56 protein-coding genes, 1 tRNA gene, 2 pseudogenes, 1 riboswitch and 2 other annotated features (1 of these 62 running past the window's edge) are annotated in these 57,671 nt (G+C 40.8%); of the genes and pseudogenes, 51 read left to right on the top strand and 8 right to left on the bottom strand.

Features of this window, described 5'->3' with window-relative positions; genetic code table 11:
• The 5 genes from thrS to ACIQCO_RS22295 all read left to right on the top strand — a co-directional run.
• Window positions 1–1,663, top strand: partial view of a threonine--tRNA ligase gene (thrS, locus tag ACIQCO_RS22315; protein WP_400432847.1) — the 3' portion only. It extends 272 nt beyond the left edge of the window; 1,663 of the gene's 1,935 nt are visible here — the last part of the coding sequence; its start codon lies off the left edge, out of view; it ends in the stop codon at window positions 1,661–1,663.
• Between the two features lie 161 nt (window positions 1,664–1,824).
• Window positions 1,825–1,956: a sequence feature (ribosomal protein L20 leader region), on the top strand.
• A 134-nt stretch (window positions 1,957–2,090) separates the two neighbouring features.
• On the top strand, window positions 2,091–2,594 hold the full coding sequence (infC, locus tag ACIQCO_RS22310) for a translation initiation factor IF-3 (protein ID WP_024028565.1): 504 nt from the start codon (window positions 2,091–2,093) through the stop codon (window positions 2,592–2,594).
• A gap of 17 nt (window positions 2,595–2,611) precedes the next feature.
• Window positions 2,612–2,812 carry a 50S ribosomal protein L35 gene (gene rpmI / locus ACIQCO_RS22305; protein ID WP_024028564.1) on the top strand — a complete coding sequence of 67 codons (201 nt, stop codon included), beginning with the start codon at window positions 2,612–2,614 and terminating at the stop codon, window positions 2,810–2,812.
• Window positions 2,813–2,850: 38 nt separating this feature from the next.
• Entirely contained in the window at window positions 2,851–3,210 is a 360-nt protein-coding gene (rplT, locus tag ACIQCO_RS22300) for a 50S ribosomal protein L20 (protein WP_024028563.1), read from the top strand.
• A 62-nt stretch (window positions 3,211–3,272) separates the two neighbouring features.
• The gene (locus ACIQCO_RS22295; RefSeq protein WP_400432842.1) at window positions 3,273–3,533 is read left to right on the top strand and encodes a DUF1294 domain-containing protein; all 261 of its coding nucleotides are present in this window, start codon (window positions 3,273–3,275) and stop codon (window positions 3,531–3,533) included.
• 18 nt (window positions 3,534–3,551) lie between these two features.
• On the opposite strand, the gene ACIQCO_RS22290 is transcribed toward ACIQCO_RS22295, so the two are convergent.
• A complete protein-coding gene (locus tag ACIQCO_RS22290; RefSeq protein WP_400432839.1) occupies window positions 3,552–3,929 on the bottom strand; it encodes a sigma-w pathway protein ysdB in 378 nt (125 codons plus the stop codon).
• An 87-nt stretch (window positions 3,930–4,016) separates the two neighbouring features.
• Between ACIQCO_RS22290 and ACIQCO_RS22285 the strand changes: the two genes are divergently transcribed.
• Both ACIQCO_RS22285 and ACIQCO_RS22280 read left to right on the top strand, forming a co-directional pair.
• Complete coding sequence (locus ACIQCO_RS22285) at window positions 4,017–4,508, top strand: dUTP diphosphatase (protein ID WP_400432836.1); 492 nt, start codon at window positions 4,017–4,019, stop codon at window positions 4,506–4,508.
• Between the two features lie 75 nt (window positions 4,509–4,583).
• On the top strand, window positions 4,584–5,669 hold the full coding sequence (locus tag ACIQCO_RS22280; protein WP_400432833.1) for a M42 family metallopeptidase: 1,086 nt from the start codon (window positions 4,584–4,586) through the stop codon (window positions 5,667–5,669).
• A 90-nt stretch (window positions 5,670–5,759) separates the two neighbouring features.
• Here ACIQCO_RS22280 and sspI read toward each other — a convergent pair whose 3' ends face one another.
• Window positions 5,760–5,966, bottom strand: a complete 207-nt coding sequence (gene sspI, locus ACIQCO_RS22275) for a small acid-soluble spore protein SspI (protein WP_400432830.1) — start codon at window positions 5,964–5,966, stop codon at window positions 5,760–5,762.
• Between the two features lie 120 nt (window positions 5,967–6,086).
• On the opposite strand from sspI, the gene ACIQCO_RS22270 reads away from it, so the two are divergent.
• The 4 genes from ACIQCO_RS22270 (at window position 6,087) to ACIQCO_RS22250 (ending at window position 12,156) form a co-directional block, all read left to right on the top strand.
• Complete coding sequence (locus tag ACIQCO_RS22270) at window positions 6,087–6,836, top strand: TrmH family RNA methyltransferase (RefSeq protein WP_400432827.1); 750 nt, start codon at window positions 6,087–6,089, stop codon at window positions 6,834–6,836.
• A gap of 258 nt (window positions 6,837–7,094) precedes the next feature.
• Window positions 7,095–7,342, top strand: a binding site (T-box leader).
• Between the two features lie 113 nt (window positions 7,343–7,455).
• Window positions 7,456–8,493 (top strand): phenylalanine--tRNA ligase subunit alpha, encoded by a 1,038-nt coding sequence (gene pheS, locus ACIQCO_RS22260; protein ID WP_400432821.1) that lies wholly within the window; start codon window positions 7,456–7,458, stop codon window positions 8,491–8,493.
• Window positions 8,494–8,505: 12 nt separating this feature from the next.
• Window positions 8,506–10,920: a phenylalanine--tRNA ligase subunit beta gene (pheT, locus tag ACIQCO_RS22255; RefSeq protein WP_400432818.1), complete on the top strand. Its 2,415-nt coding sequence runs from the start codon at window positions 8,506–8,508 to the stop codon at window positions 10,918–10,920.
• Between the two features lie 261 nt (window positions 10,921–11,181).
• A complete protein-coding gene (locus ACIQCO_RS22250) occupies window positions 11,182–12,156 on the top strand; it encodes a nuclease-related domain-containing protein (RefSeq protein WP_400432815.1) in 975 nt (324 codons plus the stop codon).
• Window positions 12,157–12,425: 269 nt separating this feature from the next.
• Here the strand turns inward: ACIQCO_RS22250 and ACIQCO_RS22245 are convergent, their stop codons facing one another.
• Together ACIQCO_RS22245 and rnhC are read right to left on the bottom strand one after the other, a co-directional pair.
• A complete protein-coding gene (locus ACIQCO_RS22245; RefSeq protein ID WP_400432812.1) occupies window positions 12,426–12,731 on the bottom strand; it encodes a 4a-hydroxytetrahydrobiopterin dehydratase in 306 nt (101 codons plus the stop codon).
• 6 nt (window positions 12,732–12,737) lie between these two features.
• Entirely contained in the window at window positions 12,738–13,775 is a 1,038-nt protein-coding gene (rnhC, locus tag ACIQCO_RS22240; RefSeq protein ID WP_400432809.1) for a ribonuclease HIII, read from the bottom strand.
• Between the two features lie 118 nt (window positions 13,776–13,893).
• Between rnhC and zapA the strand changes: the two genes are divergently transcribed.
• The 13 genes from zapA (at window position 13,894) to ACIQCO_RS22175 (ending at window position 28,895) form a co-directional block, all read left to right on the top strand.
• The gene (gene zapA, locus ACIQCO_RS22235; protein WP_066090678.1) at window positions 13,894–14,154 is read left to right on the top strand and encodes a cell division protein ZapA; all 261 of its coding nucleotides are present in this window, start codon (window positions 13,894–13,896) and stop codon (window positions 14,152–14,154) included.
• 6 nt (window positions 14,155–14,160) lie between these two features.
• Window positions 14,161–14,682: a CvpA family protein gene (locus ACIQCO_RS22230; protein WP_400432805.1), complete on the top strand. Its 522-nt coding sequence runs from the start codon at window positions 14,161–14,163 to the stop codon at window positions 14,680–14,682.
• A gap of 106 nt (window positions 14,683–14,788) precedes the next feature.
• Entirely contained in the window at window positions 14,789–16,504 is a 1,716-nt protein-coding gene (polX, locus tag ACIQCO_RS22225) for a DNA polymerase/3'-5' exonuclease PolX (RefSeq protein ID WP_400432937.1), read from the top strand.
• A 17-nt stretch (window positions 16,505–16,521) separates the two neighbouring features.
• Window positions 16,522–18,879, top strand: a complete 2,358-nt coding sequence (locus ACIQCO_RS22220) for an endonuclease MutS2 (protein ID WP_400432802.1) — start codon at window positions 16,522–16,524, stop codon at window positions 18,877–18,879.
• An 18-nt stretch (window positions 18,880–18,897) separates the two neighbouring features.
• A complete protein-coding gene (locus tag ACIQCO_RS22215) occupies window positions 18,898–19,305 on the top strand; it encodes a DUF350 domain-containing protein (RefSeq protein ID WP_400432799.1) in 408 nt (135 codons plus the stop codon).
• A 247-nt stretch (window positions 19,306–19,552) separates the two neighbouring features.
• The gene (locus tag ACIQCO_RS22210) at window positions 19,553–21,259 is read left to right on the top strand and encodes an AMP-binding protein (protein ID WP_400432796.1); all 1,707 of its coding nucleotides are present in this window, start codon (window positions 19,553–19,555) and stop codon (window positions 21,257–21,259) included.
• Window positions 21,260–21,431: 172 nt separating this feature from the next.
• Window positions 21,432–22,016: a TetR/AcrR family transcriptional regulator gene (locus tag ACIQCO_RS22205; protein ID WP_483874175.1), complete on the top strand. Its 585-nt coding sequence runs from the start codon at window positions 21,432–21,434 to the stop codon at window positions 22,014–22,016.
• A 31-nt stretch (window positions 22,017–22,047) separates the two neighbouring features.
• Window positions 22,048–22,821: an enoyl-CoA hydratase gene (locus ACIQCO_RS22200; RefSeq protein ID WP_400432790.1), complete on the top strand. Its 774-nt coding sequence runs from the start codon at window positions 22,048–22,050 to the stop codon at window positions 22,819–22,821.
• A 106-nt stretch (window positions 22,822–22,927) separates the two neighbouring features.
• Complete coding sequence (locus ACIQCO_RS22195; protein WP_400432787.1) at window positions 22,928–23,701, top strand: electron transfer flavoprotein subunit beta/FixA family protein; 774 nt, start codon at window positions 22,928–22,930, stop codon at window positions 23,699–23,701.
• A gap of 43 nt (window positions 23,702–23,744) precedes the next feature.
• Window positions 23,745–24,725 carry an electron transfer flavoprotein subunit alpha/FixB family protein gene (locus ACIQCO_RS22190; RefSeq protein WP_400432784.1) on the top strand — a complete coding sequence of 327 codons (981 nt, stop codon included), beginning with the start codon at window positions 23,745–23,747 and terminating at the stop codon, window positions 24,723–24,725.
• A 164-nt stretch (window positions 24,726–24,889) separates the two neighbouring features.
• Window positions 24,890–25,204 (top strand): thioredoxin, encoded by a 315-nt coding sequence (gene trxA, locus ACIQCO_RS22185; protein WP_066090648.1) that lies wholly within the window; start codon window positions 24,890–24,892, stop codon window positions 25,202–25,204.
• Window positions 25,205–25,544: 340 nt separating this feature from the next.
• A complete protein-coding gene (gene uvrC, locus ACIQCO_RS22180) occupies window positions 25,545–27,320 on the top strand; it encodes an excinuclease ABC subunit UvrC (RefSeq protein ID WP_400432779.1) in 1,776 nt (591 codons plus the stop codon).
• Between the two features lie 67 nt (window positions 27,321–27,387).
• Window positions 27,388–27,565: riboswitch (Lysine riboswitch) on the top strand.
• Between the two features lie 112 nt (window positions 27,566–27,677).
• On the top strand, window positions 27,678–28,895 hold the full coding sequence (locus ACIQCO_RS22175) for an aspartate kinase (RefSeq protein WP_400432776.1): 1,218 nt from the start codon (window positions 27,678–27,680) through the stop codon (window positions 28,893–28,895).
• 61 nt (window positions 28,896–28,956) lie between these two features.
• Here the strand turns inward: ACIQCO_RS22175 and ACIQCO_RS22170 are convergent, their stop codons facing one another.
• Window positions 28,957–29,409 (bottom strand): YslB family protein, encoded by a 453-nt coding sequence (locus tag ACIQCO_RS22170; protein WP_400432773.1) that lies wholly within the window; start codon window positions 29,407–29,409, stop codon window positions 28,957–28,959.
• Between the two features lie 438 nt (window positions 29,410–29,847).
• On the opposite strand from ACIQCO_RS22170, the gene ACIQCO_RS22165 reads away from it, so the two are divergent.
• From ACIQCO_RS22165 to ACIQCO_RS22075, 21 genes and pseudogenes are all read left to right on the top strand, one after another.
• Window positions 29,848–30,459, top strand: coding sequence for a succinate dehydrogenase cytochrome b558 subunit (locus ACIQCO_RS22165; protein WP_400432770.1), 612 nt, complete (start codon window positions 29,848–29,850; stop codon window positions 30,457–30,459).
• Between the two features lie 130 nt (window positions 30,460–30,589).
• Window positions 30,590–32,341, top strand: coding sequence for a succinate dehydrogenase flavoprotein subunit (gene sdhA, locus ACIQCO_RS22160; protein ID WP_400432767.1), 1,752 nt, complete (start codon window positions 30,590–30,592; stop codon window positions 32,339–32,341).
• 21 nt (window positions 32,342–32,362) lie between these two features.
• Entirely contained in the window at window positions 32,363–33,124 is a 762-nt protein-coding gene (gene sdhB, locus ACIQCO_RS22155) for a succinate dehydrogenase iron-sulfur subunit (protein ID WP_400432764.1), read from the top strand.
• 139 nt (window positions 33,125–33,263) lie between these two features.
• Window positions 33,264–33,842 carry a class D sortase gene (locus ACIQCO_RS22150; RefSeq protein ID WP_400432761.1) on the top strand — a complete coding sequence of 193 codons (579 nt, stop codon included), beginning with the start codon at window positions 33,264–33,266 and terminating at the stop codon, window positions 33,840–33,842.
• Between the two features lie 244 nt (window positions 33,843–34,086).
• Window positions 34,087–36,129, top strand: a pseudogene (locus ACIQCO_RS28240) (alpha-amylase family glycosyl hydrolase); the annotation flags it as partial.
• 669 nt (window positions 36,130–36,798) lie between these two features.
• Window positions 36,799–39,585, top strand: a pseudogene (pulA, locus tag ACIQCO_RS28235) (type I pullulanase); the annotation flags it as partial.
• A 213-nt stretch (window positions 39,586–39,798) separates the two neighbouring features.
• Complete coding sequence (locus ACIQCO_RS28230; protein WP_407937473.1) at window positions 39,799–39,924, top strand: LPXTG cell wall anchor domain-containing protein; 126 nt, start codon at window positions 39,799–39,801, stop codon at window positions 39,922–39,924.
• A gap of 164 nt (window positions 39,925–40,088) precedes the next feature.
• Window positions 40,089–40,553 (top strand): acyl-CoA thioesterase, encoded by a 465-nt coding sequence (locus ACIQCO_RS22140; RefSeq protein WP_400432756.1) that lies wholly within the window; start codon window positions 40,089–40,091, stop codon window positions 40,551–40,553.
• 138 nt (window positions 40,554–40,691) lie between these two features.
• On the top strand, window positions 40,692–40,916 hold the full coding sequence (gerE, locus tag ACIQCO_RS22135; protein ID WP_007087335.1) for a spore germination transcription factor GerE: 225 nt from the start codon (window positions 40,692–40,694) through the stop codon (window positions 40,914–40,916).
• A gap of 332 nt (window positions 40,917–41,248) precedes the next feature.
• Window positions 41,249–43,087 carry a PAS domain S-box protein gene (locus ACIQCO_RS22130; RefSeq protein ID WP_400432752.1) on the top strand — a complete coding sequence of 613 codons (1,839 nt, stop codon included), beginning with the start codon at window positions 41,249–41,251 and terminating at the stop codon, window positions 43,085–43,087.
• A 168-nt stretch (window positions 43,088–43,255) separates the two neighbouring features.
• Window positions 43,256–43,705, top strand: coding sequence for a MarR family winged helix-turn-helix transcriptional regulator (locus ACIQCO_RS22125; RefSeq protein WP_400432749.1), 450 nt, complete (start codon window positions 43,256–43,258; stop codon window positions 43,703–43,705).
• 14 nt (window positions 43,706–43,719) lie between these two features.
• Window positions 43,720–44,514, top strand: coding sequence for a glutamate racemase (gene racE / locus ACIQCO_RS22120; RefSeq protein ID WP_400432746.1), 795 nt, complete (start codon window positions 43,720–43,722; stop codon window positions 44,512–44,514).
• A gap of 214 nt (window positions 44,515–44,728) precedes the next feature.
• Window positions 44,729–45,781: a GerMN domain-containing protein gene (locus tag ACIQCO_RS22115; RefSeq protein ID WP_400432743.1), complete on the top strand. Its 1,053-nt coding sequence runs from the start codon at window positions 44,729–44,731 to the stop codon at window positions 45,779–45,781.
• 126 nt (window positions 45,782–45,907) lie between these two features.
• Window positions 45,908–46,663 carry a ribonuclease PH gene (gene rph, locus ACIQCO_RS22110; protein ID WP_400432740.1) on the top strand — a complete coding sequence of 252 codons (756 nt, stop codon included), beginning with the start codon at window positions 45,908–45,910 and terminating at the stop codon, window positions 46,661–46,663.
• 12 nt (window positions 46,664–46,675) lie between these two features.
• Window positions 46,676–47,287, top strand: coding sequence for an XTP/dITP diphosphatase (locus ACIQCO_RS22105; protein ID WP_400432737.1), 612 nt, complete (start codon window positions 46,676–46,678; stop codon window positions 47,285–47,287).
• The gene (locus ACIQCO_RS22100) at window positions 47,284–47,802 is read left to right on the top strand and encodes a metallophosphoesterase family protein (protein WP_400432734.1); all 519 of its coding nucleotides are present in this window, start codon (window positions 47,284–47,286) and stop codon (window positions 47,800–47,802) included. The genes ACIQCO_RS22105 and ACIQCO_RS22100 overlap by 4 nt, the downstream gene beginning before the upstream one ends.
• Before the next feature lie 107 nt (window positions 47,803–47,909).
• Window positions 47,910–47,986 (top strand) — tRNA-Arg (locus ACIQCO_RS22095).
• A 122-nt stretch (window positions 47,987–48,108) separates the two neighbouring features.
• Entirely contained in the window at window positions 48,109–49,086 is a 978-nt protein-coding gene (locus tag ACIQCO_RS22090) for a tyrosine-type recombinase/integrase (protein WP_400432731.1), read from the top strand.
• 199 nt (window positions 49,087–49,285) lie between these two features.
• A complete protein-coding gene (locus ACIQCO_RS22085) occupies window positions 49,286–50,110 on the top strand; it encodes a hypothetical protein (RefSeq protein WP_400432728.1) in 825 nt (274 codons plus the stop codon).
• Window positions 50,111–50,252: 142 nt separating this feature from the next.
• On the top strand, window positions 50,253–50,591 hold the full coding sequence (locus tag ACIQCO_RS22080; RefSeq protein ID WP_400432726.1) for a YolD-like family protein: 339 nt from the start codon (window positions 50,253–50,255) through the stop codon (window positions 50,589–50,591).
• Between the two features lie 484 nt (window positions 50,592–51,075).
• Entirely contained in the window at window positions 51,076–51,255 is a 180-nt protein-coding gene (locus ACIQCO_RS22075) for a hypothetical protein (RefSeq protein ID WP_400432723.1), read from the top strand.
• A gap of 45 nt (window positions 51,256–51,300) precedes the next feature.
• Here the strand turns inward: ACIQCO_RS22075 and ACIQCO_RS22070 are convergent, their stop codons facing one another.
• Window positions 51,301–51,480, bottom strand: a complete 180-nt coding sequence (locus ACIQCO_RS22070; protein ID WP_400432720.1) for a hypothetical protein — start codon at window positions 51,478–51,480, stop codon at window positions 51,301–51,303.
• 150 nt (window positions 51,481–51,630) lie between these two features.
• Here ACIQCO_RS22070 and ACIQCO_RS22065 point away from each other — a divergent pair, with 150 nt between their 5' ends.
• The 5 genes from ACIQCO_RS22065 (at window position 51,631) to ACIQCO_RS22045 (ending at window position 54,458) form a co-directional block, all read left to right on the top strand.
• Window positions 51,631–52,071 (top strand): hypothetical protein, encoded by a 441-nt coding sequence (locus tag ACIQCO_RS22065; protein ID WP_400432717.1) that lies wholly within the window; start codon window positions 51,631–51,633, stop codon window positions 52,069–52,071.
• 144 nt (window positions 52,072–52,215) lie between these two features.
• Window positions 52,216–52,437, top strand: a complete 222-nt coding sequence (locus ACIQCO_RS22060; protein ID WP_400432714.1) for a helix-turn-helix transcriptional regulator — start codon at window positions 52,216–52,218, stop codon at window positions 52,435–52,437.
• Between the two features lie 61 nt (window positions 52,438–52,498).
• On the top strand, window positions 52,499–52,645 hold the full coding sequence (locus ACIQCO_RS22055) for a hypothetical protein (protein WP_400432711.1): 147 nt from the start codon (window positions 52,499–52,501) through the stop codon (window positions 52,643–52,645).
• A gap of 6 nt (window positions 52,646–52,651) precedes the next feature.
• A complete protein-coding gene (locus ACIQCO_RS22050) occupies window positions 52,652–53,302 on the top strand; it encodes an HNH endonuclease (protein ID WP_400432708.1) in 651 nt (216 codons plus the stop codon).
• Window positions 53,295–54,458: a DEAD/DEAH box helicase family protein gene (locus ACIQCO_RS22045; protein WP_400432705.1), complete on the top strand. Its 1,164-nt coding sequence runs from the start codon at window positions 53,295–53,297 to the stop codon at window positions 54,456–54,458. Before ACIQCO_RS22050 ends, ACIQCO_RS22045 begins: the two co-directional genes overlap by 8 nt.
• Window positions 54,459–55,005: 547 nt before the next feature.
• Here ACIQCO_RS22045 and ACIQCO_RS22040 read toward each other — a convergent pair.
• Both ACIQCO_RS22040 and ACIQCO_RS22035 read right to left on the bottom strand, forming a co-directional pair.
• Window positions 55,006–55,362 carry a hypothetical protein gene (locus tag ACIQCO_RS22040; protein ID WP_400432702.1) on the bottom strand — a complete coding sequence of 119 codons (357 nt, stop codon included), beginning with the start codon at window positions 55,360–55,362 and terminating at the stop codon, window positions 55,006–55,008.
• A 396-nt stretch (window positions 55,363–55,758) separates the two neighbouring features.
• A complete protein-coding gene (locus tag ACIQCO_RS22035; RefSeq protein WP_400432699.1) occupies window positions 55,759–56,580 on the bottom strand; it encodes a phospholipase D-like domain-containing protein in 822 nt (273 codons plus the stop codon).
• Window positions 56,581–56,872: 292 nt separating this feature from the next.
• On the opposite strand from ACIQCO_RS22035, the gene ACIQCO_RS22030 reads away from it, so the two are divergent.
• Complete coding sequence (locus ACIQCO_RS22030) at window positions 56,873–57,487, top strand: recombinase family protein (RefSeq protein WP_400432696.1); 615 nt, start codon at window positions 56,873–56,875, stop codon at window positions 57,485–57,487.
• The last annotated feature ends 184 nt before the right edge of the window (window positions 57,488–57,671 follow it).

The following is a 57,671-nucleotide window of genomic DNA, read 5'->3' as shown; positions in this document are numbered from 1 at the left end:
TAACGTCAATTTTGGCGTCGGGCCGGTCATTGAGGGCGGCTTCTATTATGACATGGATCTTGAGGATTCATTAACACCTGAAGATCTTCCGAAAATCGAAAAAGAAATGGCGAAAATCGTCAACGAAAACCTTGAAATTATTCGCAAAGAAGTAAGCAGGGATGAGGCTGTTCAGCTTTTTAAAGAAATGGATGATCCTTATAAGCTTGAACTCATTGAAGCGATACCCGATGGGGAAACAGTGACACTTTATCAACAAGGTGAATTTGTGGACCTTTGCCGAGGTGTACATGTCCCGTCAACTGGAAAAATCAAAGAATTTAAATTATTGAGCATTGCTGGTGCCTACTGGCGCGGAGACAGCGATAATAAAATGCTGCAGCGCGTATACGGTACAGCCTTTTTCAAAAAAGAGGATTTAGCAGAACACCTTCGCCTGCTTGAAGAGGCGAAAGAGCGTGATCACCGTAAAATTGGCAAAGAATTAAGCCTTTTTACAAATTCTCAATTAGTTGGTCAAGGATTACCGTTATGGCTTCCTAAAGGGGCAACAATCCGCCGCATCGTCGAGCGCTATATTGTTGATAAAGAAGTCCGACTAGGGTATGACCATGTTTATACTCCTGTGATGGGCAGTGTGGATCTTTATAAAACTTCAGGTCACTGGGCCCATTATCAAGAAGATATGTTCCCGGTTATGGACATGGATAACGAGCAATTAGTCCTTCGTCCAATGAACTGTCCGCACCATATGATGGTCTACAAAAATGCAATTCATAGCTACCGTGAACTGCCGATTCGAATCGCTGAACTTGGAACCATGCATCGCTATGAAATGTCCGGCGCCTTATCAGGACTGCAGCGTGTACGAGGAATGACGTTAAACGATGCCCATATCTTCGTCCGGCCTGACCAAATTAAAGATGAATTCAAGCGGGTAGTTAACCTTGTTTTAGCTGTTTATAAAGACTTTAATTTAAATGATTATTCCTTCCGTCTTTCCTACCGTGATCCGAAAGACACTGAAAAGTATTTTGATGATGATGCAATGTGGGAAAAAGCGCAGGGGATGCTTAAGGAAGCAATGGATGATTTGGGTCTTGACTATTTTGAAGCGGAAGGCGAAGCGGCCTTCTATGGTCCTAAACTAGATGTTCAAGTAAAGACTGCCTTAGGTAAAGAGGAAACACTTTCCACTGTTCAATTAGACTTCTTGCTGCCTGAGCGTTTTGACTTAACCTATGTCGGAGAAGATGGCAAACAGCATCGTCCTGTTGTTATCCACCGCGGTGTCGTATCAACAATGGAACGATTTGTAGCCTTCTTAATCGAAGAATACAAGGGAGCATTCCCAACATGGCTCGCTCCTGTACAGGTTCAAGTCATTCCAGTATCGCCGGGTGCACATTATGATTATGCGAAACAAGTTCAAGAACAACTGCAAAACGAAGGCTTCCGTGTTGAGCTGGATGGCCGTGATGAAAAAGTAGGCTATAAAATCCGTGAAGCACAAATGCAAAAAATACCATATATGCTTGTCGTCGGCGACAAAGAAGTCGAAGACCAGGCCGTAAACATCCGCAAATATGGCGAGCAAAACTCTGAGACAAAGCCATTTGCTGAGTTTCTTGCTTCGATAATGGCTGAAGTGAAAAAGGGATAGGATGACAAAAAAGAGGGCACACCTCTTTTTTGTTTTAAAAAAACTGTTGAATAATTTTTTGTTTCTTGGTAAGATAAATCTCGTTGTCATATGTTAGAGTCCATTTGACATTACATCTTTGCTTATGTTATAGTTACTAAGATGAAAATTGAATACTGATTTAGGAAAAGAAGAAGCACCCGCTTCTCACCTGATTGACGCATTTGAGCAGTTGGCAGGTTTTACGTGAACTTTTTGTTTCTTACTTATGTTCTGTAAAGTGTGGGTGTATTCACCCGCACTTTTTTATTTGTGTACTTAAGCAAAAACGCTGATAAAAAGTTTTTCATACCTGTCGATTCGGTCATGATGTTAACTCAGATGGTTCTTGACCTAGACGAAAGTATTCGTGATAAAACCTTGGAGGTGGCTAATTATTAGCAAAGACATGTTGTTAAATGAGGGTATTCGCGCTCGTGAAGTTCGTCTAATTGATCAAAACGGCGAACAATTGGGGATTAAAACCAAATTTGAAGCGTTGGAGATAGCCGGACGAGTGAATCTTGATTTGGTACTTGTAGCGCCAAATGCAAAGCCTCCGGTAGCCCGGATTATGGACTATGGCAAATTTAAATTCGAGCAGCAAAAGAAAGAAAAAGAAGCTCGTAAGAATCAAAAGATCATCACTACAAAAGAAGTTCGTCTGAGTCCGACAATTGATGAGCATGACTTTAATACAAAGCTTCGCAATGCAATTAAGTTCTTGGAAAAAGGCGACAAGGTAAAAGCTTCAATCCGTTTCAAAGGCCGGGCGATTACCCATAAAGAAATTGGTCAACGTGTGTTAGACCGTTTTTCAGCAGCGTGCAAGGAAGTTGCGACCATCGAGTCACATCCGAAAATGGATGGACGTAGCATGTTCCTAGTCCTAGCACCTAAAATCGAAAAGTAATAAGGAGGATATCCCAAATGCCAAAAATGAAAACTCACCGCGGCGCTGCAAAGCGTGTTAAGAGAACTGGTTCTGGTCAGTTAAAACGTGACCATGCTTATACAAGCCACTTATTCGCAAACAAATCTACAAAAGCAAAACGTAAACTTCGTAAAGCATCTCTTATTTCTAAAGGAGATTTCAAACGCGTTCGTCAAATGTTAACTTACGTTAAATAATCAAGAAGTGATCGATTTCGATATTGGAGGGAAATTACATGCCACGTGTAAAAGGCGGTACAGTTACGCGCAAGCGTCGTAAAAAAGTTTTAAAATTAGCAAAAGGTTATTTCGGTTCAAAACATACATTATATAAAGTTGCTAACCAACAGGTTATGAAATCATTAATGTATGCTTTCCGCGACCGTCGCCAGAAAAAACGCGACTTCCGCAAACTTTGGATTACTCGTATCAATGCAGCAGCACGTATGAACGGTCTTTCTTACAGCCGTTTAATGCACGGCTTAAAGCTTGCTGGTATCGAAGTAAACCGCAAGATGCTTGCTGAATTAGCAGTAAGCGATGCAAACGCATTTGCTGAATTAGCGAATGTAGCAAAGCAACAAAACAACAAGTAATTTTATAAAAAGCCATTCTCTTATGACGAGAATGGCTTTTTCTATAAGGAGGAATTCTAGGTATGATTATAGTAGTGGCTGCCTTTCTGGTTATGAATATAGTAGGGCTTTTCATAATGGGAGAGGATAAAAAGCGGGCGAAAAAGCACGAGTACAGAATCAGCGAGCAGACCTTGTGGCTTGTGGCGCTATTTGGAGGAGCTGTTGGAGCAACGGCAGGAATGCAGCTTTATCGTCATAAAACAAAGCATTTATCGTTTAAAATTGGCTTCCCCTTCCTTGCAGGTATTGAACTTGTTCTTTTCTTTACATGGGTAATATAAAAAGCCGCGACGTTGCGGCTATTGGTGTAAAAATTCTTTCACAGGGCTTTTCCAATTGATTTCGGCATTTGGATAGTTCTCAAGTATTTTTTTATCAATATAAAAAAAGTCATCCCTTACTAGCCCTTTAAGAGAAAGTGTACTCTCAGGCCAAATCGAGATGGAGATAACATCAAAGGTGTTACCTAAGGGTCCCATGTATTTTTCACCGGCAAACACCGCACCTTTATAGGTGAGCATAAAGTTTTTTCTAACATCTTCGTTATCGATTAATAAAAATCGGTTATGTTTACGGGCAGATTCAAGTTTTCTGCTCGATGTAAAAAGAATTTTTACCACAGCAAAAAATAAGAAAAAAATGAAAAACAACAAAACGAAGCGCAGTAACCAAATCATGGCCAAGCCTCCTACACCTATTTTTTTTTAATACGAACCATGATGAAAAAAGTTTCAATAATTTTTCTAAAAGGAGTAATGATTGTTATGCAACTTGAAAAACTGTTCGAAATGCAAAAGGCATTGGATCGCCATATTGAAGAAAAGCATGGGCTGCTGAAAGAAGATTTATTTAACAGAAAGGTGCTTGCCTTGCTTGTAGAAATAGGTGAATTAGCTAATGAAACCCGCTGTTTTAAATTTTGGAGTGTGAAGCCATCTTCTGCAAAAGAAGTGATTCTCGAAGAGTTTGTCGATGGGGTACATTTTATTTTGTCGCTGGGAATTGAATGCGGCTTTGATGCGGAACAGATGGAATTGAAAATCCCGGCATCGACTTTGAATGTTACTGATCAGTTCCTTCATGTTTATGAATTTGTAAATATTTTTAAGAAGGCGAAAGATTTAACGAGTTACATAGAATTGTTTGCCGCTTATTTAAAGTTAGCGGAACAGTTGGGATTAACGCAGGGGGAAATTGAGCAGGCATATTTCCGGAAGAATGAAGTAAATTATCAAAGACAGCAGAATAACTATTAGCAGAAAATTTGTAACTTTGCAGTTTTTTTCTGTATAATGGATGACGTACAAATACATAAATCAGGGGGCTAATAGATGGCAAATTTAGATGAAACATTGACAATGTTAAAAGATTTAACCGATGCCAAAGGAATTCCCGGCAATGAGCGTGAAGTGCGCGAAGTAATGAAAAAATACATAGAACCATATGCTGACGAATTGACAACTGATGGACTTGGCAGTTTAATTGCCAAAAAGGTAGGAAAAGAAGGCGGCCCGAAAATTATGGTAGCCGGTCACTTAGATGAAGTTGGCTTCATGATCACTCAAATTGATGATAAAGGTTTCCTTCGTTTTCAACCAGTTGGCGGCTGGTGGGGACAGGTTATGCTCGCACAGCGCGTGACGATTGTGACGAAAAAGGGCGATGTAACCGGTATTATTGGTTCTAAGCCTCCGCATATTTTATCAGCGGAAGCCCGCAAGAAGCCAGTCGAAATTAAAGATATGTTCATCGATATCGGTGCATCAAGTCGTGAAGAAGCTGCGGAGTGGGGCGTCCGTCCTGGAGATATGGTCGTTCCGTATTTCGAGTTTACCGTGATGAACAATGAGAAAATGCTGTTAGCAAAAGCCTGGGATAACCGGATTGGCTGTGCAATCGCGATTGATGTTTTGAAACAATTAAAGGGTGTTGACCATCCTAACGTTGTTTATGGTGTTGGCGCGGTTCAAGAAGAGGTTGGCTTGCGCGGTGCTAAAACGGCAACTTACAAAATCCAGCCGGATATCGGCTTTGCTGTTGATGTTGGTATCGCCGGCGATACTCCGGGGATTTCTGAAAAAGAAGCAATGAGCAAAATGGGCAAAGGACCGCAAGTAGTTGTCTATGATGCGTCTATGGTAGCCCATAAAGGCTTGCGCGATTTAGTTACCGATACAGCTGATGAATTGAACATTCCATATCAATTCGAGTCCATTCCCGGCGGCGGTACGGATGCTGGTTCGATCCATTTGACCCATAATGGTGTTCCAGCGCTTGCGATTACAATTGCGACCCGCTATATCCATTCGCATGCTGCTATGCTTCATCGCGACGATTTCGAAAATGCTGTTAAGCTAATTGTCGAAGTCATTAAGCGCCTAGACCGTGAGACGGTTGATAAGATTACATTTGAATAATCGTTTTGGATCCCTGGCTTTAGTTTCTGGCTGGGGATTTTTTAATATAAAAAAAGCTGCCGTTTGATGTATGGCAGCTTCGGGGAGGTTTTACTTTAACCCGTTTTCAAGGGTTGAAAGCATCTCCTTTTTCTCTTCTTCAGATGAATTTTTCCAAATGACTTCAAATAAAACACCGAGGCCTGGGAGCATTTTTTCTTCGCCATTTTGAATCGCATCAACGATTGTATCCTGTAATTCTTCTTGAGAATTACCTGTAACATTGTGAATAATCGCATTTCGTAAATTTAAGTTCATAACCCCACACTCCTTTTTATCCTGTCTTTCTTTTATATGTTTTCTAATTTTGGTTTTATTATGTATTTTATTTAGGCTATAATGAGAAAATCATATGCAATTATTAAAGGAGAACCAGTTTTGAAATATATTGAATCGATCAATAATCCTAAGGTAAAACAATGGAAAAAGCTTTTAACGAAAAAGGAGCGGGATAAGTCGGGAACGTTTTTAGTTGAAGGTTTTCATTTAGTTGAAGAGGCGATCAAACAAGGGGAGCAAATTTCGGAAATTATCGTTTCTGAAAAAGTCGGCCTTCCGCCGCGCTGGGACTTAGGTTCCACGCCAGTCACAACAATCACGGCAGAGATTTCCGATTCATTATCTGACACCGAAGCCCCGCAAGGAATTTATGCGGTTTGCCGCCAAGCTAATCCGGAGGCGGGTAATGCAAAATCTTTTCTGCTGATCGATGCCGTCCAGGATCCAGGTAATCTTGGGACAATGATTCGCACTGCAGATGCAGCCGGGATTGACGCCGTGATTGTCGGCCGCGGGAGCGTAGATATTTATAACTCAAAGGTGCTAAGGTCAGCTCAGGGAAGCCATTTTCACCTCCCAATTATCAGAGGCGACCTCCATGAGTGGATGGACAAACTTGAAGAAAAAAATATTCCTGTTTACGGGACAGCACTTGAAGGGGCATCCGCTTATACTGATATTTCCGGCGGTGATTCTTTTGCATTGATGGTTGGAAATGAAGGGAACGGTGTCGGCAAAGATTTCCTTGCCAACACAACTGCCAATCTGTATATTCCAATTTACGGCAAGAGTGAGTCGCTAAATGTAGCTGTTGCAACCGGAATTCTTCTCTATTATTTAAAAAAATAGCTGTGTTAAAGCACATTGTTGATTTTGAACACTATGTTGATTGGAGTGGAAGGCGCGAGACTCCTGCGGGAGCAGCGGGACAGGTGAGACCCCGCAGGCGCTATAGCGCCGAGGAGGCTCACCGCCCGCCCCGCGGAAAGCGAAGCGCCTGGAACGGAAATCAACATTCACATTTAACAGCGCCATTTAAAAAAATAGGCGCAAACACGTTTGACCTTTTACTGAAAATTATTATATAATAATGAACAATTGATTATTATAAAAACGATGACGGAGAAAAGTATCCTGCCTAAGGACCATTTAGGGAGAAAGTGCCGCGACTGGAAGCACTTTTATGGTTCAGGACATGAGAAGTTCACCTCCTGAGTTGGCATCGGGACCATTTTTCTATGAAGAATGTAAAGATGCACCGGCATATGCCGTTATCCGAATGAAGCGAACACTTGTGTTTTATACATATCGTGTTTACAAGGGTGGTACCGCGAAACTTTAACCTCGTCCCTTTCCAGGGATGGGGTTTTTTTGTTTTCTTCGGTGCCTGACACCCTTTCTACTGCCTTTGTATTATTGAAGGTGCCTGACACCCATCTACTCGATCAAAAAATAAGGAGGAATAGACATGCAAGAACGTTTGAAGGAATTGCAGGAAGAGGCTATTCAAAAGATTGAACAGTCTGCAAGCTTAAAAGAATTGAATGACATTCGCGTTGCCTACCTAGGAAAAAAGGGCCCAATCACCGAAGTACTGCGCGGAATGGGCAAGCTTTCCGCTGAAGAGCGTCCAGTCATGGGGGCACTTGCCAACGAAGTCCGCGAAGCGATTGCTGTGAAAATCGAAGCCAAACAAAAAGGGCTAGAAGAGGCTGCTGTCCTCGAAAAACTTGCTTCTGAAGGTATTGATGTTACGCTTCCAGGACGCCCTGTGAATGCAGGAAACCACCACCCGCTTACAAGAATCATTGAAGAAATTGAAGACTTATTTATTGGAATGGGTTACCAGGTAGCTGAAGGTCCAGAGGTTGAGCAGGATTATTACAACTTCGAAGCACTTAATTTACCGAAAGGGCACCCGGCCCGCGATATGCAGGACTCCTTCTATATCACGGAGGAAATCCTTCTTCGTACTCACACATCGCCTGTCCAAGCACGGACGATGGAGAAGCATCAAGGTAAGGGGCCAATTAAAATTATTTGCCCGGGTAAAGTGTACCGCCGCGATAATGACGATGCGACACACTCTCATCAGTTCATGCAAATCGAGGGCCTTGTCGTTGGCGAGAATATTCGCATGAGCGACCTTAAAGGCACATTAGAGGTTTTTGCGAAAAAGATGTTCGGTGATGATCGTGAAATCCGTTTAAGACCAAGCTTCTTCCCGTTCACAGAGCCGTCGGTTGAAATGGATATTTCTTGTAAAATTTGCGGCGGCAAGGGCTGCAGTGTTTGTAAGCAAACAGGCTGGATTGAAATTCTTGGAGCCGGCATGGTTCATCCAAACGTCCTTGAAATGGCTGGATATGATTCGAAAAAATACACGGGCTTCGCATTTGGAATGGGACCAGAGCGGATTGCGATGTTGAAATACGGTGTCGATGATATCCGTCATTTCTACACAAATGACGTGCGATTCTTAAAACAGTTTTCGGTAGAAGAATAGGAGGGAATCAAAATGTTTGTTTCATATAAATGGCTCCAGGATTATATCGATTTAACCGGAGTAACGGCAGATGAATTAGCTGAAAAAATTACAAAAAGCGGGATTGAAGTTGAGGGAGTAGAAATCCTTAACGAAGGCATTAAGGGCGTTGTTGTCGGTCACGTATTAGAACGGGAGCAGCACCCTAATGCTGACAAATTAAGTAAATGTCTTGTCGATGTTGGCGAAGAGCAGCCAGTGCAAATTATTTGCGGTGCGCCGAATGTGGCGCAAGGACAAAAAGTTGCTGTTGCCAAAACAGGTGCCGTTTTACCGGGTAATTTTAAAATTAAACGGGCGAAGCTTCGCGGTGAGGAATCGAACGGGATGATTTGTTCCCTTACTGAGCTTGGGATGGAAGGCAAGGTTGTTCCGAAAGAATATTCCGAGGGCATTTTTGTTTTTCCAGCGGATGCAGAGGTGGGCGTTGATGCTCTTGGCTTGTTAAATAGGAATGATGAGGTCCTTGAGCTTAGTTTGACGCCTAACCGCGCAGATTGCTTAAGCATGCTGGGTGTTGCTTATGAAGTGGCAGCAATTCTAGGCAGAGAGGTAAAACTTCCGGAAACCAGTTTGGAGCCAGTTGCTGAAAAAGCTTCTGATTACGTAAAAATTACTGTAGAAGCAAAAGAGGATAACCCATTATACGTGGCAAAAATGATCAAAAATGTAAAAATCGGCCCCGCGCCGCTGTGGATGCAGACACGATTAATGTCAGCAGGTATCCGCCCGCATAATAATGTCGTTGATATTACGAATTATATTTTATTAGAATACGGCCAGCCGCTTCATGCGTTTGATTATGACCGGTTAGGATCAAAAGAGATTCTTGTCCGCCGTGCTGTTGATGGCGAAAAATTTGTAACACTTGATGATGTAGAACGGACATTAACCTCTGAACATCTTGTAATTACAAATGGAACAGAGCCAGTTGCCCTTGCCGGTGTGATGGGCGGAGCGAATTCAGAGGTAACTTCCGATACGACGACCGTTTTATTGGAATCAGCTTATTTTAACGGGGCTGCCGTTAGAAAAGCATCGAAAGACCACGGTTTAAGAAGTGAAGCAAGCGCCCGGTTTGAAAAAGGTGTTGATCCAAACCGCGTTCGTGCAGCTGGCGAACGTGCGGCATATTTAATGGCGAAGTATGCCGGCGGTGAAGTTTTAGAAGGAGCTGCTGAGGCCGATACACTTACAGTTGAACCAGCAGTAGTTTCCATCACGCTTGAAAAAATCAACCGTGTCCTTGGAACAGAGTTAGTGATGGAGGATGTTAAAGAAATCTTTGACCGCCTGCAATTCGAAGTTTCTATCGAGGAAGATACGATTACAGTTACGGCACCAACACGCCGCGGCGATATTAAAATTGAAGAAGATTTACTTGAAGAGGTTGCGCGCCTGTATGGGTATGATAATATTCCAAAGACATTGCCGATTGGTTCTTCAACTCCAGGCAGATTGTCGGACTACCAGAAGAAGCGCCGTGAAGTCCGTCAATATCTTGAGGGAGCTGGTCTGTACCAGGCAGTAACGTATTCGTTAACCAGTGAGGAAAAGGCAACGCAATTTGCGCTTGAAAAAAGTGATACGATTCGTTTAGCAATGCCGATGAGTGAGGAGCGGAGTATCCTTCGTTTAAGCATTATGCCGCAGCTATTAGAAGTCCTTAAATACAATAGTGCCCGTCAAAACGATAGCTTAGCCGTGTATGAAACAGGTGCGGTATTCTTATCAAATGGGGATGATGCGCTTCCTGTTGAGAAAGAGCATTTAGCGGCAGCAGTAACTGGTTTGTGGCACAGCCATTCATGGCAAGGTGAGAAGAAGGCGGTTGACTTCTTCGTTGTTAAAGGAATTTTAGAAGGAATGTTTGCTAAGCTTGGCTTGACCGATCGCGTTGATTACGTCCAGACGCAGCTAGATGGCATGCATCCAGGGCGTACAGCAGAAATACGCTTGAATGGTGAAAAAATCGGCTTCGTCGGTCAAGTACACCCAATCGTCCAAAAAGAGCTTGATTTAAAAGACACCTACGTATTCGAACTATCTTTAAAAGCGGTCCTTGAAGCAGATGCGCCAGTCTTACAATACGAAGCCATCCCACGTTTCCCATCCATCACAAGAGACATTGCCCTTGTGGTAAACAGTGAAACGGTGTCAGGCACCTTATGGGAAATTATAGTAAATTCAGGAGCGCCGCTTCTGAAGGAAGCTGAAGTGTTTGATTTATATGAGGGCGACAAGATGGAAGCAGGCAAGAAATCGATTGCTTTTTCATTAAAATATGCTGATCCTGTGCGTACTTTGACGGATGAAGAGGTAACGAAGGTTCATGAACGTGTACTAAGCGCTTTGCAAGAAAAGGCAGGCGCAGTTTTAAGAGGTTAATTTTATTTGGCTGGCTCGAATTTTTCGAGCTGGCTTTTTCTTTTTTTAGCAGGGAGGGAATTTCGGATTCGCTGATAAAATGTAAAAATTCGCTGATATATGTTCCGAATTCGCCGATATATTTCTAGATTCGCCGATAAATCACTCAAAAGCGCTGATAAATAAAACGGACGAATATTTGTAACATATTTCGCTAAAATTCGGCAGGGATTTCATTCTTCTTTTTAGAAACTACTTATTAATATGAAAGGAGTGAACGTATTGGTTATAAAAGAAAGGACAATTCCATTAGTAATTCTGATTTTGCAGGCATTATGCCGACGGCTGCCACTGAACTACCCCAAATATCAGCAAATTTTGGAGGAACTCGGAAGGAGGCAAGCGGGTTACCAAGGGGAAGTAGCTCTAGATTATTATTTACGTCTCCTTCCGATAGATAAATACTTAATACTCCACGATTTGAATCTTCCCGACGGTGACTACAACTGCCAAATTGATACCCTTCTGCTGACACCAGAATTCGCACTAATAATTGAAGTGAAAAATATGGCCGGTAAATTGTTTTTTGATACCGAAAATGAACAATTTATACAAATAAACAATGAAAAAGAAAAAGGTTATTCTTATCCAATTGCCCAGGCAGAAAGGCATCAAGAGTATTTAAAGAAACTGATGGCTGAACATAAATTTCCCCAGGTCCCAATTGATCATGTAGTAGTCATCAGCAATAACTATTCCTCATATGTTATTACTGGAAAAAATTCTCATAAAGTCCGTCCACGGATATGTAAGGCAGATGTCTTCAACAACAAAATTAAGTATTTTGAAAATCTATATTCCAATCCAATCCTTACCTCGAAGGAACTTCGAAAGCTAAGCCGAATGCTGGTAAAAATGAATACGGTTCCGACAAATTATATTTTAAATAAATATGAAATTAACAAGACGGACTTAGTAACCGGTGTTTTTGGCACGGCTTGCAAACATGGTCCCCTCATTCGAAAGAAACAGAAATGGTACTGCACAAAGTGTGATGAATATTCAAACGATGCACATCTACAAGCACTGATGGATTACTTTTTACTTATAGATACGAAAATAACAAATCAGCAGTTTCGGGAGTTTGCTCATTTAAATTCACCTTATATAGCAAAAAGAATATTACAGTCTGTAAATCTTAATTTTTCGGGAACAAATAAGGTACGCACATACTATCCGAAGACTATTCCCTGGTAAATTTTCAATACGCCGATAAATATTAATTTTCGCCGATAAACCTTAACAATTCGCCGATAAACCTGTAAGATTCGCCGATAAACCTCTAAAATTCGCCGATAAAATTATTTAACAGCCAATGAGTCGTTTTTTTTGTGTTAAGAATGCCTCTAGAAAGAGCCACAATCTTATTTTTGATGATCTTTTTACGAAAAATTCTCTAAAATCCACAAAAAAAGGCTGCCCCACCGACCAAGCCGCGGGGCAACCTCTTTTAAATGCACCTAAAGTTACATTTTTTCATAAATTGCATCATAGTTCTTCGCTAAGGCAACATCTAAATCAGTTAATCCACCTGCATTCCAGGATGTCAGCCGGAGTGTCACCATTTTATAGTCAATTGCAATAAACGGGTGATGATTCTTTTCTGCGGAAAGCGCAGCAATTTCATTCACGAACGCTACACCCTTTAAGAATTCCCGAAAACGATATTTTTTCACAATAAATTTACCGTCTAATTTCCAACCGGTTAATTCAGCAACAGCTGTCGTGATTTCTTCATCATTAAGTCGATTCGCCACTAAAAACCCCTCCATACTACGCTATTTACGTTTTTTATTTACAAGCGCCAACGCCTTCCCGGTATTGGCGAAGTGAAGCTTCACAAACGAAGGCAGAATGTCACGCCCTTTATTCACAATCAACTTAGCAGCCGCGACATCAACCTGTGCCCCAGCGCCTTTTGGAATCTTAAAACCAGCGGCCTCGCCAAGCTTATCGATATATTGAATAAAAGCATAGCGGGCAAGAATACTTGCAGCGGCAACTGCAAGATGGATCCCCTCCGCTTTCGTGCTAAAATAAACATTTTCTTTTGCAATCGCTTTTTGCCCTTTTAAATGCTGATAATAAGTGCTCGGCTGGACAAATTGATCAATAAGGATTGCTTCCGGCTTCTCTGGTGAAATTTTTCCTAACACATTTAGAATTGCCTGGTTATGAAGGACAGCCTTCATTTTTCCTTGGGTCCAGCCTGATTGCTGCACCTGATTATATTTTTCATTTCTCAGTGTCATCAGGCTGAAGGGAACGACATCTTTGATAACCTTGGCAATCGCCATGATTTTTTCATCGCCCAAATCCTTCGAATCTCGGACGCCTAATTCTTTTAATAATGGAATGTGTTCCTTTTTTACATAAGCAGCCACGACGGTAATTGGACCAAAAAAGTCCCCCGTGCCGACCTCATCTGATCCGATGGCAGACATCGCTCCGATACCTGCAGGCAGGTCTCCCTTCGCCGCAGATTTTACTTTGGCAGCAGCTGGCTTTTTAGCAGACCCACCGGCACCGGAACCGGCACTACCAGTACTTGTAGCACCAGCACCGCCAGCTTCGTTTCCACCAGAGCCAACCGAAGCTCCCCGACCGCCAGCACCGTCACCCCATTTCCCCGCCTCATTTTCACAATCATTCCCTTGAAATAGAACTTTCCCTGATTTATAAGCTGTGACCATACAGGCTGGAGTTTTTGCAGCAAACACACTTCCTGGTGGATTTTTAACGACTAACTGTTTACTGTAATAATCCTGCATTTTCATGATTTCAGTCATTCCCAGATTAATTACCACATTTCCCACTATAAAAACACCACATTTCTACTAAATATATCCGACTCTCTTAAATAGGTTTGACTTTTCCACATCCATACGTTCGTGTTATGATATAGAGTAGGATTCTTTGAAGGGAGCATTTACTTTGTCAAAAACAGAAAAAAATAGAACAACCGTTGATATTTACGGACAGCATTACGTCATAATGGGGACGGAAAGCTCGAGTCAAATTCGGCTTGTGGCAGCGTTAGTTGACGATAAAATGCGTGAAATCAATTCTAAGAATCCATCTCTTGATGTCAGTAAACTTGCTGTTTTAACAGCGGTAAATGCTGTCAATGATTATATTAAACTAAAGGATCAATTAGAACGACTGCAAGCAGAACTACAAAAAGAAAAGGACTAAAATATTATGTTCGATTTAATTATTATCATACTTTTAATCATTGGATTCTTTGTCGGCCTTAAAAGAGGCTTTATCCTCCAGCTTGTCCATTTAACAAGTTTTATTATTGCATATATTGTCGCCTATTTATACTACGATCAACTAGCGCCAAAGTTAATTCTATGGATTCCTTACCCGAGGTTTAGTGAAGGGACCACTTTAAAATTATTAACAGACTCTACTGATGCAGAAACGGCCTTCTACCGGGCAATTGCCTTTGTGATTATCTTTTTTGCTGTCAAGATTTTATTCCAAATTATCGGTTCCATGCTTGATTTTATTGCCCATTTACCTGTACTAAAGCAGTTGAATGTTTGGGCAGGGGGACTGTTTGGTTTCTGTGAAGTCTATTTAATTATTTTTATTGTATTATATATTGCTGCCTTAGTTCCAATCGACCTTATCCAGACTCATTTGGACCATTCCGTTTTGGCAAAGGCAATTGTCAATCACACGCCAATCCTTTCACAGCAAATTAAAAGCCTGTGAAAAGTATATTCAGCTGCTTGAACTTCTCCTTAGCAGAGAAGTTTTTCTTTTTTAACCTTAATAAGATAAAATGAAGATGCTAAACTCGTGGGGGCAGGTGGATATTATGTCAGTCAATAAAAAAGAAATTATTCGTTTATTAGAAACGATTGCGATTTATATGGAACTAAAAGGAGAGAACCCATTTAAGGTTTCGGCCTTTCGGAAGGCAGCGGGTGCGCTTGAAACCGATGAACGCGACTTAACAGATATTGAGGATTACACCACTATTTCAGGAATCGGCAAAGGGACAGCCGCCGTGATTGATGAATACATAAAGGAAGGTTCTTCCTCGGTATTAAAAGAACTGAAGGAAGAAGTCCCGGCTGGATTGATTCCGTTACTGCAGCTGCCGGGTCTTGGCGGCAAGAAAATCGCCAAACTTTACAAGGAATTAGCAATCATCGATGTTTCCAGTTTAAAGGCAGCCTGTGAAGCAGGGAAGGTACAAGCACTTGCAGGTTTTGGCAAAAAAACTGAAGAAAAAATCTTAAGTGCCATCGCCAGCGTTGGTTCAAGACCTGACAGGCTCCCAATTGCCTATATGCTGCCAATAGCGGACCAAATTGAAGCGCAGCTTGCCGGAAACCAAGAGATTATCCGTTTTTCACGGGCAGGCAGTCTAAGAAGAATGCGCGAGACCATTAAAGACCTTGATTTTATTATTGCGACCGAAAACACTGATCGCGTTCGCGAGCAGCTGCTTCAATTGCCTGATATCAAAGAAGTGATTGGTGCTGGTGACACCAAGGTTTCAATTGTTCTAGGGTATGAATATGACATTTCCGTTGATTTCCGGCTTGTGAAACCAGAGGAATTTATTACGACTTTACACCATTTCACTGGTTCAAAGGATCATAATGTCCGGATGCGGCAGCTTGCCAAGGAACGCGGCGAAAAAATCAGTGAGTATGGCGTGGAAAATGTGGAGACTGGGGAAATCCGTACCTTCACATCAGAAGAGGAATTTTTCAAGCATTTTGACCTTCCGTTTATTCCTCCTGAAATCAGAGAGGACGGGAAGGAAGTAGAAACGTTCACTGCCAATGAAGAATTAATCGAGCTTGAAGATATTAAAGGCGATCTGCATATGCACACGACCTGGAGTGACGGTGCCCATTCGATTGAAGAAATGGTAGAAGCGTGCCGGAAGCGCGGCTATCAATACATGGCGATCACCGATCATTCACAATATCTCAAGGTGGCAAATGGACTCACTCGCGAGCGGCTTTTGAAACAGGGAGAAGAAATCAAAAACTTAAATAAAAAATATGATGATTTCCTCATCCTTCGCGGTGTTGAAATGGACATTTTACCCGATGGCAGCTTGGATTATGATGACGAATTACTTGCTGAAATGGATTTCGTCATCGCTTCGATTCATTCAGCCTTTACCCAATCAAGAGAAAAGATTATGGAGCGGCTCAAATTCGCCTTAACCAATGCCCATGTGGATTTGATTGCCCATCCAACCGGCAGAAAAATCGGCCGCCGCGAAGGCTATGATGTTGACATCGATTTACTTATTCAACTGGCAAAGGAAACGAATACTGCGCTAGAGTTAAACGCCAATCCGAACAGGCTAGACCTAGCGGCTGAATATTTAAGAAAAGCGCAGGAGGCTGGAGTCAAGCTTCTTATCAATACGGACGCCCACAAATTGGATACATTAAAGCATATGGAAATTGGTGTTTCCGCTGCTAAAAAAGGCTGGATTAAAAAATCAACGGTGTTAAACGCACTTGATAAAAATGACTTACTTGAATTTTTGCATAATAGATAAGAGGAGGTTTTAACTCCATGCAAGAAAGAGCCTTAAAGGTATTAGAATTTACGAAAGTGAGAGAGCAGCTGTTGGAGCATGCCGCATCGTCACTTGGTAGAGACAAAATTAAGGACCTGGTGCCATCGACCGATTTCGCAGAAGTAGTCAAACTTCAAGCAGAAACCGATGAGGCAGCGACGGTTTTTCGGATAAAGCCGACGATCCCGCTTGCAGGGATTCATGATATCCGCGCTCATATTAAGCGTTCGGTCATTGGCGGAGTTCTTAGTCCGCACGAACTCGTCCAAATCGCAAGTACAATCCATGCCAGCCGGCAGATGAAGCGATTTATCGAGGATATTGCTGCGGAAAGAACAGAACTGCCGATTTTATTAGAACAAGTCGCGCAAATCATTCCGCTCACAAACCTTGAGCAGGCTATTAAATTGGCCATTGATGAAAGCGGCGAGGTGCTGGATAGTGCCAGTGAGCTATTGCGCTCATTAAGACATCAGCTTAGATCCAATGAATCACGCGTTCGTGAAAAGTTAGAAAGCATGATTCGTTCCTCGAATGCTAGTAAAATGCTGTCTGATGCGATTGTTACAATTCGAAATGATCGCTTTGTGATTCCTGTCAAACAGGAGTACCGCGGTCACTACGGCGGAATTATTCACGACCAGAGTGCATCAGGACAAACTTTATTTATTGAACCGCAAGTGATTGTTCAGCTAAACAATCAATTACAGGATATTCGTGTCAAGGAACAGCTTGAAATTGAAAGAATTCTCACAGAGCTTTCTGCCCACGCGGCAGAGGATGAAGGTGAACTTCAAGTAATCGTCACTGTTTTAGCTAATTTAGACTTTATTTTTGCCAAAGCAAGATATGGAAAAAAAATCAAAGCAACGATGCCGGTGATGAATAATGAAGGAAGAATCGCGTTATATAAAGCACGGCATCCGTTAATTCCCATCGATGAGGTCGTTGCCAACGATATAATGCTTGGAGAAGAGTTTACCACGATTGTCATTACCGGACCAAATACGGGAGGGAAAACGGTCACCTTAAAAACACTGGGCTTGTGTTCGTTAATGGCTCAAGCAGGATTGCAGGTGCCGGCATATGACGGTTCTGAACTTGCCGTCTTTGATGCGGTTTATGCCGATATTGGTGACGAGCAATCGATTGAACAGAGTTTAAGTACGTTCTCGTCTCATATGGTCAATATTGTTGAAATCTTAAACCGTGTCGATTTCAACAGCCTTGTCCTGTTTGATGAGCTCGGGGCCGGGACCGATCCGCAGGAAGGGGCGGCATTGGCGATTTCGATTTTAGATGAAGTCCACAATCGTGGCGCAAGGGTTATCGCGACCACCCACTATCCAGAATTAAAAGCGTATGGCTATAATCGGGAAGGGGTATTAAACGCAAGTGTTGAGTTTGATGTGGAGACATTAAGTCCGACTTATAAGCTGCTTTTAGGAGTACCAGGTCGGAGTAATGCCTTTGAAATTTCGAAACGCTTAGGCTTAAATGATCGGGTTATTCAAACAGCCCGTTCACATGTGAGCGAGGATACGAATCAAATCGATAACATGATTGCATCTTTAGAAGCGAGTAAGCGCCAGGCAGAAATAGAGCATCAGGAAGCCAGAGATTACTTAAAGTCTGCCGAAATGCTTCATCAGGACTTGCAAAAGCAAATGATGGAATTTTACGAGAAAAAAGACTCGATGCTGGAAAAGGCAGCTGAAAAAGCAGCTGACCTCGTTGATGAGGCTAAACAAGAAGCAGAGCAGGTTATTCGTGACCTCCGCAAGATGAGAACCGAGAAGCACGCCGAAATTAAGGAACATGAATTAATCGATGCAAGGAGGCGCTTGGAAGAAGCGGCACCGGAAATCCCGAAATCCGTAAAGCTTGCTAATAAGAAAACGAAGAAACAAGCGTATATGCCTGGAGACGAAGTGAAGGTGCTTACATTTGACCAAAGAGGGACACTTGTTGAACGAGTGTCTGCAAATGAATGGCAGGTTCAAATCGGCATTTTGAAAATGAAGGTAAAAGAAAAAGATATGGAATACATGAGCACGCCGAAACAAGTGGAAACAAAGCCGATGGCAATTGTAAAAGGACGGGATTCCATTGTTAAACTGGAGCTGGACCTGCGCGGCGAAAGGTATGAAGATGCACTGCTAAAAGTAGAAAAGTATATTGATGATGCCCTGCTTTCGAGTTATCCCCGTGTATCGATTATCCACGGGAAAGGGACTGGGGCGCTAAGGCAGGGAGTTCAGGAATATTTAAGAAACCATCGTTCCGTTAAGAAAATTCGTTTTGGAGAAGCCGGAGAAGGTGGTTCAGGGGTAACCATCGTAGAATTTAAATAATGTCCGGGGAGATAAGCTATGAATCAGTTTTGGGAGAACGAATACATTCAAATCGCTGCCTATTATAGTGTCGTCATTTTATGTATGATTGTCTTTTTAGCTATTTTTGAAGCGGTAACCAAATATAAAAATTGGGAAGAGATAAAAAAAGGGAATTTAGCCGTGGCGATGGCTACCGGTGGAAAAATATTTGGCGTCGCCAATATATTCCGCCATACCATTGCCCTTCACGATTCGTTACTGACAATGGTGGGCTGGGGGATATATGGATTTCTCCTGTTATTAACCGGTTATTTTATCTTTGAATTTTTAACACCAAAATTTAAGATTGACGATGAAATCCAGAATGATAATCGAGCAGTGGGTTTGATTTCAATGGTCATTTCTATTGGCTTATCTTATGTAATTGGTGCAGGAATTTCGTAAGGGGAGAATAAACTGTGGAGACATTAGCTAAGGTACTTCTTGGATTATGCGGATTGTTTTTGCTTATTGGCATTATATATATGGTGTTTTTTGCCTAGAGAGAAATCATCGCTGTGAACCATGACAGCGGTGATTTTTTTCTTTCATGACCCTAGGAACGGGGTTTCCATTTCGTGAAATACTGTACTATAATAGAGGTGGTTGTTGGAATTTTTTAAATAATTTAATAAAGAAAAGGGAGGTTTGTATGTTGGAGTCGAAACCATGGCTGGACGTGTATCCAAAAGAAATTCCTGCCACACTTGAATACTCCTCAGAACCAGTACAGAGTTGCTTACAGAAATCAGCCGAGAAGTTTCCGGAAAAGAGTGCCATTCATTTTATGGGGAAGGAATGGACCTATAAACAACTTTACGAAGATGCCTTGAATTTTGCCGGCTACCTGCAAGGAACCCTTGGTATCTCAAAAGGCGAGCGGGTCGCCATCATGCTTCCGAATACACCACAGGCGGTAATCAGCTATTTTGGTATTTTACTAGCTGGCGGAATTGTTGTCCAAACGAACCCGTTGTATACGGAACGTGAGCTTGAGTATCAAATGAAGGATTCCGGTGCAAAAGCCATCATCACCTTAGATATCCTCTATCCGCGTGTTTCTAAAGTAATGCCGAAAACGGAATTACAGCACATCATTGTCACTGCCATCAAAGACTTTTTACCGTTCCCAAAAAATCTCGTTTATCCCTTCATCCAGAAAAAACAATATGGTATTGTCGTTAAGGTAAGGCACGAAGGAAACATTCATCTGCTAACGGAAATATTAAAAAGCAGGCCGCAAAAAGTAACCGCATACAATTTCGATGCGGAGGAAGATGTAGCCTTACTGCAATATACAGGCGGTACGACCGGGTCTCCGAAGGGTGTCATGTTAACCCATAAAAATTTAATCGCCAACACGGAAATGAGCGAGAAATGGCTATACAAATGCAAACCAGGGGAAGGATCTGTGCTCGGAATTATTCCCTTTTTCCATGTCTACGGGATGACCACGGTCATGATATTGTCGATTAAGATGGCTTATAAAATGATTCTGCTGCCAAAATTTGATGCGCTGACCACGTTAAAAACAATCGAAAAACAGCGTCCAACTTTATTTCCAGGAGCACCAACGATTTATATTGGCCTGTTAAACCATCCGGATTTGAAAAAATATGACCTTTCATCAATTGAGGCTTGTATCAGCGGTTCGGCACCGCTCCCTATTGAAGTTCAACAAAAATTCGAGGAAGTTACCGGTGGACAGCTTGTGGAAGGCTACGGATTAACAGAAGCCTCACCCGTCACCCACTCCAACTTCCTGTGGGACGTAGAGAAAGTAAAGGGCAGCATCGGTGTTCCATATCCTGATACAGATGCCGTGATTCTATCTATGGATAATGGTGAGCCAATACCTGTAGGGGAAATTGGTGAAATTGTCGTAAAAGGTCCGCAGATTATGAAAGGCTACTGGAATCGTCCAGAAGAGACCATGGAAGTCCTCCGTGACGGCTGGCTATATACTGGAGACCTCGGCTATATGGATGAGCAGGGATATTTTTATGTCGTCGACCGCAAAAAGGATATGATTATTGCTGGCGGTTATAATATTTATCCACGTGAAATTGAAGAGGTATTGTATGAGCATCCGGATGTCCTCGAGGCTGTCGCTGCCGGCATACCTGATCCGTACCGCGGTGAAACAGTGAAGGCATATATTGTCTTAAAAGCAGGATCGAAGATAACTGCAGATGAAATAAACGAATATGCAAGAAAATATCTGGCAGCCTATAAAGCGCCGCGGCTATATGAGTTTAGACCTGAATTACCAAAGACAGCTGTTGGAAAAATTTTAAGGAGAATGCTGGTGGATGAAGAAGTCCAAAAAATAGAGGAAGAAAGAAAAAAGCACGCTTAATTATTTTTTTTGAGGATAAAGGCTTGTCTAATTGAAATATTTGCAATAGTATGAAGAAGTATTTTCAGAATTTATTGACAGAAATAACTTTAAAAACTATTATTAAAATATGAATGATGATTCATTCATATTTTTTATCCAAAAAGCTTCGAACTTCAAAGGGGGGATAGCATTGAAAAAAACGAAGCCGAAATATATGCAAATTATTGATGCAGCCGTGATTGTAATCGCTGAAAATGGCTACCATCAGGCCCAGGTATCAAAAATTGCCAAACAGGCCGGAGTTGCTGACGGCACGATTTATTTGTATTTTAAAAACAAAGAAGATATTCTTATCTCCCTCTTTGAAGAAAAAATGGGGAATTTTATTGAAGAAATAGATCTAATGATAGCAGGAAAAGGGACGGCGATAGAGAAGTTATTAATGATGGTCGAAGCTCATTTCAGCCTGCTTTCAGCGGACCACCACCTAGCCATCGTCACGCAATTAGAACTGCGCCAATCGAACAAGGAGTTACGGCTCCGAATTAACGACGTGCTCAAAGGCTACTTAAAGGTGATTGATAAGATTATTATCGAAGGCATAGAATCTGGAGAGTTTTCAAGTGACCTCGATGTTCGACTCGCCCGGCAAATGATCTTCGGTACGATTGATGAAACCGCAACATCCTGGGTGATGAATGAGGAAAAGTATGATCTTGCTAAGCTGGCTTCCCCAGTCCATCGTCTTTTAGTTAATGGATTTAGAAGCCGCTAGCACGTGAAAAATTGGTAGAGGGGGAGTTTAATTGGAATACTTAAAATGGTCTAGTGAGGACAATATCGCGGTCATTACGCTTCAGCGTCCACCGGCAAATGCCCTTTCATCAGGTCTTTTAAGGGAATTGGCAGCAGCACTGGATGAAATTGAACCCAATCGTGAAATCCGGGTAATTGTCATTCACGGAGAAGGGCGTTTTTTCTCGGCTGGTGCGGACATTAAAGAATTTACCACCGTTACTACTTCTGAAGGGTTTGCAAATTTGGGCAAGTATGGACAAGATTTGTTTGACCGGATGGAGAAATTTCCAAAGCCAATTATTGCCGCGATTCATGGGGCAGCCCTTGGCGGCGGTCTTGAGCTCGCAATGGCTTGTCACATCCGCCTTGTCAGCGAAACCGCTAAACTTGGTCTTCCAGAGCTGCAGCTTGGGTTAATCCCTGGATTTGCCGGCACGCAGCGCCTGCCGAAATATGTTGGTACAGCGAGAGCAGCGGAAATGCTGTTCACTTCTGAACCCATCAATGGAATCGAGGCAGTTCAATACGGTTTAGCCAATCATGCCTATCCAGAAGAAGAAGTATTGGAGCAAGCCCATAAACTGGCTGCTAAAATTGCCAAGAAAAGTCCCGGTGCAATTAGCGCTGCTATTCAACTATTAAACTATGCGAAAACAGCCGAGTTTTACGAAGGGATGAAAAAGGAAGCGGAGCTGTTTGGTGAAGTATTCGTCTCGGCTGACGCGAAAGAAGGCATCCAAGCATTTATGGAAAAAAGACAGCCTCACTTTAAAGGTGAATAAACTAACCTTAGCGGATTGCCCGCAAAGGGTTTGTTTTTATAAAAAATTTTCCCAATCTTTCAAACTGAGCGAATGCTCGAAATTATATTAGGAGGGGACCACTAGCATGAACATTTATGTATTGATGAAAAGAACCTTTGATACGGAAGAAAAGATTACCCTTAAAGGCGGAAAAATCAATGAGGATGGTGCTGAATTTATCATCAACCCTTATGACGAATATGCGATTGAAGAAGCAATCCAAGTCCGCGATGCCAATGGCGGCGAAGTAACGGTTATTTCTGTAGGCGGCGAAGAAACGGAAAAGCAGCTCCGTACTGCACTGGCGATGGGCGCAGATAAAGCCGTTCTCATTAATACAGAAGACGATGTTGAAAATGCGGACCAATTCACGACAGCAAAAATTCTCGGTGAATTTTTAAAGGATAAGGATGCTGATTTAATCATTGGCGGAAATGTTGCCATTGATGGCGGAACAGGTCAGGTTGGTCCGCGAGTTGCCGAACTGCTTAACATTCCTTACGTGACTACGATTACCAAGCTTGAAATCAATGGCACCAGCGTAACAGTCACTCGTGACGTTGAAGGGGATTCTGAAATCATCGAAACAAGCCTGCCGCTATTAGTAACGGCACAGCAAGGTCTGAACGAGCCGCGCTACCCTTCCTTACCAGGAATTATGAAAGCGAAGAAAAAGCCGCTTGCTGAATTGGAATTAGACGATCTTGATCTTGAAGAAGATGATGTGGAACCAAAAACAAAAACAATCGAAATTTATTTGCCGCCTAAAAAAGAAGCTGGAAAAGTTTTGGCTGGAGATTTAAACGATCAGGTAAAAGAACTTGTTCACTTGCTTCATACGGAAGCAAAAGTAATTTAATCGTTTTTATTTTAAAATTTGCTCTTTCAGGAGGTAATCATACATGGCAAGAAAAGTATTGGTATTAGGAGAAGTTCGTGACGGATCTCTAAGAAATGTATCATTTGAAGCAATTGCTGCTGCAAAAACAGTTGCAGAGGGCGGAGAAGTAGTCGCTGTATTAGCGGGCGAAGCTGTAAGCGCTTTAGGCGCAGACTTAGTACAGTATGGAGCAGACCGTGTTGTCGTCGTTGAAAATGATAAATTAAAGCAATATACTTCAGATGGTTATGCGCAAGCGTTGCTAGCTGTAGTTGACCAAGAAAAACCGGAAGGGCTGGTATTAGGTCATACTGCGCTCGGAAAAGACCTTGCACCGCGAATTGCCGGCAAGCTCTCATCAGGACTTATTTCTGATGCAGTTGCCGTTGAAGCAGCCGGTGGAAATATCGTCTTTACAAGACCCGTTTATTCCGGTAAAGCCTTTGAAAAGAAAATTGTCACCGACGGGTTAATTTTTGCGACGGTCCGTCCAAATAATATTGCGCCACTAGCAAAGGATGAAAGCAGAAACGGTGAGGTTTCCTCCCTTTCCGTTGACATCAAAGACCTTCGCGCCATCATTAAAGAAGTAGTAAGAAAAGCTAGTGAAGGCGTGGATTTAAGTGAAGCAAAAGTGGTTATCTCTGGCGGCCGCGGCGTGAAGAGTGCTGAAGGATTTGAACCGCTAAAAGAATTGGCTAATGTTTTAGGCGGTGCTGTTGGGGCTTCCCGTGGTGCTTGTGATGCCGATTATTGCGATTACTCCCTGCAAATTGGCCAAACTGGTAAAGTAGTTACACCAGACCTTTACATTGCCTGCGGTATTTCCGGTGCGATTCAGCATTTAGCCGGCATGTCCAACTCGAAAGTAATTGTCGCGATCAATAAAGATCCTGAAGCAAACATCTTCAAAATAGCGGATTACGGAATCGTCGGCGACCTGTTCGAAGTGGTGCCATTATTAACGGAAGAGTTTAAAAAGTTGAAAGTACATTCATCATAACTTACTTGAAGCGAGCGGTGCAAAAGCCGCTCGCTCCGTTATTTTTAGGAATACATAGAACAAACAAGGGGAAAATGAATGAGGAGAGCAATTTATTAGCTTGATTTTCCAATCAATGTTATACTTTCGGTAGTATTTCAGTATTAATTAGGAGGGCAATTTAAATGGCTATTTCACACGTAACAGATCAAAACTTTTCTGCTGAAACAGGTTCAGGCCTTGTACTTGTAGATTTCTGGGCGCCATGGTGCGGACCTTGTAAAATGATCGCTCCCGTTCTTGAAGAACTTGACTCAGAAATGGGCGATAAAGTAAAAATCACAAAGCTTGATGTCGATGACAACCCGCAAACAGCGGCTAATTTCGGTGTAATGAGCATTCCAACCTTGTTGGTTATGAAAAATGGCGAAGTCGTTGATAAAGTAGTCGGCTTCCAGCCAAAAGAAGCATTAGCAAGCGTATTAGAAAAGCACGTATAAACGATTGAAACTTCAAAAAGCCTCAGCTGGAAACCATTCTAGCTGAGGTTTTTTTTGCATGGAAAGGATTTTAAGAAAAACCTCCCACTATCATTTGTTGGCAGTTTGTTTTAAAATTTAAGGATAATTAGGAAAGCGGAAGCGCCCTGTTCAGCGGCGTATGGCCTGGAGCGCTCCAACTGAGATAAAGGAAACACGAAGAGCGTTAGCGATTCGATGTTGACTTATCGTAGGGCGGAGAGCGAAGGACATTAGCCGCTAGGGCGCTGGAGCTGGACAATTCTCGAAGTCCAATGATATAAATTCTGATATTAAAAAAAAACGGATGGGAGTGGCCGGAATGAATGAAATTATCAAGCAGAAACTGACACTGCTGCCGGATCAGCCTGGCTGCTACTTAATGAAAGACCGGCAGGGGACAATTATTTATGTAGGGAAAGCAAAAGTATTAAAAAATCGTGTGCGCTCTTATTTCACCGGTTCGCACGATGGCAAGACGCTCCGGCTTGTAAATGAAATCGAGGACTTTGAATATATCGTAACCTCTTCAAACATCGAAGCACTCTTGCTGGAATTAAACCTAATCAAAAAATACGACCCAAAATACAATATCATGCTGAAGGATGACAAAACCTATCCGTTTATAAAGCTGACTGCGGAAAGACATCCGAAACTAATTATCACAAGAAAAGTAAAAAAGGACAAAGGCAAATACTTTGGTCCATATCCAAACGTTACCGCAGCCAATGAGACAAAAAAACTGCTTGACCGGATTTATCCGCTCCGCAAATGCTCAACGCTTCCCGACCGCGTCTGCCTGTACTACCATTTAGGGCAGTGCCTTGCACCATGTGTGAATGAAGTCGCCGAAGAACAATACAAACAAATGACCGATGAAATTACCCGCTTCCTAAATGGCGGATATAAGGAAATCAAAAAAGAGCTCACCGAAAAAATGACCGCCGCAGCTGAAGAGTTGGATTTCGAGCGGGCAAAGGAATTTCGCGATAAAATTATCCATATCGAAACGATTATGGAAAAGCAAAAAATTACGATGACTGATTTCACCGATCGGGATGTGTTTGGCTATGCAGTCGATAAAGGCTGGATGTGTGTCCAGGTCTTTTTTGTCCGCCAAGGAAAGCTCATCGAACGGGATGTTTCCATGTTTCCTATTTATAACGAGCCAGAGGAAGAAATCTTAACGTTCCTTGGGCAATTTTATACAAAAGCCAATCACTTTAAACCAAAGGAAATTTTAATACAGGATGAAGTAGATCTAAGCCTGGCAGAACAGCTATTAAAGGTAAAGGTTCTGCAGCCGCAGCGGGGGCAGAAAAAAGACCTCGTCAAAATGGCAATAAAAAATGCCAAAATTGCTCTGAATGAAAAGTTTTCATTAATTGAAAAGGACGAGGATCGGACAATTAAAGCGGTAGAAACCCTAGGCGAGCTTTTAGGGATCTATACCCCTCACCGGATTGAGGCATTTGATAACTCCAATATTCAAGGGACTGACCCCGTGTCCGCGATGGTTGTTTTTATCGATGGGAAGGCAAACAATCGAGAATATCGCAAATATAAAATAAAATCGGTTAAGGGTCCCGATGATTATGAATCAATGCGGGAAGTGACGAGAAGAAGGTATTCGCGGGCCTTAAAGGAAGAACTGCCGCTGCCGGATTTAATTATTATTGATGGCGGAAAAGGTCATGTGGAGGCAGTCAGGGATGTGTTAGAAAATGAGCTAGGCTTGGATATCCCGCTGTCAGGGCTTGTGAAGGATGAAAAACACCGAACATCCCAGCTCCTTTACGGCAATCCATTGGAGATTGTTCCTCTGGCAAGAAACAGCCAGGAGTTTTATTTACTCCAAAGAATCCAAGATGAGGTTCACCGTTTTGCGATTACATTTCACCGCCAGCTTCGTGGAAAAAGCGCCTTTCAATCGTTACTGGATGATATTCCAGGCATTGGCGAGAAACGAAAAAAATTATTATTAAAACAGTTTGGCTCAGTGAAAAAAATGAAAGAAGCGGGTGTGGAGGAATTCACAGCACTTGGAATTCCGATAAATGTCGCAGAAGAATTAATCAATAAACTTCATTCACAATGATTGTCAGAAAAAAAAGAACATGCTATAATAAATGAAAATTTAATTTACTATCACTTTTACGTATTAAAGTGAAGGTAGAGGTGCGAGCTTCAAGAGTAGTGGTTCTGAGAAGGATGAGCTTCTGAGAAGAATCATGAAAGGGAAGGTTCGCCGAAGTAAAGAAGATCTCATTTCTTTCTTTGCTGGTCCTGTGTTGAATAAATACTGGATTGTCAAGACGTCTGTCTTGGAGAGCTATCTTACATTGTGTGCGCAAGAATTTTTTGTGTTTATAAAGCAATGAGATGCCCTTCTCATTGCTTTTTTGCGTTAATGGGGAAAAATAACGTATTCAATTGAAAGAGGGAGAAGTCAGGTATGGGGCTTATTGTACAAAAATTCGGAGGAACTTCCGTCGGCAGTGTAAATAAAATTTTAAACGTGGCAGCATGTGTGAAAGAGGAGATAGAGAGAGGCAATAAGGTAGTTGTCGTCGTTTCCGCCATGGGAAAATCGACCGATCAGCTTGTCGGCCTGGCAAAAGAAATTTCGCCACAGCCAAATAAGCGGGATATGGATATGCTCCTTTCCACTGGTGAGCAGGTGACAATTTCGCTCCTGTCAATGGCCTTAAATCAACAAGGAATGGATGCAGTTTCTTTTACCGGCTGGCAGGCAGGAATCGTGACTGAACCTGTTCATGGAAACGCAAGAATCTCGAATATAAATACCGACGCCATCCAGAACCAGCTATCAGCGGGTAAAGTTGTCATTGTTGCTGGATTCCAAGGAATAACAGAAAACGGCGAAATCACCACACTTGGCCGCGGCGGCTCTGATACAACAGCTGTAGCTTTAGCAGCTGCCCTAAAAGCAGATAAGTGCGATATTTACACTGATGTGACCGGAGTGTTTACAACCGATCCAAGGTATGTGAAAGACGCACGCAAATTACTATCTGTTTCTTATGATGAGATGCTTGAGCTCGCTAATTTAGGTGCGGGTGTACTGCATCCAAGGGCAGTGGAGTTTGCCAAAAACTATCAGGTCAAACTTGAGGTTCGTTCAAGTATGGAGAAAATCGAGGGTACAGTCATAGAGGGGGAAGCAGCAATGGAACAAAATCTAGTTGTCCGCGGTGTCGCATTTGAAGATGAAATCACGAGAGTTACCGTATTAGGTCTCACCAATTCATTAACAAGTTTATCAACCATTTTTACTACGCTCGCTCAAAATAATATCAACGTTGACATCATTATCCAAAGCACAACAGAGGCAGGAACAGCCAATTTATCGTTCTCCATCCATACCAATGATTGGCTTGAGACATTAAATGTGCTTGAAGATAATAAAGGCGTGCTCGGTTATGAGCAGCTTGATGCAGAAAATAAATTAGCAAAAGTATCCATCGTTGGCTCCGGAATGATTTCAAACCCTGGTGTGGCAGCCAAAATGTTTGAAGTATTGGCAACCAATAATATCCAAATCAAAATGGTCAGCACATCCGAAATTAAAGTCTCAGCAGTAGTCGAAGAGAAAAACATGCTTAAAGCAGTGGAAGCCTTGCACAAAGCATTCGGACTTGGGAATAATTAGAAAATGGTGTCAGGCACCGTCCTTAGGACGGTGCCTGACACCATGTAAATGAACCGTAGAATTAAATGTGGTCTTTGTTATCCCATTTGACGGTGAATTGGACTTTATTGGATTTCTTTACAGGGTGCTCGTAGGTTTCAGCGATGACTTCTTTTTGAAGTTGGATTTGCTGGGCTAGGAAACCTGCTTCAAGCTGGAAAAAGTGCTCTGCTTTTGATTTCACACGAGACACGATTAAAGGGCTGATTAGTTCAAATTCAAGTTCATTTTTATTTTCCTTTTTTATTTCTAGCTGGCCCCATGAAGCATCAGCGAAAAATTCGATGACTTTATCATAATCAGGTAATGGAAATTTTCGTGCTAGCAGTTTTCCCGCCCAATACAAGATTTCCGGGGTGTCTTTCCCTAGAATCTCCGGTAAAAGGATTTCTCTGATTAGTTCATAACCGAATATGGAGATGGTTCTTGGTTCAGCGGCATTTAGATTTTGATCAACAACTTGGCTTTCTTTCACATGTTTCCCCTCTTTCTATTATTCTATTATATCAATTAGTGTTTAGTTTCAGAACCGTTTACTTTGAAAATCTGATAGAAGAATTTATTATTTTGCAATATTTTTTCATGTTTTCCATCATAATTATCTTTTCCTTACAGACAAAAATTCCTACAGTAAGAAGTTGGTAATTAAAAAGAAGGAAATATAGTTAAATATCATGTCATCCAGTGAAACGAAGGAAATAAATACCAATCCATAATAATATCAATATATTTTAAAAATTTTATTTTTAGTAAAGAATTGTGTATCCGTTTTCTTGACGCTCTATGATGATGGGAGTAAAATGGACATGTCACATTATTGTCACAGTGATGCTTTTGTTTTAATTCTTGAAGGGGAATAGGAGAGAGTGGAAACTTAACATCATTTTTTTACAAATTAAAGGGGGGTAAAATAATGGCGGGTAATCGAGAGTTTGTTAATCGCAGACTGCATTCGCTGCTGGGCGTTATTCCAATCGGGTTATTCCTAGTGCAGCATCTTGTAGTCAACCATTTTATCACAGGAGGACCAGATTCGTTCAATAAGGCTGCAGGTTTTATGGGAAATCTGCCTTTCCGGATTGTTCTGGAAACTGTAGTAATTTATTTACCAATTCTATTTCACGCAATTTATGGACTTTATATTGCTTTTACCGCTAATAGCAATGTCAACAGGTATGGTACATACAGGAACTGGATGTACATACTGCAGCGTATATCAGGTGTGATTACACTGATTTTTATTGCATGGCACGTATGGCAAACACGTGTAGCTGCAGCATTTGGAGCCGAGGTTTCCTATGACATGATGCATGATATTCTATCATCACCATTTATGTTCGTTTTCTATTTAGTTGGGGTTCTTTCAACCATTTTCCATTTTGCTAATGGTTTATGGTCATTCCTTGTTAGCTGGGGAATCACTGTGTCACCACGTTCACAAGTTATTTCTACATACGTGACAATTGGTGTTTTTGTTGTTCTAGCTTTTATTGCGGTTCGAACACTAGTTGCATTTGTTTCTTAATAGAAAAGCGGAAGCGCCCGTTTAGCGCTGGAGCTGGACATTTTATCAAAGTTCAAAGATTAAAATTTTGCTATCATTAAGAAAAGCTTCGGAAAAATAAGGAATTATTGATTGAGGGAGTGAGTCACGAATGAGTAAGGGTAAAGTGATTGTAGTCGGCGGCGGCTTAGCGGGCCTAATGGCTACCATCAAAGTTGCAGAATCAGGAACACCGGTAGAACTATTTTCGTTAGTTCCGGTTAAACGTTCTCACTCTGTTTGTGCCCAAGGCGGTATTAATGGAGCAGTAAATACAAAAGGTGAAGGGGATTCTCCGTGGATTCACTTTGACGATACCGTTTATGGCGGCGATTTCTTAGCGAATCAGCCTCCAGTGAAGGCGATGTGTGACGCGGCACCATTTATTATTAATTTATTTGACCGGATGGGAGTTATGTTTAACCGTACTCCTGAAGGATTACTAGATTTCCGTCGCTTTGGCGGAACACAGCATCACCGTACAGCATTTGCAGGTGCAACAACTGGCCAGCAATTGCTTTATGCGTTGGACGAACAGGTTCGCCGCCATGAAGTGGACGGCTTGGTTACAAAGTATGAGGGCTGGGAATTCCTTGGTACCGTTATTGATGATGATGGCGTCTGCCGCGGGGTTGTCGTTCAAAACCTTAAAACGATGGAAATTAAATCGTTCTCTGGTGATGCTGTCATCATGGCAACAGGCGGCCCCGGGATTATTTTTGGCAAGTCAACCAACTCCGTTATTAATACTGGTTCTGCTGCATCAATCGTTTATCAGCAGGGTGCTACATACGCAAATGGTGAGATGATCCAAATCCATCCTACTGCGATCCCTGGTGATGATAAGCTGCGTTTAATGAGTGAATCAGCACGTGGTGAAGGCGGCCGGATTTGGACATATAAAGATGGAAAGCCATGGTACTTCTTGGAAGAAAAATATCCTGCATACGGAAACCTTGTACCAAGGGATATTGCCACACGCGAAATTTTTGATGTTTGTGTTCGTCAGAAACTTGGAATTAATGGCGAGAACATGGTATTCCTGGATTTATCTCACAAGGATCCGCATGAATTGGATGTAAAACTTGGTGGTATTATCGAGATTTATGAAAAATTCATGGGCGATAATCCCCGTAAAGTTCCAATGAAAATTTTCCCTGCTGTCCACTATTCGATGGGTGGTCTATGGGTTGATTATGACCAAATGACAACCATTCCTGGACTATTCGCCGCTGGTGAATGTGATTACTCACAGCATGGTGCAAACCGATTAGGTGCAAACTCATTGCTATCAGCTGTATACGGCGGAATGGTCGCAGGACCAAACGCTGTTAAATATATTGATGGACTTGAGAAGAGTTCTGAGGCAGTATCGTCTTCCGTGTTTGACCGTCATGTGAAAGAGCAGGAAGAGAAATGGAATTCGATCATGTCGCTAAGTGGTACTGAAAATGCTTATGTTCTTCACAAGGAACTTGGGGAATGGATGACAGATAACGTTACCGTTGTTCGCTACAATGATCAGCTGTTAAAGACAGACGAAAAGATTCAGGAACTTCTGGAACGTTACCAAAACATTAACATTAATGATACATCTAAATGGAGCAACCAAGGAGCAGCATTCACTCGTCAATTACAAAATATGCTGCAATTGGCCCGCGTCATTACGATTGGTGCATACAACAGGAATGAGAGCCGTGGTGCGCATTATAAGCCTGATTTCCCTAAACGTAATGATGAGGAGTTCTTAAAAACAACAATGGCTAATTTCGTTGATGCGAAGACTGCTCCGGAATTCCATTATGCTGATGTCGATACCTCATTAATAAAACCGCGTGAGCGTGATTATACGAAAAAACATTAAATGAAAGGGGAGTAGGAAAGAATGGCAGAAAATAAAACGGTGAAATTTACAATTATGCGTCAGGATAGCGAAAATTCCGCTGCATATGAGGAAGAATTTGAAATTCCTTATCGTCCGAATATGAACGTGATTTCGGCATTAATGGAAATTCGTAAAAACCCTGTCAATGCAAAGGGACAAGCTACTACCCCAATCACTTGGGATATGAACTGTCTTGAAGAGGTTTGCGGCGCCTGTTCAATGGTGATCAACGGCAAGCCGCGTCAATCTTGTTCGGCACTTGTTGATCAATTAACGCAGCCGATTCGCTTAGAGCCAATGAGGACATTCCCTGTCGTCCGTGACCTTCAGGTTGACCGGAGCAGAATGTTTGATTCCTTGAAAAAAGTAAAAGCTTGGATTCCAATCGACGGAACCTATGATCTAGGACCTGGGCCGCGGATGCCTGAGAAAAAACGTCAATGGGCCTATGAGCTTTCTAAATGTATGACATGTGGTGTTTGTTTAGAAGCATGTCCAAACGTCAATAGCAAAACTAACTTTATGGGCCCAGCGGTATTTAACCAAGTTCGTTTATTTAATGCCCATCCAACCGGTGAAATGAATAAAGCGGAACGTTTAAACGCCTTTATGGAGGACGGCGGAATGCAGGGCTGCGGTAACTCGCAAAACTGCGTGCAAGCATGTCCGAAAGGAATTCCGATCACGACTTCAATCGCAGCAATTAACCGCGATGCGACGATGCAAGCATTTAGAAACTTCTTCGGCAGTGATCACGACTAATATTATCAAAACCTTCTTTTCTCCTTGGAAAAGAAGGTTTTTTGTTGTTTTCTTTGGGGGAATACTTAAATGGTTCTTTTCAACATATTTTGTTATACTTGTAATTAAAATGCCCTATTGAAAAGGAAGGTATTTAAAGGTGAAATCAAAGCTTCCATTGATTATTATACTAGCAGGTCTGATTTTTCTAGGAATCGGAATCTGGCAACTGGTAGATGTAAAAATACAAACAAAGGCATCTCTTGAGAAAGCAAAGGAAATCATCACGGGGCAGTCTGGTGAACCGGCGCAAAAAAGAGACAAAAACAGCCCGCCGCCAGAAATGGGTGATACCGTCGGTCTGTTAACGATTCCCAAAATCAAAGCAGAATTAGCGATTGTCGAGGGCACAAATCCGGATGATCTTGAAAAGGGGGTAGGCCATTATAAAGGCTCCTATTTTCCAGGCGACGCAGGACAAATTGTCTTGTCCGGCCACCGGGATACCGTATTCCGCCGCTTAGGCGAGCTGAAACTTGGCGATTCCCTAAAAATGCAAATGCCATATGGGAATTTTGATTATGAAATTACCCATACAAAAATTGTAAAAGCCGATGATACAAGTATTATTACCTTACAAAATAACGAAGAGGAGCTAATCGTAACGACCTGTTATCCATTTCGTTATGTCGGTAATGCACCAGAACGATACATCATTTACGCAAAAGTAAAAAAGTAGATAGATTTAGGCGTGTAACGCCACATATATTTTCTGTGAAGAATAACTAATGATCTAAAAAGAATGAATTGAAAAATAATTACAAAAATGATAATCTAATAGATAAGTGAAAACGGTTGCACTGTTTTCTTTTTTTTTGTTGGTTTATGCAAACGTTTGCACTAAGTAATAAAAAGAGGGAGGTTTTCTTTTGAAAAGGATATTTTCAACGTTATTGGTATTTGTTCTATTGCTTAGCACCTTTATGACACCGCTTGCACAAATGGTAATGGCAGCAGACAAAACCTATGAAAAGGTTGTATTACGAGGGAATGCTGAAGCACTTGATTGGAGTTCGGATAATCATCCACTAACGTACGATGCCAGCGCCGGAGCATGGAAAAGTACAGCGATTCCATTACAGGGCGGGAAAGAAGTAGAATACAAATTTGTTATGAATGATCAGTGGATGGCTGGGGACAATCTTACGTTTACACCGCCACAAACAGGTGATTACATCTTCGTTTTCCATCCTGATCAAGAAAGAACTGTCGACGTTCAGTTGGATTTTTCGAAGTTTACTGGGAAATTAACGTTAAATGTAGCTCTGCCCGCGAACACACCGGATTGGGCTGTTCCAACGGTTGGCTCGTCGTTAAATGGTTTTAACTACTCAGTTACGCCATTAACGAAAACTGCTGATGGTACATGGTCGGTAACTCTTGCCGGCAATGAAGGAGAAGAGATTGAATATCTATATTCGTTGGGAGATGCAAAGCTTACTGAAAAAACAGCCGTAAAACGGAAAGCTGTATTTACGAAATCTGGGAAAGTATATCAGGATATCGTCTCAAGCTGGAATGAAGTTCCTATCGCAAAAGATGTCAAAAATAATAATTCGTATACCCCGGAAATCCCCACTAGTAATGATGATGTAACTGTTAATGTGACTGTAAAGCATTACGGATCGGTTGATGCAGGGGCGATCTATTATTCTACAGATGGGTCCTTCCCAGCTGGAGGCAGGGGCACAGCCGCTGTTGGAAGAGCCGTGAAGCTGGAAAAAGGTACTGAAACAACAGCGAACGGGCTTACAACAACTGTTTTTAAAGGAGTCATTCCGAAACAGCCAAATGAAACCGCTGTAAAATATATTACCGATGTCTGGAGCACAGCTGGAGTTGGTTCGCAATATGCCGATTCAAATAGTCAAAAGCCTGAAGAAGCGACACCATTTGGCTATTATGTTGATCAATTTAACTCACCGCAATGGGCAAAGGATGCAGTCATCTATCAAGTATTTGTTGATCGCTTCAACAATGGTGATTCCTCCAATGATGATCCAACCACAGTAAACCTGCCGTATGATGAAAAATTAAAAGGCTGGATGGGTGGAGATCTTCAGGGTGTAATCGATAAAATCGACTATATTAAGGGTTTAGGTGTAAATACCATTTGGATTTCGCCGGTCTTTGAAGGTCCCTATTCACATGGCTATCACCCTGCTGATTTCAAGGAAATCGACAAGCGCTTTGGTGATAAGGAAACCCTGAAGAAATTAGTTGACCAGGCGCATGCAAAAGGGATGAAGATTGTCTATGACTTTGTTGCCAACCATACTTCATCACAGCATCCATTTTTCGAGGATGCCAAGGCAAAGGGTGAAGGAAGTCCATATTACAACTGGTATACATTCACAGAATGGCCCAATAAATACAAGTCATTTTCCGGTATTTCTGAACTTCCGGAATTAAATAATGACAACCCGGAAGTAAGGAATTATATCATCAATGATGTTGTCCCATATTGGTTAAAGGATCTTGATTTTGACGGCTTCCGCTTGGATCACGCAAAAGGGCCGAGCTATAGCTATTGGGTCGATTTCCGCCATAAGGTTAAGGAGCTCAAACCAAATGCTTACCTTTTCGGGGAAATTTGGGACAGTCGAGAAAAAATCAATTCCTATGCCGGTGAGCTTGATGGGGCAATAGATTTTGGAATGAACGATGCGCTTGTGAATACCTTTGCGAAAGGTCAATCAATGGTCGACCTAAGCAATACCGTGAAGGAAAATATCACGACATACCCTGCTGAATATGTAATTTCGTCATTCCTTGACAGCCATGATAAGCCGCGCTTTATTTATGAAGCGGGCGGAGATGTCAAAAAAATGGAGCTCGCTGTCGCGACACAGTTCACCCTTCCTGGACCGCCAATCATCTATTACGGTGATGAAGTCGGGCTTTCGATGAGCAAGGATCCAAATTCGGTGCAGGATTGGAAGGATCGCTATTATCGCGAAATGATGCCATGGGAGCCTGCAGCCCAAAATGCCGAGTTGCTTAACCATTACAAGGATTTGATAAAACTTCGTAATGATGTTTCAGCGTTCAGAACTGGTTCATTCCAATCCTTATTGGCTAATCAAAATCTGTTTGCCTATGAAAGAGCAGATAAAAATGGCCAATATCTTGTGGTTGTGAACAAAGGTTCGAAAGCGGAAGAAATTGATGTCAACCAACTATATAACCAATTAGAGATTAAAAATGTTACCTTGAAAAATCAGCTTGAAACGGAAGAACTAAAAAATGATAGCAATGGAAATTTAAAGTTTACTAGTAACGGGAAATCCTTCAAGGTCTATAAAGTGGAAGGATTACTGCAATACAGTGATACACCGCTAGATCGAAATAAGGTATATAAAGAGGTTTTATTAAGAGGAACAGCACCGCTTTCGTGGGACAGCTCAAATGATAAGCTTACCTATAACTCAGCCGAAAAAGTATGGAAAAGCGAGCCCGTTGCCTTAACGAAGGGTGCCAAGGTAGAATTCAAATTTGTAAAGGATGGACAATGGCTGGACGGGGAGAACCTCACCTTTACACCAGAGAACTCTGATAAATATGTGTTTGTTTTCCATGCACTCGATGAGAGAAAAGTGGACGTCCGTGTGGCCCAACAAAAAGTAACAACCAAGGTAAAAATTCATTATCAGCCAAAAGTAGGTGATACAAAGGATTGGAATCTCTGGGTTTGGGGAGATGGCAAGGAGGGCAAGGTATATCCATTTACCGGTCAAGACAAGTTTGGCAAAGTGGCAGATGTAGAGCTTGATGGCGATTTTAATCGTGTTGGTTTTATTGTCCGTACCGATGCCTGGGAAAAGGATGGCGGCGACCGGATAATTGATCAGATTTGGTACGGAACTGATGAGGTTTGGATAAAGAATGGTGATGATAAGGTATACACCAGTCCGCCTGACGGAGAGTACCGCGATATACCAAAATACGATAATTTAGAAGTTAGCTTCAACTATTACCGTTTCGATCTTAATTATGATGATTGGGATATTTGGGTATGGACCGATAAATCCGATGGTCAAGCATTGTCATTATCCAATGAAACATCATACGGAAAGCAAGGAACGATCAAGCTTTCTAACTTAAATGGGGCGACGAAAGTAGCCTTTATCGTCCGAAAAAAAGACTGGTCAGCCAAAGATACAGATGGTGACAGATTTATCACCAAATTTACCGCCGACGGAAAGGCCGAGGTTTGGCTTGCTCAAGGACAAGCCCGGATATTTGATAATCCGGCTAAGGTTGACCGCAACCCGAGGATTGTCAAGGCGGCGATTGATGAGCTAAATCAAATTACATTTGAAACCAATTTCCCGTTTGCTTTGAGTGATGCTGAAAATGCAGGCATTAAGTTAACCGGGGCTGAAATTGCAAATGTTGCACCGATTGGGGAGTTAACGAACGGATTAACCAATAAAGTGAAGTTGACTACCAAAAAAGACTTGGACTTGTCTAAAGTTTATAAGGTAAGCAAAGAAGGCTTTGGTGAGGCAACCGTTCAAATGGGTAAAGTAATTGGCAGCAAGTCTTTTGAAGACCAATTCTATTATTCAGGTGCTGACCTTGGAAATAACTATTCTAAGGAAAAAACAAACTTCCGTTTATGGGCGCCAACGGCCAGCGAAGCAAAACTAGTAACCTATGAAAAATGGAATTCAGAAACTGGTACAGAAATCACGATGACCCGTTCTGAAAAAGGCACCTGGACTGCTGAATTACCCGGTGATCAAAAGGGCTTACTTTATACCTATAAGGTGAAAATTGGCGATGCTTGGAATGAAGCGGTCGATCCATATGCAAAAGCCGTTTCGGTTAATGGTGATAAAGGAGCGGTAATGGATGCAGCGGCAACCAATCCGCAAAATTGGAACAGCAAAAAGCCGGCATTAAAAAATCCGGAGGATGCAATTATTTACGAAACACATATCCGAGACCTGACGATTTCAGCTGACAGCGGTGTAAGTAATCAATATAAAGGAAAATTCCTTGGCGTTGCAGAAGCGGGCACAAAAGGGCCGAACGGCTTCAACACAGGGCTGAGTCATCTAAAAGACTTAGGCATCACCCATGTTCAAATTTTACCAATGTACGATTATAATACTGTCGATGAAACCAAACTGGGTCAGCCGCAATTTAATTGGGGATACGACCCGAAAAACTATAACGCGCCGGATGGTTCCTATTCGACAGATCCATACACACCAGCCGTACGGATCAATGAAATGAAGACCATGGTTCAAGCGCTCCACGATAATAATCTGCGTGTTATTATGGATGTCGTTTACAATCATATGTACAATGCCGGAGAGTCAAATTTTCAAAAGCTAGTGCCGGGTTATTATTTCCGTTATAACGAGGACGGCACACTTGCAAATGGAACGGGCGTCGGTAATGACACAGCATCAGAGCATAAAATGATGCGTAAATTCATTGTCGATTCCGTCACCTATTGGGCGAAAGAATATCATATTGATGGTTTCCGTTTTGACTTAATGGGAATTCACGATATTGAAACGATGAAACAAGTCCGTGCTGCCCTAAATAAAATTGATCCGTCGATTATCGTTCTCGGTGAAGGATGGGATTTAAATACACCGCTCGATCCTGAGCTTAAGGCAAATCAAAAGAATGCGACCAAGATGGAAGGCATTGCCCATTTTAACGACGATATTCGCGATGGCTTAAAAGGCAGTGTTTTCGATGAGCTCGATAAAGGGTTTGTTAATGGAAAGACAGGCATGGAGAACCGAATTAAAAAGGGAGTTGTCGGTGGTATTGAATATAGCGACACGATTAAAACCTTTGCTGATGAACCTAGTAAAACCATCACCTATGTTGAAGCACATGATAATTTAACATTGTGGGATAAATTGAAGAAGACGAATCCAAATGATAGTGATGATGTGTTAAAACAAATGCATAAATTAGCATCTTCGATTGTCTTAACTTCACAAGGAACATCATTTATCCATGCCGGCCAGGAATTTATGAGAACAAAAGGCGGCAACGAAAACAGTTATAACGCACCGGATTCAGTGAACCAATTAGATTGGACAAGGCGCAGTCAATTTGCTGCCGAAGTGGAGTATTTTAAAGGCTTAGTGCAGGTCCGCAAGGCTCACCCGGCATTCCGGTTGACAACGGCAGCGGATATTAAAAAGCACTTGAAATTTATCGATACGAAGGCAAACTCTGTCGCCTTCTATCTTGACGGGCATGCAAATGGCGATTCAGCGGAAAAAATCGCAGTTGCCTACAATGCTAATCGCAATCCTGTAGAGGTTACCTTACCGGAAACGGGCAGCTGGAAGCTGATTGTTAATGGTGTCAAAGCAGGTACCGAGGCTATCGAAGTGATAAATGGCGACAAAATTACCATTCCGGCTCTTAGCACCTATGTTTTAACGCTTGGTGAAAAGGAGAACGGTGGCGCTAATCCAGGTGATAACAATGGCGGTCAACCGGGAACAGATCCGGGAACTAACAATCCAGGTGATAACAATGACGGTCAACCGGGAACAGATCCGGGAACTAACAATCCAGGTGAAAACAATGGCAGTCAGCCGGGAACAGGTAACGGAAACACAAATCCGGACCAACATGACAAGACTCCAACAGTGGATTCAAATCATGGACTGCCTTCTACGGCAACCACAATCTATAACTATCTCTTAGCAGGAGGAATCCTCCTATTAGTTGGTGCGAGCATCCTTTTATTTAGAAAAAGAAAAACATATTCATGATTTGAAGGGTTCCTGTATCATTTCAGGAACCCTTTCAATTATTTACTGAATCAATTTCACCTTGGCGCAATAAATATTGTAAAATTCCTTATTTTATGTAAATAATTATATAAGGTAAGAAATCAAATGAACAATCATTCATAATTACGAAGGAGTTTGTCAAAATGGCAAAAGCAGCCTACATCGATGATTTTCATCAATGGGAGCAGGAGTTTGAGTTTAATACCCCAGTTACGGTTCGTTTCTCTGAGACGGATATGTTTGGGCACATGAATAACACGGTTCCGTTCGTTTATTTCGAGGCAGCCAGGATTGAATTTTTTCAAGCCATCGGGTTAATGCAGGAATGGACCCGGCCGGAAAGTGAAACGATTCCTGTGGTTGCCGATCTTCAATGTGATTTTTTACAGCAAATCTTTTTCGATGAAAAGCTAACGATTTATGTGAAGGCACAATCTGTTGGGAATTCGTCTGTTGACCTACACTATCTGGCGAAAAAAGAAGATGGGTCAGCCGGGTTTGTTGGCAGAGGAACGATGGTACAAATATCGAAAAGGACGGGCAGAGGGATTGTGTGGACAGAGGAAATGAGAAATTTGCTTGTCAACTGCAAAAAAGTTGGAATATAATCGGATTTTTTTTAATAAAATCGTTCTCCTCAAAGCAAATATAGTCACTTCAATTGTACCCTTCACATAAGATATGGTGACTAAATATATACCCACCCCACGATTCATTACTGGCGAAGGCAAGGAGGGTTACAATACTTGAAGGAGAACGATTATAATCACAAGCCATTACTCACCAAACGAGAAAGAGAAGTATTCGAACTGTTAGTACAAGACAAAACAACGAAGGAAATCGCTGGTGAATTATTTATAAGCGAAAAAACGGTTCGGAACCATATTTCAAACGCCATGCAAAAGCTTGGTGTCAAGGGGCGTTCACAAGCAGTTGTAGAGCTCCTTCGAATGGGAGAGCTAGAACTTTAGACATGGCCGGCATCCATTTATGGAGGCCGGTTATTTTGATTGAAAAACTTATTTTGGAATAATTCTTATTATGAAGTTAGTAAATCTAAATAGCTTGTAAATATTTGACTATTCTAATAAAATTCGATACTATAATATTGGGATAAAAGAAAATAATGCATTCTCTCGATAAATGTGCCATCATACTGCTCTTAAAACAAGCAGCATAGGGCGAAATTGAGCTGGACAATTCGGTCGTGCTAGACTTAAGCCAGGATGGGACGTTGTCCTATCTTGGCTTTTTTACATACGGTTGGAAAAATTTTAAAGGGGAAGGAACTGAGTAAAGAGAGATGAACAGTTCTATTAAAGTAAGTAAAAATGAAAAGAGGCTCCTTTTAAAAAATTATCTTGAGAAAAATGTAAGCAGGTCTCAAACATTGCTGCACAGCAACCAAGATGCAATCTTCGCCATGGATTTGGAGGGTTACTTTGTTCAAGTAAATCCGGCATATGAGAAATTAACAGGCTATTCAGCACAAGAGGCTGCTAGCATGAAACTCCAATCGCTTATTCCTGTTGGAAGCCTTGATAAAGTATTTCACCATTTTCACAAAGCGGTATTAGGTCAATTTCATAATTTCGATTGCAGGATGACCAACAAAGCGGGGCAAACCCTTGACCTAAATTTGACGAATATACCGATTAGCGTGGATGACCAAATTGTTGGGGTTTATGGAGTAGCAAAGGATATTACCCTATTAAAAAGGAAAAAAGAAGAACTACGAAAAATGGAGGAAATCCATCGATCATTGACAGAAAATGTCTTTGATATGATTATTAGCACAAATTTACAAGGGGAACTTCTTTATGTCTCGCCGGCATGTGAACATATCCTTGGCTATTCTCGTGAAGAATTACAAAGCCGTAATAGCTTTTCTTTACTACATATTGAAGATCGGGATAGGGCATATGCGGACCTTAAAGCTGTGTTCATCAACCAAGAAAATGGGAACGGGTCGTATCGGATTAATAAAAAGAACGGAAGTTTTATTTGGGTGGAAATATTTTGTAAACCAATTGTTGATCCTGATACCCGCTTGGCAGTAGAAATGGTTTGTGTCATTAGGGATATCTCGGAACGAAAAAGAGCCGAAGAAGAGGCAGAAAAACGTGAAGACACGTATCGAGATTTAGTGGAAAATTCACCCGACGCGGTGATTATTGCCAGAGGGTGTGACATGTTATTTATTAATGAAACGGGCAGGAGATTATTAGGTGCTTCTAAAAAGGAGGATATTTTAGATAAGAAGCTTTTAGATATCCTGCACCCTGATTTACACGATACAGCAAAAAAGCGGGCTGAAATTTTAAATAATGAAGCTGCAATGGATTTTATTGAGTATAAACTGATCCGTTTGGATGGCACTATTATTGAGGCAGAAGTAAAAGGCATGCCTACCATTTATGAAAATAAGCCTGCCCGGCATATCATCTTTAGGGATATAACGGAAAGGAAAAAAACACAGCAGCTGTTACTTAACTCAGAAAAATTAACGATTGCGGGACAGCTCGCAGCAGGCATCGCGCACGAGGTGCGCAATCCACTTACTGCGATAAAAGGGTTTTTGCAGTTAATGGAAGCTCAAGTGGATAATAAAACATACTTCACTATTATCCAATCGGAAATGGAAAGAATTGAAATTATTCTCAGTGAGTTATTGCTGCTTGCCAAACCACAGGAGTTAAAATTTGAAAAAGAGAATTTTAATACTTTAATTTATAATGTGAAAACGCTCATTGATACACAGGCAATTATGAATAATATTCAAATTGAAATTGAAAATGATCGTGAAGATCTACTGATTAGATGTGATAAAAACCAATTAAAACAAGTATTTATTAATCTCATAAAGAACGCCATCGAGGCGATGAATCATGGCGGTATCATCACGATTGAGATAAAACAATATGGTCTTGATAAGATTAAGATATATATTAAAGACACCGGAAATGGAGTCCCCCAGCAAATTATAAAAAGGATTGGCGAGCCGTTCTTCACAACAAAAGAGGCTGGCACTGGTTTGGGAATCATGATTTCTAAACAGATTATTGAAAATCATAATGGAAAGTTCCATTTCTGGAGCGATGAGAATGGAACGATTATTGAGGTTATTTTGCCAATAAGTTAACAAAATTGGAAGCTTTTTTGAATGCTGGTTTTTCAACAAGTTGTCCTTGAAATTTTAGCGAAAAAAGTAGAAAATAAGTAAAAGCTATTTCGATATTTAAATCGGAAAAAGGGCTTTATTTCTATAAAGAAGTCTTGAAGAGCAGCATAAATTAGGAGTGTATATTAAATGAAACTGGAAAATTCACAACAAGTGAATGGGGATATTGTCGCAAATATTGAAAAGGATTTGCGCTATATTTCAGGAATCATCAAGCAAAAAGGAAGAGAAATGTTAAGTAATTATAAGATTACTCCTCCACAATTTGTTGCCCTACAATGGCTGTTTGAGGATGGCGATATGACCATTGGGGAGCTTTCCAATAAAATGTATTTGGCCTGCAGTACAACCACTGACCTCGTTGACCGGATGGAGAAAAATTTGCTCGTTGAGCGGGTAAAGGATTCGAGCGACCGCCGTGTGGTGCGAATTCATTTGCTTGAAGAGGGCAATAGAATTATTGATGAAGTGATCAAGAAGCGGCGAGTGTATTTGCAGGAAGTATTAGTGAATTTCTCAGTAGAAGAAATTCAAATTCTTCAAAGCAGCATGATGAAACTGCATCAGGAAATGCGTTAAATGAGGCGAGAAGTTTGAAGCAGCCAATTGGTGTTATCGATTCAGGTGTAGGTGGTTTAACTGTTGCCAAAGAGGTGATGCGGCAGCTGCCAAACGAGAAAATCATCTATTTGGGAGATACAGCGCGCTGTCCTTATGGCCCAAGGACTTCGAAGGAAGTAAAGCGGTTCACCTGGGAACTAACTACTTTTTTATTAGAAAAGAATATTAAGATGCTGGTTATTGCCTGCAACACGGCAACGGCGGCTGCCCTTGATGAAATTCGCAAGGAACTGACGATTCCTGTACTTGGCGTAATTAATCCAGGGGCGCGGGCGGCCATCAAGCGGACAAAAAACTATCGGGTCGGTATTATCGGCACAGAGGGAACTGTGAAAAGCGGCGCTTATGAAAAGGCATTGAAATCGCTTAATAGCAGGCTTTTTGTCACGAGTCATGCCTGTCCAAAGTTTGTTCCTCTAGTAGAGAGCAGCGAATTTGAGGGACCGATTGCCGAAAGAATTGTTGATGAAGCCTTAAAGCCACTAAAGAACCAAAATTTAGATACACTCATTTTAGGCTGCACCCATTATCCTTTACTCGAGCCGCTTATCAATAAGGTAATGGGTGAAAAAGTTAGCGTTATTAGTTCTGGTGATGAGACGGCCCATGAGACAAGTGCCATCCTTCAATATAACGGGCAGCTCGACACTGGTGAAGAGATGCCGGAGCATGAATTTTACACGACCGGTTCCAGAAGATTATTTTCAAAAATCGCTTCACAGTGGCTCGGAATACCGATTAACAATGTGAAAAAAATTAAACTATAATTTAGAGTCCCTTTCAATCGGAGGGGCTCTTTTTCATTGCTTTACAATATAAATGTCCACCCCAGGCGGACATTTGTCCACGAGCGGTGCCTGACACCCCAATTGACACCCCAATTTATTTTAAAAAATAACCTATTTTTCTTTCAGAAGGCGGTCTATTTTTTCGCCGGGCTCGTATACATGATAGTACAAACTGTCTTGGGGGGGAATTTATGTGTCGAAAAATAAAGCAAAGATTCTAGGTGTGACTGTGCTTTCTTCAACCGTGATGCTTTCTGGCTGCGGCTTGTTTGGCGGGGAAACAAAAAAGAAAATTGATCCGCCAAAAACCGTGGCTGTCGGTGATAAAAAAGCTAGTAAGGAAACGGCTGCAAAAGAAAAAGGTCAGGTTGAAAACACGGTAAAAACAGAACTTTATCTTATTGATGAAAACGGCTATGTTGTACCGCAAACATTGAATCTGCCGAAAACTACTTCAGTCGCCAAACAGGCGCTTGAATATTTAGTAGCCAACGGAGCTGTCACCAACATGCTCCCGAATCATTTTCGTGCCGTCCTGCCTGAGGACACTGTGCCTACTGTTGATATAAGTAAAGATGGTGTCGCTACCGTTGACTTCTCGAAGGAATTTAAGAATTATCAGCCTGAAGATGAGATGAAGATCCTGCAATCGGTCACCTGGACGCTGACACAATTTAATAATATTAATTCAGTCAAGCTTAAAATGAATGGCCATGAACTGACCGAAATGCCGGTCAACGGAACCCCTATCAGTGAACATCTTTCAAGGGCCAGCGGAATTAATTTGGATACAACCGATGTGGTTGATATTACCAATACAAAACCATTAACCGTCTATTATGTTGGCGGCGAAGAGGGCTCCTATTACTTTGTGCCAGTTACTCGCCGGGTAAGTAATAATGAAAAGGATAACTATGTAGCGGTTGTTAATCAATTAATCAAAGGACCGAGTGGAAAATCTCCCCTGGTGTCGGAGTTTATGTCTGACGTCAAGCTATTAGAGGCTCCAAAATATGCGGATGGCACGGTTACCTTGAACTTTAATAAGAATATCTTTGGCGGTTTGGAGGATAAAGAAATTTCCCAATCCCTATTAGATGCCCTTGTACTGTCATTGACAGAGCAAAATGGGGTGGAAAAAGTCGCCGTCCAAGTTGATGGAAAAGCAGATATCAAAAATGATAAAGGTAAAAAACTGTCCGAACCTGTAACTCGTCCAGAAAAAGTCAACACAGGTAGTTTTTAAAAAATTATTTTTGTTATACTATATAGTGACCATGACAGAGGTTGGCTCGAATGCCGCCTCTTCTTTATTTGGTATTATCTGTTAATACCGATTTTAAAAAAAGACCAATTGAAGGAGGAAATTTTTGTGCGTGTTGATGGAAGAGAGCCGTTGCAGCTGCGGCCGATACATATTGAAACCAATTATTTAATGCATCCTGAAGGCTCTGTCCTTATTTCTGTAGGAAATACCAAGGTGATTTGCACTGCCAGCATCGAAGACAGAGTTCCGCATTTTATGAGGGGGGAAGGCAAAGGCTGGATTACAGCTGAATACTCAATGCTCCCGAGAGCAACTGAAACAAGAAACATTCGCGAATCTTCAAAAGGGAAAGTCTCAGGAAGGACAATGGAAATCCAGCGCTTAATTGGCCGGGCACTGAGAGCAATTGTCGATCTTGGAGCACTTGGCGAAAAAACAGTTTGGATTGATTGTGATGTCATTCAAGCCGACGGTGGAACACGAACAGCGTCTATTACCGGTGCATTTGTCGCGATGGCGCTCGCGTTAAATTCATTTGCATCGAAAAAGTCATTTTCAAAGTTTCCAATAACGGATTATTTAGCCGCAACCAGTGTTGGGATTTTGCAAAATAACCAAACTGTTTTAGACTTAAACTATGCGGAAGATTCCAAGGCTCAGGTCGATATGAATGTCGTCATGACTGGGAATGGCGAATTTGTTGAATTGCAGGGAACAGGTGAAGAAGCAACGTTTTCCTATGATCAGCTACAGGAACTGTTACATGCGGCACAAGAGGGAATCGTGGAATTATTTGAACAACAAAAAGCTGCCCTTGGTGAGGAAATAACCCAAAAAATCGATAGCAGAAGAAAGAAATAAGAGGAGATTACAATGAAAGAAGTTATTATTGCTACTAAGAATCCAGGAAAAGCTCGGGAATTTGAACATATTTTTGCCAGCAGGGGGATCGTGGTCCGGACATTGCTTGATTTTCCGGAAATCCCTGATGTGGAAGAAACGGGTTCAACCTTCGAGGAAAATGCGATTTTGAAAGCGGAGGCTGTCTCCCAAGCACTAAATAAAATGGTGATCGGCGACGATTCCGGTCTGATGGTGGATGCGCTCGAAGGAAGGCCGGGAATCTACTCAGCGCGCTATGCGGGCGAGCCGAAAAACGATCAAAACAATACCGATAAAGTCCTGACCGAATTGAAAGACGTTCCAGAAGCGGAGAGGACAGCGCGTTTCTACTGTGCGTTAGCAGTCGCCGTTCCGGGGCAGGAAACGATTACGGTGTCAGGCACCTGTGATGGTCGGATTCTTGAAGAACGAAGAGGCTCAAATGGATTTGGCTATGATCCGGTCTTTTATGTGCCGGAACAAGGTGCTGCGATGGCTGAACTATCATCAGATGAAAAAAATAAAATCAGCCACCGTGCCAATGCACTTAAGAAACTGGATGTGGTGCTTGATTCCATTTTAGAGAGAGCCAGACAGTCATGAGCAAGGTGCTAATCGTCAGCGATAGCCATGGATTGACGAAGGAGCTTGAGGTCTTAAGGGAGCGGCATAAAGCCGAAGTAGAAGTAATGATACATTGCGGTGATTCAGAGCTGTCACCGGACGATAAAGCAATTTCTGATTATTTGACGGTCTTGGGAAATTGTGACTTTGGCGGAGGATATCCATTGGAGACAACTTCAGAGGTTGCGGGGCATAAGTTCCTGGTTACACATGGACATCGGTATTCTGTAAAATCTTCGCTGATGAAGTTAAAATATAAGGCTCAGGAAGTAAATGCTGATATCGTCTGCTTTGGGCACTCGCATGTGCTCGGGGCGGAAGTAATCGATGATATCTTATTCTTAAATCCAGGCAGCATCCGTATGCCGCGTGAGCGTATCGAAAAAACATACATGATCCTTGATTTGCTTGAGGAAAAAATAATTCTGTCCGTATTTGAAGTAAATGGCCGGGAAATGACGGAATTGGCTCGAGAATTTGTATTACCAAAATGATGGGGGAAATTGCTTCCCCCAACTTCTTTTATAAAATTACAAAAAAACCTGTTGACTTTTAGATACTAGGGTAATATAATAAATCTTGTCGTTGATTACATCACTATGTCCCAGTAGCTCAGCCGGATAGAGCATACGCCTTCTAAGCGTACGGTCGGGAGTTCGAATCTCTCCTGGGACGCCATTTAAACTACATACCAAAACGCTATATATAAGCCTTCTAGAACGTCAAATGAAACGGTCAGTGCAACGGTCAAAAGCCGAATTGGACCAAAATTAGACGTATGCTAGGAGGCTATTTTTATTATGACGAAAAAGAAGAGTATCTTATCTGTTTCGGGGGACTTGACCGGTTTATTTTCCAAAAATACTTCACAACATGCAACGGTCAATATAGACCGAATGACTATCAAACAGTCGCTCGCAACTATTACTCGGCAAATGGAAATCAGTGGTAATCGACCACGGACAATTAGTGACTACACCATCCAAGTAAATCATTTTGCGGAAACGATTGGCATTAATTATTTAGGTGACATTACAGCAGATACAATTTACGATTGGCTATCAAGCATGCAAGTCAGTAATCAAACAAAACTAATACGTTTAAAATGTTTGAAGGCGTTCTTGTCACGTTGTTTTAGCAATGGGTGGATTTATACACAGTTTTGGAGACCTATCACAATCCGAGTTGATAGTAACGTTAAGGAAGGCGCTACAGAGCGTGAAATTCGCACGTTACTGTCTGTCCTAGACTTAGGTGACTTTGTTCAATTACGAGACGCTACGGCCGCCCTATTGATGTTTAAAACGGGTATCCGGATTAACACTGTGGTTCATCTCGAAAATAGGCACATTGACTTTGCGAAAAAATTACTGCGTTTAGACGGTGCTATCATGAAGAATCACGTTCAATTACTGTTACCATTTGATGATACATTGGACCGCTTGTTAAGGGTTCTGTTGCGGCAGAATAATGTAATTAGAAGTGAGTATGGGGCACAGAATAATTACGTATTTATTACTAAGCAGGGAGGTGTTATATCTAATAGCCCGACTCATAATAACATTCAGAAACGTTTAAACAAGTATTCTAAAAAATACGGTTTACGTAATATAAATCCGCATGCTTTAAGACGTGGATTTGCTAAGTCTTTGTTAAACAAGGGAGCGAACATTGCTGAAATATCGAAGGCGTTAGGTCATAGCAATCTTGCAGTGACAACTCAATACCTACATCTTGACAAGGAAGAAGTTGCAGAAAACATACGTAAATACTTATAGTTATCCTATGAACGTCACCATAACTGGTGGCGGATTTTTTTATTACTAATGGGATGTTTAGCACATAAGGGAAGAAGGACTTGGTTCAAAATTTTAATTTTACAAAAAGTCATTAGTCTAATTTATGGAAGAAATGACATTGATTACTTATAATTGTTATATGAAAATTTTATTCTAACAATGGGAGGAACCAACCTAAATGAAATTTGAGGAGCAACATCCAAACTACAAGACATATTCACATGAAGACTATTATATGAATTCATTCCCATACTCTTTTGTTTCAAGCTTAAAGGGATTTATTCATTCTCAATTAATGAAAGATCAAGAAGAAGCAAATGGTATGGCTTTAGGTTTACAACATAAACTTGCTGCAACAGCTAATTCAGATCCAGCTTATAATGGATCTTACGAGTATATATTCGATGAAATAATAAGTACTTTAAGAAAGTTGGAGAAAAAGGGCTTTCCTAATTTAATGGATGGACTTGCTTCAATATTGGAACACTTTAGTTGTGAAGAAGAATTTGAAGATTTCTTAGAAGGAATTGGTATTGGATATATTGCTATAGAATCATCTATTGGAGAAGTATATTGGAATATGCGAGAAGATGTGGAAGTTCCGGTAAAAAAAATTGAGGAAGTACTTCCGTTAATACCCAACGTTTACAAAGATACTATTGCAAGTTTGGAACATGCCATTAATCTATTTAATGATGCAGGAAATGAAAAAGCACGAAAAAATGCACTTAGGGAATGTATTTCGGCGGTGGAAGGTTTTATGAAGTCAATAACAGGTACAAATGATATAAAACTAGCTGATCAAATGATAGCAAAAGAAAATTTTGCCCATCCAATAATAACTCGTGACGCTTTAAAAGTATGGAATCATATTAATGCAGACCTTTTAGATGTAAGACATGGAAACAATGAGTTTATTTCAAATCTTGGAATGGAGGAAGTTACTTATTATATAGAGAGGTTAGTAGCCTATATAAAATATCTTAATAGTAAGACTAAGTAAAACAATTGGGATGTTTGGGAATATATAGGAAGAGTAACAGGGACTAGATCATAAGGAAAACTAAGGACCGCTAAAAAACGGTCTTTTTTTTATTCTGCAACGGAACGTTTGTTCGTGTATAATTATAATGGAGGTGACTGCTATGACTATACGAGATCGCGGTAAAATAAAATGGAATCCTGCGTCGTTCATGCCGGAAGCATTCGCAATGACTCGCGATATGTTTAAGGATCAAGCACGACATGCAAAGCCGATTCTAGACGAATACCAGACGGAGGAGTTCGACCTGCGCATTAAATACGCAATGGAGTATAAACGTGCGATTCGGCTAACGGTATGGACCGACGGATTTACAACGGACTATACTGGGCGCATAAAGCGCGTTGATCCTATTACGCATGAGTTATGCGTCGAAACGAAACCGGGCGAATATGAGCGCGCTGCATTTGATAGTGTCGTCGGAGTAAGGGTCGTGGATTAACGATAAATATTAAAAACCAGGTTGACCTAATGACCTGGCAATCCACAAAGTAATAGTATGTAAATTATCCGAAAAATTTAAACGAACTAAAGAATGGCACGGAATAGTTTAAAACCACATAAATCATTATTAAGGTGAGTGCGATACCTATAATAGGTCGAACAATTAGTTCTTCTAATAACTCTAAAATAGCATTGAACAAGATATGTTACCTCCAAATTATGTATTTTTATATGTAACTAGTACCATTTTTACTCACTGAATATTGTTGCATTTGGATTAAATTGTTATTTCAAAAGTGTAATCCTTAATCCCTGAATTAATTACCTTACATGCCCAACGGAGAACCTTAGAGCGTTACCGAAACGCTTTGATAACGCAAGCCCGACGAAATTAAAAACGGACACACAACGTACTTATACTCTCGCAGGTATCGATTGTCAGCTACCGAATTCCTGAAGTTGGAAAGCGAGGCGATGAAACGATGGCATATATTTCGAAAAGGTTACCGAATAAGTTAATGATCTTTCACTACGATGAAGGTTACATGGCGATGGAGCACGATGGTACATGCGGTGTGTATAACTGTTACGCTGATACGAAGGAAGCTGCGGAGAAATTGGCGATTTCCAGGTTTATGGAGAAATTTCAAAAACAGCTTTAGGCAAACGACTAACGCAAAGATAGCCTCGTCCAAAGGGTGGGGTCTTTATATTTGAATATCACGAATCTTAACATCATGCTTATCCATATACTCTACGGTATTTAAAATCCTCTTTATTGCATAATTTTTATCCGCTAAATCATCTGCAACAAGTTCTCCAGCTAAATCAAGTAATTGCGTTTTAATTCTTCCAATTGTTAATTTCGCCTCTAGTAAATCGTTCATATCTATAAACGGCCCTTAACGTTTCTAATACATTTCACTTTTTATGTACACATTATGTGGACGTTGTGTGTACGTGTTTTTATTTTGTAAGATGGAAATAAAATCGGTGGTGATTTATTAATGTACTAAATGTTTATGAGTGTAGAGAGGTTGGAAGATAAGCGTACTTCTGCGCCTGCAAGAAAGGTATGGAAACATATTAGAAATAACTTTTCTTTGGATGAATGGTTCAACTCTGAATTAATTTTTGAAACCTTCATTATTCACTTTAATAGACGACAAATTATTAGTGCATTATCTCAATTAGAGAAAAGAGGTTTTATCCATAAAGAACAACAAGGTGTTAGAGTAATTAATGAAAACTTTCTTATCCAACTTATAAAAAGGGTTCCCCAAAAGGATTATGTTCGATTAGCCAATGTTATCGAGAATTATTTTATTGGTACTTCGACTTCAGATGATAGATTACCTAATGGATTGGCAACATTATTTTTGATTGAAGAGCAATATAAAAATATAACGCCGGAAGAATATGCTCAACATCAAATGATGTTAATTATTGATAATTACTTTATGGAGACATATCAATAAAAATAATTAATATCGTTTAGACGCAGCCACAAGGGTTGCGTTTTTTTACTGTTTAAAATTTTTTCTTCTAAATCGATACGGTCATACATAATGGGTCGGATTACATTAATGTAAGGAACTTAAGTGTGAAGGGAGGTTTTAAGAATGGTAACAGCAATAACGATTAGGGTTGTACGAGCCTACCTTGGTTTATCGCAAAGCGACTTAGCTAAAAGGATGCACGTTAGTGTTAGCTTAGTGTCTGCAGTGGAAAAGGGAACAAAACGAATAACACCGGAGTTTGCAAAACATTTTAAATGCGCAGTAGGAATTACAGATTCAGTATTGATTGATCTCCAGTATATACAGAGCAAATTAGCAGAATAAGTTATCTTATTTTTTGGGCAAATAGTGGAATAAATCTACAGAATAGTTGGAGGAAATACCGTTGGATAAATTAGATTATCTAGAAGAACGAATTAATGCAATACAAAATGAATTGAAAGTCACGGAAATGACAGAAAAGGAAATTGATATTGCCTTTGAAAAATGGCTATATAACAAGGTTAGTAAAAAGTTGGTAGAAAAGGATTGATGGAAATTGAAGAATGACTTTAATCATAACGCTGATGGTACAACAACTATCTATATCGAAAGCCTTGACAGATTACTAGAGATGACAATTAGTACCGAGGATTTTCACATTTTAGAAAGTAGAGGCTATAACATCTGTGCCATTTGGAATAAGGTTAGCAGGACTTGGTATGCAATCTGTCGTGGTAAGCATGTTCATCGTTTGCTTAAAGGAGATCCGGAGGGGCAGCACGTTCACCATATAGACCGAAACGGATTGAACAATACTCGAGAGAATTTGGAGGTGGTTACACCAAGTGAACATTTCCGAAAGGAACGTTCCAAAGAGCCGATTGTCGGAGATTCCATCAAAGGTATACCAGTCCATTTTCTTAGCAAGGCAGAGGCGAATAAGAAATTTCCTGATAAACGTTTTTGGTTCCGCTTAGATGTAAATGGATTACATTACAACACATTCGACAATTTCGACGATTTAAATTTACATTCCACTATTTCCGATATGGTAGTGAATCATAGGTTCACTGATGAACAAATCTATGCCCGTTTTTTAAGAGTTGGACATAAAAAAGAACATGTTGCAGCCGTAATCAAGGAGGTCCGTAGATTCTTTCGTACGCCCGATTCTTCTATGTTGAAAGGGAAAATTGCAAATGGGTAATATAGTGAAAATAATCGATAGCATGATGGGAACGGGCAAAACCAGCTACGCCATTCAGTTGATGAAGGAAGCCGAAATAAATCAAAAGTTTATCTTTGTAACGCCGTACTTAGACGAAGTCCAACGTATTAAACAGGAGATTATCAACAGGGACTTTAAAGAGCCCAATGTAAATCACGGATCAGGTACTAAGTTGGAATCGTTAAAACGGTTAATTGCTAAAGGAGAAGATATAGTTACAACACATGCCTTGTTTGCCTTGGCTGATGAAGAATTAATTGAACTGCTTAGTTGGTCAAATTACACGCTGATTATGGATGAAGTAATGGAGGTAATAGCCCAAGTAAAGGTAAAAAAAGGCGATATCCAAATGATGCTGAAAGGCGGAGCGATTGAGGTTGATGCAGGTGGAAAAGTTACCTGGAAAGAACACCCTAAGTTTGACACCACGTTTAGCACTGTTCGGGATTTTGCTTTAGCAAGGAACTTGTATCTAGTGAATAACGTAGCATTCGTTTGGAACTTTCCGGCCAAGATTTTTGATCTGTTTGATAGGGTTTATATAATGACCTATATGTTTGACGGACAATTGCAAAAGTATTATTACGATTTACACAGTATACAGTACGAATATTATTCGGTGGTAAAGGAAGGTGAAAAATACGATCTGCAGCCGAAGTCAGCGGTAAAAGAGGACCATTCAGATTTTAAAAAACTAATCCAAATTTATGAAGGGAAAATAAACGATATCGGCGAGGCTAAAACAGCTTTGTCAAAAAGTTGGTTTGAGAATTCCCATAATAAAGGAAAAGTAAAATCTCTAAAGGATAATCTGTATAATTTCTTAAGGAATGTCCATAAGGCACCTGCAGAAAAGATATTGTGGACAACATTCAAGGACTTTAAGAAAAAAACTGAAAGGAACGGATTTAGAAAAGAAGAATCTGATAATCCCTCCAGGTTGGACATTGGACAAGCCTGTTTTATTCCTTTCAATTTACGTGCAACTAATAAGTACAAGCATAAGGATGTTCTAGCGTTCTGTTTAAATCGTTTCATAAACCCAATCGAGGAACACTTTTTTGAAGCGCAAAATGTGAAAGTCAATGAAGACCTTTTAGCGTTATCCGATTTACTACAATGGATTTTCCGTTAGAAGACCGTGCTAAAATCGTTTGAAAACCTAGTCGTACCAAGGCTTCAAGGTACCTAAGTCTTAAGAGAAAGTATATGTAAATAGAACTTAATAACCTTCGCCTAACGGCTCAGTGATGTAACCAAAGCTTATCAGCTTTAGTCACATCTATAAACATATAAACGTTGAATGTATTATGGAAGACTGCCTAAGCAGGATTCAACTGAGCGTTAGCGAAGGTTAATTACGTCATTTCGATAAGCGTTTATTCGTTTGGTAGATATTCCGTAAATGTCGGAATTATGTAAATGGTTAATCAAATTTTAACATTCAAGCACGGAAACAGACTCATTTAAGCGGAAGTTTATTACTTTTCGACCGTTTTAGCGGATGAACGCAATGTTAATTAAATGGATTACCAGTATATAGTATGTGTTCGTTATAGTATACATCTATATGCGGTGTGTTTCTGTAGGGAAGTTATGGATAGTCACTTGGCGTATAAAATCGCTATCATATATCTATCGGAATGCACAGTTGGGCTGATAGGCTTATCGTAGGGTCAGAGTTACTCTTCCCGTTGTCTTGCAATACCATCTTCTCCTATTACATATGTTGGCATTATTTCTTTATAACTTGAAAAAGTGGGAATTTTGTATGCTCTTTCACCTTCGTATTCTCTTCTTTTAATTTTTTTCTCTCTTTGTTTTTTAATAATTTCTATTTCCTCTTTTCTCCATTCCAACCAGTTCTCAATACTTCCGAATATCATAATTGCCCTGTTCCTGTCGTAGAAGTGGTTTACATTCAGGTTAATCAAATCATACCTTTGAAAGTGGAAAAAAGTAGGAGCACTGTTGATTTTAATGTCGCCACCTGTAACGCTAATATGTTTTTTGACAAATCCTTTTGGATTTTTATCCATAGAAACATCTCCTTAGTTCTTTAGTATTATTATACTATTTATTCAGTTTGGTTTACAAAATTAGTAAGTATTGCTTAACGATAATTTTAGGAGGAAAGTACGCTTAATACTTGGCGGAAACTGTCACTTTTCGGAAAACTACGGGGTACTATCTTTGTTCCTTTAGTATGATAAAGTATGGGTGATATTGAGTTTTGTAGAACACTTACGCTTTACTTCGTTAAAAGATATGACATTTGTGATAATTAGAACTTACCCCCATTAACTACTAAATACAGAGAGTCCATTTTTAAAGTTAATGGTAAGTTATATCAAAAGAAAAAAGGCGATCTTCAATTGTGAAGAATCGCTGCATTGATCAAGTTATTAGGTCCCTAATTTCAATAAAGGTTAAACCTACTTACCTTTTAATTTCATGAATTCATCTGCGTATTGTTCAGCCAAATCTCGGCCATGTTTAACTTCAATAGATTCAGCATTATATTGAGCCTTCTTTGTCCAGTTATAAGATCCGCTAATGACTGTCTTAAGATCTATAATGCAAAATTTATTATGCATGATATTCCCGTACCATCCCCATTGAGAGAGTTTATATGTTTCAAAATAGTCTTTAAACTGTAATCCACCCTTTGTATTTATTTGATCGTCGCATATTATTACTTGTACATTTAAACCTTGTTTGCTTTTACTAACCAACTCTTTGAATAATATTTCGTCAGTGAACCACGCAATAGCAACCCAGATTGTATACTTTGCCTTTCTAATCTCATCAATTATTTGTTTTTGAATATCCTCAAAATGGACTTTAGCCTCAATATACTCATCATAGATTTCGACACCTGTAATGATATATTTCTCATCGATTTTTTCTATACTATATCCATCTAGCTTAATTATTTTATTTATTTTTGTAATAAACTCGGTCTCTTCATCTAAATCTAATTGAGACGATAAATAATTAACAAAATACTCCATAAAATTTTTAAATTGTATACTACCATTGATTTTCTCTAATCGATTCAATGCATATGCTTTTCTACTTATAGATGATTTTGAACTCAATCCATCTCCTGTAAATCCTCTTGGGCCATACACATCTCTTATTCCTACTTGGTTAAAAAACTTTACTAACTTAGGACCAGAGTAATACGGAGATTCACCTTGTTCAACTGCTATTAAATCTTTTAACTCATTTAATGTAAAAGGTTTTAAATTCAACTGACTTCACTCCATTCAAATAAACTTATAAATTAATTCTTCAAATATAGTGCATTTACCTTCCAGAGCGATATTAAATGTGTCTTCGCTTTTCTTTTAGTTTATTTTTCGTAAAGGTATACAATTCCGAACATTTCAAGGACATCCTTCAAACTCGTATTCTATCGTTTTTTATATTGTTCGTAAAAGTGGTGAAGTAAATTTGTGAATATTTGTTTAATATGTATACATTTGCGAACACCTCCGATATACTTTAGGAAAATATATACAGTAAACGAGAGGAGAACGGAAAATGGATAATCGTAAATTTGGCTACATACGTGTAAGCAGTCGGGATCAGAACGAGGCACGTCAGCTGCAATCTATGAAAGAGGTCGGTATTAGCGTTAGGGATATTTTTATCGATAAGCAAAGCGGTAAGGATTTTAATAGGGAGCAGTATCAATCGCTCAAACATCATTTACGGGAAGGAGACGTTCTATACATTCACTCGTTAGATCGATTTGGTCGGAATAAGGAAGAAATCTTAAAAGAATGGGAATGCATTACCAAGGAAAAGAAAGTTGACATTGTGGTACTCGATATGCCCTTGTTAGATACTACAAAATACCAAGATAGCTTGGGGACGTTTATTTCAGATTTAGTATTACAAATACTATCGTGGTTAGCAGAAGAGGAAAGAGAGCGGATCAAGAAACGTCAACGAGAAGGCATTGATGTTGCATTAAAAAATGGAGTGCAGTTTGGCAGACCTAAAGCAGAGATAACGGATGTATTCACTTCGGTTTATACAGAATGGAAAGCTGGAAAGATTACTGCAACAGAAGCGATGAGAAGAGCGGATATGAAGCGGACAACATTCTATAAGTTAGTAAAAGAATACGAGGAACCACATGCGAGCCGTTAAGGTTCGCTTTTCTTGGTGTGCCAGGCATGGCAACTATCTAGGTGGTGAAAGTCCACTGTGGGGGTACACATCGACCAACCACTAAGGAAGCGCAAGGTACTTACCGTGAGGTAAGGGCTGGAGGAAGCGTGGAATAAAATCTTGGCTCGACGAACAGAAATCTGATACTAAGGCTCTACAAAGG

Origin of the sequence: Neobacillus sp. NPDC093127 (assembly GCF_044754175.1) — a bacterium.
Taxonomy (GTDB): Bacteria; Bacillota; Bacilli; order Bacillales; family Cytobacillaceae; genus Neobacillus.
Note: the sequence above shows the minus strand (reverse complement) of the source record. Positions and strands in the feature narration are given on the sequence as shown.

What these genes read in the sequence shown, in the direction of transcription:
- uvrC (WP_400432779.1), top strand. Translation starts at nt 25,545, where the DNA reads ATGAATGAAATTATCAAGCAGAAACTGACACTGCTGCCGGATCAGCCT.
- sdhA (WP_400432767.1), top strand. Translation starts at nt 30,590, where the DNA reads ATGAGTAAGGGTAAAGTGATTGTAGTCGGCGGCGGCTTAGCGGGCCTA.
- ACIQCO_RS22085 (WP_400432728.1), top strand. Translation starts at nt 49,286, where the DNA reads ATGAAATTTGAGGAGCAACATCCAAACTACAAGACATATTCACATGAA.
- ACIQCO_RS22245 (WP_400432812.1), bottom strand. Translation starts at nt 12,731, where the DNA reads ATGGAGGGGTTTTTAGTGGCGAATCGACTTAATGATGAAGAAATCACG.
- ACIQCO_RS22130 (WP_400432752.1), top strand. Translation starts at nt 41,249, where the DNA reads ATGAACAGTTCTATTAAAGTAAGTAAAAATGAAAAGAGGCTCCTTTTA.
- ACIQCO_RS22090 (WP_400432731.1), top strand. Translation starts at nt 48,109, where the DNA reads ATGACGAAAAAGAAGAGTATCTTATCTGTTTCGGGGGACTTGACCGGT.
- sspI (WP_400432830.1), bottom strand. Translation starts at nt 5,966, where the DNA reads ATGAACTTAAATTTACGAAATGCGATTATTCACAATGTTACAGGTAAT.
- ACIQCO_RS22195 (WP_400432787.1), top strand. Translation starts at nt 22,928, where the DNA reads ATGAACATTTATGTATTGATGAAAAGAACCTTTGATACGGAAGAAAAG.
- ACIQCO_RS22215 (WP_400432799.1), top strand. Translation starts at nt 18,898, where the DNA reads ATGAATCAGTTTTGGGAGAACGAATACATTCAAATCGCTGCCTATTAT.
- ACIQCO_RS22105 (WP_400432737.1), top strand. Translation starts at nt 46,676, where the DNA reads ATGAAAGAAGTTATTATTGCTACTAAGAATCCAGGAAAAGCTCGGGAA.
- ACIQCO_RS22060 (WP_400432714.1), top strand. Translation starts at nt 52,216, where the DNA reads ATGGTAACAGCAATAACGATTAGGGTTGTACGAGCCTACCTTGGTTTA.
- ACIQCO_RS22045 (WP_400432705.1), top strand. Translation starts at nt 53,295, where the DNA reads ATGGGTAATATAGTGAAAATAATCGATAGCATGATGGGAACGGGCAAA.
- ACIQCO_RS22165 (WP_400432770.1), top strand. Translation starts at nt 29,848, where the DNA reads ATGGCGGGTAATCGAGAGTTTGTTAATCGCAGACTGCATTCGCTGCTG.
- ACIQCO_RS22280 (WP_400432833.1), top strand. Translation starts at nt 4,584, where the DNA reads ATGGCAAATTTAGATGAAACATTGACAATGTTAAAAGATTTAACCGAT.
- ACIQCO_RS22030 (WP_400432696.1), top strand. Translation starts at nt 56,873, where the DNA reads ATGGATAATCGTAAATTTGGCTACATACGTGTAAGCAGTCGGGATCAG.
- trxA (WP_066090648.1), top strand. Translation starts at nt 24,890, where the DNA reads ATGGCTATTTCACACGTAACAGATCAAAACTTTTCTGCTGAAACAGGT.
- ACIQCO_RS22285 (WP_400432836.1), top strand. Translation starts at nt 4,017, where the DNA reads ATGCAACTTGAAAAACTGTTCGAAATGCAAAAGGCATTGGATCGCCAT.
- ACIQCO_RS22125 (WP_400432749.1), top strand. Translation starts at nt 43,256, where the DNA reads ATGAAACTGGAAAATTCACAACAAGTGAATGGGGATATTGTCGCAAAT.
- ACIQCO_RS22100 (WP_400432734.1), top strand. Translation starts at nt 47,284, where the DNA reads ATGAGCAAGGTGCTAATCGTCAGCGATAGCCATGGATTGACGAAGGAG.
- ACIQCO_RS22080 (WP_400432726.1), top strand. Translation starts at nt 50,253, where the DNA reads ATGACTATACGAGATCGCGGTAAAATAAAATGGAATCCTGCGTCGTTC.
- ACIQCO_RS22230 (WP_400432805.1), top strand. Translation starts at nt 14,161, where the DNA reads ATGTTCGATTTAATTATTATCATACTTTTAATCATTGGATTCTTTGTC.
- polX (WP_400432937.1), top strand. Translation starts at nt 14,789, where the DNA reads ATGTCAGTCAATAAAAAAGAAATTATTCGTTTATTAGAAACGATTGCG.
- sdhB (WP_400432764.1), top strand. Translation starts at nt 32,363, where the DNA reads ATGGCAGAAAATAAAACGGTGAAATTTACAATTATGCGTCAGGATAGC.
- ACIQCO_RS22220 (WP_400432802.1), top strand. Translation starts at nt 16,522, where the DNA reads ATGCAAGAAAGAGCCTTAAAGGTATTAGAATTTACGAAAGTGAGAGAG.
- ACIQCO_RS22290 (WP_400432839.1), bottom strand. Translation starts at nt 3,929, where the DNA reads ATGATTTGGTTACTGCGCTTCGTTTTGTTGTTTTTCATTTTTTTCTTA.
- pheS (WP_400432821.1), top strand. Translation starts at nt 7,456, where the DNA reads ATGCAAGAACGTTTGAAGGAATTGCAGGAAGAGGCTATTCAAAAGATT.
- rplT (WP_024028563.1), top strand. Translation starts at nt 2,851, where the DNA reads ATGCCACGTGTAAAAGGCGGTACAGTTACGCGCAAGCGTCGTAAAAAA.
- infC (WP_024028565.1), top strand. Translation starts at nt 2,091, where the DNA reads ATGTTGTTAAATGAGGGTATTCGCGCTCGTGAAGTTCGTCTAATTGAT.
- ACIQCO_RS22075 (WP_400432723.1), top strand. Translation starts at nt 51,076, where the DNA reads ATGGCATATATTTCGAAAAGGTTACCGAATAAGTTAATGATCTTTCAC.
- rpmI (WP_024028564.1), top strand. Translation starts at nt 2,612, where the DNA reads ATGCCAAAAATGAAAACTCACCGCGGCGCTGCAAAGCGTGTTAAGAGA.
- ACIQCO_RS22140 (WP_400432756.1), top strand. Translation starts at nt 40,089, where the DNA reads ATGGCAAAAGCAGCCTACATCGATGATTTTCATCAATGGGAGCAGGAG.
- ACIQCO_RS22190 (WP_400432784.1), top strand. Translation starts at nt 23,745, where the DNA reads ATGGCAAGAAAAGTATTGGTATTAGGAGAAGTTCGTGACGGATCTCTA.
- ACIQCO_RS22210 (WP_400432796.1), top strand. Translation starts at nt 19,553, where the DNA reads ATGTTGGAGTCGAAACCATGGCTGGACGTGTATCCAAAAGAAATTCCT.
- ACIQCO_RS22295 (WP_400432842.1), top strand. Translation starts at nt 3,273, where the DNA reads ATGATTATAGTAGTGGCTGCCTTTCTGGTTATGAATATAGTAGGGCTT.
- ACIQCO_RS22040 (WP_400432702.1), bottom strand. Translation starts at nt 55,362, where the DNA reads ATGGATAAAAATCCAAAAGGATTTGTCAAAAAACATATTAGCGTTACA.
- pheT (WP_400432818.1), top strand. Translation starts at nt 8,506, where the DNA reads ATGTTTGTTTCATATAAATGGCTCCAGGATTATATCGATTTAACCGGA.
- ACIQCO_RS22175 (WP_400432776.1), top strand. Translation starts at nt 27,678, where the DNA reads ATGGGGCTTATTGTACAAAAATTCGGAGGAACTTCCGTCGGCAGTGTA.
- ACIQCO_RS22070 (WP_400432720.1), bottom strand. Translation starts at nt 51,480, where the DNA reads ATGAACGATTTACTAGAGGCGAAATTAACAATTGGAAGAATTAAAACG.